This window comes from Paracidovorax sp., from assembly GCF_057642795.1.
Window position 1 is genome coordinate 228,954 of sequence record NZ_JBXYZY010000021.1, and the last position, 56,548, is coordinate 285,501.

A 56,548-nucleotide genomic window follows, 5' to 3' on the forward strand; every position below is an offset into this window, starting at 1 on the left:
TTCATGATCCAAGGCCCCGCCAACCACGGAGTCGCGGGCCTGGTGAACCTGTTTGGCATTGAGTCGCCCGGCCTGACCAGCGCATTGGCCATCGGCGAGTGGGTCGCTAGCAAGGCGGTTCTTGCACCTGACTGATCCGGTGCAAAGTTATTGGAATGCCTGGGCTGGCGAAGGGCTGTGAGGAGCGTGCTCGCTCCTGGCTTGGCTAAGATAGGTCATCCGCCTACACCTCCTTGGCAGCCCGCGGATTACCTTTGCAACCTAATACAAGAAAGGGTTTTGTCCATGTCTTCTGCCTCCGAAACCGTCTCTACCGCCCAACGTGAACTGGACAAGCTGGTCACGGATCTGAAGGGTCTGCTGTCCAGCAAGGACCTCGATGGCGTTCCCGAAATCAAGCAACTCCGTCAGCGCTTGGACGATGGCATCCACTCCGTGCGTGACTCCGCTGTGCGCGTCGCGCAGGACGCCACGTACCAAGCCAAGGAAGCCGCTCGCGCTGCTGACCGCTACGCTCACGACGAACCCTGGCGCGTGGCCAGCGCTGCCCTCGCGGTCGGCGCCCTGGTGGGCTTCCTCCTGGCTCGTCGTTGATTGCCCAAGCCGGGCACCCCATCTGACTCGATGGAAACGCTGATGCAGGAGCGCCGCGCATGAACTGGATTGCCCTTCTTGGAATGGAAGGCTGGATCGCGCGCTGGCGCGCCAATGTCATGGAGGCCGCCATTGCCGCTGAAGATCGGCTGGATTTGGCTCGCCTCGAATGGGCCGACCAGAAGCGCCGGCTGGCGATGATGCTGGTGTTTACTGTGGCATTGGGCGGCATCACCGTGGTGGCGTTGACCATGCTGTCCATCGCCGTTCTGGTTCAGTTCTGGGATACGCCTCACCGCATCCTGTCGGCTTGGCTGCTGGCCGCTGGCTGGATCGTGATTTGGGCTGCAGTATTGGCCTGGTTGATTTCTGTGACGCGTAAAGCCGGCAATGCGTTTGCTTTGACGCGCCGCGAGATCGCCACGGACTGGCGACTGATCAAGGAGCGGTTGTGAGTATGGCCCCCTCTGAGAACCAAGTGTTCATCCCCGAGCCTAGCGTGGAGCAGCGCGAGGTGCTGGAACGCATTGAGCGGCAACGCGAGCGACTTCACGCTCGTCGGCTCGCTCAGCGGCAGGCGCTGGCCTTGCGGGAGGAACAGCAATCCATCGACCCCGAAGCGCCCTTGAGCGTCAAGCTCATCGCGTTCGCCCGGCTTCACCCGGTCGCGGTGGCGGTGGCGGCTGCTGCGGCGATCGTTGCAGGGCCATCGCGGCTGGTGCGCTGGGCCGGTATTGCCATGCCGTTGATCAGCAGGCTGCGCCGCTAGGCTGTCATATCTGCACGGGCATGGGTGGTCACCGCAAGCTGGTCACTTCTCCCCGATGAAACACAAAGGGCCGCTGGAAGCGGCCCTTTGTTGTTGGATCTGCCATCAGGGCGGCAGGCACCTGAGCCGGCCGTGCAGGACCGCCTTCACGCGCGGCTGTGCGGCAGAGCTCGGATGGCCTCGGCGCAGTGGGTGACCAGTGCGGGCCCTTCGTAGATGAGCCCAGTGTAGATCTGCACGACGTCGGCGCCCGCTTGGATCTTGCTCACGGCGTCGTCTGCGCTTAGGATGCCGCCCACTCCGACGATGGGAAAGGCAGGCCCGAGGGCTGCACGCAGCTGCGTGATGATTCGGTTGCTGGCTGCGAGCACGGGGGCGCCACTCAGGCCGCCGGTTTCAGTGCCGTGGGGCAGGCCCTGAACTGCGTCCCGGGCGATGGTGGTGTTGGTGGCGATCACGCCGTCCATGCCATGGCGCCGCAGCGTCGCCGCGATCACTTCGACCTGGTTCTCATCCAGGTCCGGCGCGATCTTGACGAAGATCGGCACGCGACGCGATGTGCCGTCTCCTCGCAGATGTCGCTGCGCCAGGGCTTCGCGGCGCTCGGCGATGGCGCCCAGAAGGGCATCCAGCGCTTCGTCGCTCTGCAACGCGCGCAGATTCTGCGTGTTGGGTGAACTGATGTTCACTGTCACGTAATCGGCATGGGCATAAACGCCATCCAGGCACGTGAGGTAGTCGCTCGTCGCCTGCTCAATGGGCGTACTGGCGTTCTTTCCAATATTGAGCCCGAGCAGCATGGGATGGGCCCGGCGCTGTTCACGGAAACGTGCCTGCTGCACGTTGTGCAGGAAAGCATCGAGCCCCTGGTTGTTGAACCCCAAGCGGTTGATGAGGCCGCGCGCCTGTGGCAGCCGGAACATGCGGGGCTTGGGGTTGCCGGGCTGGGGGCGTGGCGTCACGGTACCCACCTCGACGAAGCCGAAACCCATGGCGCAGAGGGCGTCGATGCAGCGCGCGTTTTTGTCCAGTCCTGCGGCCATGCCCACGCGGTTCGGGAAAGTCAGGCCCGCCAGTTGTACCGGATCGTCCACCGCAGGCTGCGCCCAGGCGTGCTGCAGGGGCGTTCGCTGGGCGCGGGCCAGCCAGTCCATCGTCAGGTCGTGCGCGGCCTCGGCGTCCAGGCGGAAAAGAAAGGGGCGGGCGATGGAGTAGGGGATGAGCGACATGGAGATAATTCGGGATTCACTCCCGATTCTCTCCCATGACGACACCTGCATCCCTCACTCAAGACGAACTCAAGACGCTGGTCGGCCAAGCGGCTCTCCAGTATGTGGTGCCCGGCGAAATCGTCGGCGTGGGCACGGGGTCCACTGTCAACAAGTTCATCGATGCGCTCGCATCCGTGAAGGACCGCATCAAGGGCGCGGTCTCCAGTTCCACAGCCAGCACCGAGCGCCTGCAGCAGCTGGGCATCCCCGTGTTCGATGCCAACGAAGTGGACTCCCTCTCGGTCTATATCGACGGCGCCGACGAGATCGACGGCAGCGGCTACATGGTCAAAGGCGGCGGCGCCGCGCTGACGCGGGAGAAGATCGTCGCGGCGCTGGCCAAGCGCTTCGTCTGCATCGCGGATGCGTCCAAGCGCGTCGAGGCGCTGGGAGGCTTTCCACTGCCTGTCGAGGTCATTCCCATGGCCGCCTCGCAGATCCAGCGACGATTCGCAGCGATGGGCGGCGAAGCCACCGTGCGGCTGAAGAACGGCAGCCCGCTGGTGACGGATAACGGTCAGCACATCCTGGACGTTCGGGGCCTCGTGATCCGCGATCCGCTGGCGTTCGAAACGGCTGTGAACCAGTGGCCTGGCGTGGTCACGGTAGGCGTGTTCGCGCATCAGCGCGCCCATGTATGCCTGCTGGGCACGGCGCAAGGCGTCGAGACGCTGACCTACTGACCGGACGAGGGCGGCAGGCTTTTTTCAGCACGACAGCTCGCCGGGTGCGGGGAGCTCCCGTCCTGGCACCGATCAGAAGCTGATGCCCGCCGGATTGGACGTAGGGGCCGCAGGCGCGGGCCGCGGCGCCGCGCTGCGGTCACGAGTCGCGGCCTCCGCGGGCACGGCCGGCTTCGCCGGTGCCGGGGCCGGAACCAGCGGCTGCGCCGGCGGCCTGCGGTAGTTTGCCGGGAGTTGCGACTGCTTGGGGTAACCGGCCGCATCCAGATACTGCGTCCACTCCGACTGGGCGAAGCCCGACAGTTGCTGCGCCCCGATGGTGCCGAAAGGCAGGCTGGTGGCGCCACTCATCCGTTTCAGCGCCTCGATGTCATCGTTCGATGTGACTGTGCGCTCTGAAAACGGCACCCCCCGGCCGGTCAACAGGCTCCGCGCGCTGGCGCAGGGGACACAGTCGGCGCTCGTGTAGAGGGTGACGGGAAAGCGCGAAGCCACCTGCCGCAATGCGTACGGCAGGTTGTCGTTGGCAGGGGATGAGGTCTGCCCACCGGTGGTTTCGGCGGTGGCTTGTGATTTCGCCTCCATCGGAGGCCGGTCGGAAAAGGTGATCCGCCCGTCGGGCCCCACCGACCGATAGACCTGCTGTGCGTACACAGCGCTGCCCATGCCGCTCAGCAGCAGCATCAGCGACAGCAGGGCGTTGGATGGAGCGGCGATCTTCATGCAGGGGTGTCCGAGGTTGAGGGCGGGCAGACTGCAGATTCGCTCACGCGGTCTCGGCGTGGGCCGTCATGCCCTGGTGGCGCAGCAGCGCATCCAGGCTGGGCTCGCGGCCGCGGAAGGCCTTGAAGGACTCCATGGCGGGCCGGCTGCCGCCGGCTTCCAGGATGGCTTCGCGGTAGCGGCGGCCCACGGCGGGGTCGGGCAGGCCGTCGGGGCCGGTGGCTTCCTCGAAGGCCGCATAGGCGTCCGCGCTCAGCACCTCGGCCCACTTGTAGCTGTAGTAGCCCGCAGCGTAGCCGCCCGCAAAGATGTGGCTGAAGGTGTGCGCCGTGCGGCTGAAGGCCGGCGGCTGCAGCACGGCCACTTCGGCGCGCACTTGGTCGAGCAGGGGCATGAAATCCTGGGAGGGATCGTGCTCGGTATGCAGCAGCATGTCGAACAGGGCGAACTCGATCTGCCGCAGCGTGGCCATGCCGCTCTGGAAGTTCTTCGCGGCGATCATCTTGTCAAACAGCGCGCGGGGCAGCGGCTCGCCGGTCTCGACGTGGGCGGTCATGTGCTTGAGCACGTCCCATTCCCAGCAGAAGTTCTCCATGAACTGGCTGGGCAGCTCCACGGCATCCCATTCGACGCCGCTGATGCCGGACACGTCGCGTTCGTTCACGCGGGTCAGCATGTGGTGCAGGCCGTGGCCGAATTCGTGGAAGAGCGTGATCACGTCGTCATGCGTGAGCAGCGGCGGCTTGCCACCCACGCCTTCGGCGAAGTTGCAGACCAGATGGGCGACCGGCGTCTGCAGCTTGCCGGTGTCGGGGCGCAGCCAGCGGGCGCGCACGTCGTCCATCCAGGCGCCGCCGCGCTTGCCCACGCGGGCAGGCTGGTCCAGATAGAACTGGCCCACCAGCTCGCCGCCGCGCTCGATACGGTAAAACGCGACGGCAGGGTTCCATACCGGGGCCTGGTCACGGCGGATGGCCACGTCGAAGAGGGTTTCGATGATCTTGAAGAGGCCGGCGAGCACCTTGGGCGCCGTGAAGTATTCCTTGACCTCCTGCTCGCTGAAGGCATAGCGCGCCTCCTTGAGCTTTTCGGAGATGTAGGGCCAGTCCCAGGACTGGGGCGCCGTGAGGCCCAGGTGCTCGGCAGCGAAGGTACGCAAATCGGCCACGTCCTGCTCCGCGAACGGTCGGGCGCGTTGCGCCAGGTCACGCAGGAAACTGACGACCTGAGTGGGCGATTCGGCCATCTTGGGCACGACGGAGACCTCGCCGAAGCTGCTGTAGCCCAGCAGCTGCGCCTCTTCCTTGCGCAACGCGAGGATCTCGCGGATCAGCGCACTGTTGTCGAAGCGTGCGGCATCTGCGCTGGCCTGGTCGGACGCGCGGGTGACGTAGGCGCGGTAGAGCGTTTCGCGCAGAGCGCTGCTGTGGGCGAACTGCATCACCGGCAGGTAGCAGGGCATCTTGAGTGTGAGCTTGTAGCCGTCTTTGCCCTCTGCCTGCGCCGCGGCGCGCGCAGCGTGCTGCACGTCGGCGGGCACGCCGTCGAGTTCATCGGCGCCAGCGTAATAGGCGAACGCATCGGTCGCATCAAGGGCGTTTTCACTGAACTTCTGGCTCAGCTCGGCCTGGCGCTCCTGGATCTGCGCGAAGCGTTCCTTGGCCGCGCCTTGCAGTTCCGCGCCCGAGAGCACGAAGTTGCGCATGGCGTTGTCCCACGCACGGCGCTGCTCGGGGTTGAGCGTGGCGGGGTCGATGGCCTTGTACTTGGCGTAGAGCCGCTCATCGGCGCCCAGGCGGGTCCAGAACTCTGTGACGCGGGGCAGTGCCTCGTTGTAGGCAGCGCGCAACTCGGGCGTGTCGGCCACGCTGTTGAGGTGGCTGACGGCACCCCAGGCACGGCCCAGTTCCTCGGTGGCGACGTCCAGCACGCGGGAGATTTCCTTCCAGTTGGCGGGGAAGTCCGGTGCGGTGACCGTTTCCAGCGCCGCTTCGGCGCGCTGCAGCAGCACGTCGATGGCCGGTGCGACATCGGCGGGAGCGATGCGGTCGAAGAGGGGGAGGTCGGAGAAGTCGAGGAGAGGATTGCTCATGCGAAGCATTGTGCGGCCGTGCCGCTGGGTTTCAATGACGTGGCGATAGAACCTGGCAATCGCGGCGATCGGCCGGGCAAGGGCCCGGCCGGCTGGGCGCTCACGCCGCTCAGGCGCCGCGGGCGGCGCGCTCGGCAGCTTCCATGGTGTTGACCAGCAGCATGGTGATGGTCATGGGGCCCACGCCGCCGGGCACGGGCGTGATCCAGCCGGCGACCTGTTTGACGCCCTCGAAGTCCACGTCGCCGCAGAGCTTGCCCTCGTCGTTGCGGTTCATGCCCACGTCGATCACCACGGCGCCGGGCTTGACCATGTCGGCGGTGAGCACGTTGCGCTTGCCCACGGCGGCGACGATCACGTCGGCCTGCAGCGTCTGCGCCTTCAGGTCGCGCGTGGCGCTGTGGCAGATGGTGACGGTGGCGTTCTGGCGCAGGAGCATCAGCGCCATGGGCTTGCCCACGATGTTGCTGCGGCCGATGACCACGGCATGCTTGCCGCGCAGGTCGTAGCCGATGGATTCCAGCATCTTCATGCAGCCGTAGGGTGTGCAGGGCCAGAAGCCGGGCATGCCGGTCATGAGCGCACCGGCGCTGGCGATGTGGAAGCCATCGACGTCCTTGGCGGGCGAGATGGCCTCGATCACCTTCTGCGCGTCGATATGCGCGGGCAGCGGCAGCTGCACCAGGATGCCGTGGATGGCGGGGTCGTTGTTCAGCGCTTCGACGCGTGCCAGCAGCTCGGCCTCGGTCATGGAGGCTTCGTACTTCTCCAGCACCGAATGCAGGCCGCTGTCTTCGCAGGCCTTGACCTTGTTGCGCACATAGACCTGGCTGGCCGGGTTGTCGCCCACCAGCACCACCGCCAGGCCCGGCGTGACGCCGCGGGCCTTGAGGGCGGCGGCGCGTTGGGAGACTTCGGTGCGCAGTTGGCGGGAGAGGGCGTTGCCGTCGATCAGTTGAGCGGTCATGGTCGAAAAAGGGTTGGCAGTAAGTAAAAAAGCCGCCTGGCGCTGATGCAGCGTGCGCAGGCAGCTATCAAAAAGTGAGTGGTTTCAACCGGGGCGATCAGACCTTGGCGGCCGTCGGGCCCAGTGCGATCTTGAGCAGGTCGGCCACGGTGTTGGCGCCCAGCTTTTCCATGATGTTGGCGCGGTGCGCCTCCACCGTCTTGATGCTGATGCCCAGGTCGTCGGCGATCTGCTTGTTCAGGCGCCCGGCAACGATGCGTTCGAGCACCTGCACTTCGCGGCTGGTGAGCTTGGAGAGCAAGGCGTCGCGGCTGGCGGCCTGCTGGTAGCCGGCGAAGGCTTCGCGGGCATGGTCGAGCATGCGTTCGACCAAGCCGACCAATTCTTCTTCGTTGAAGGGCTTCTGGATGAAGTCCAGCGCGCCCTTTTTCATGGTGTTCACGGCCATGGGTACGTCGCCGTGGCCGGTGATGAAGACGATGGGTAGCGGCGACTTGCGCTCGATCAGGCGGTCCTGCAGCTCGAGGCCGGTCATGCCGCCCATGCGGATGTCCACGATCAGGCAGGCCACCTCGCGAGGGTCATAGCGCGAGAGGAACGACTCGGCCGAATCAAAGCAGCGTACCCGATAGTCCTTGCCCTCCAGCAGCCATTGCAGGGAATCGCGGACGGCTTCGTCGTCATCGACGACATAGACGGTGCCTTTTTTCGGAATCAAGCTCATGCAACGGTCCTTGGGTTGGGCGTGTTTGCTATTGAATTCGTAGTGCCATCCGCAGGCTGGGCCAGCGGTAGCCAGAAGGAGAACCGGCATCCGGTCACCTCCGATCCATTGTAGATGTTCTCGGCCTGCATACGGCCATGATGCGATTCCACGATGCTGCGGCAGAGGTTGAGCCCGATGCCCATCCCTTCCTGCTTGGTGGAGTAGAACGCTTCAAACAGATGTTCCAGCACCTCGGGCGCGAGGCCCCGGCCCGTGTCCTGTACCGAGAACTCGATCACCTCGCGCCCTTCGACGTTACGCGGGAGCACGCGCAGTTCCACGCTGCGGCGGGCGGGCGGGCGTTGGGCGTTGGCGATGGATTCGGCGCCATTCTTCATCAGGTTGATGAGCACCTGCTCGATGAGGATGGCGTCCGCCATGACCTTGGGCAGCCGCGCGGCCACGTAGTGCGACAGCCGCACATTGTGGCGCCGCAGTTCGATGTCGGCCAGTTCGACGGCTTCGCTCACCATGGCTGGCACCTCGGAGAGGGTGCGGTTGGGCTCGCTGCGTTTCACGAATGCACGGATGCGCTGAATGATCTGGCCGGCCCGCTGGGCTTGATGCGAGGTTTTCTGCAGCGCAGAAAGCAGCGATTCCTCGGTGATCTGGCCGCTCTGAATGCGCGAGACCATGCCGCTGCAGTAGTTGTTGATGGCTGTGAGTGGCTGGTTGAGCTCATGGGCCACGCTGGAGGCCATCTCTCCCATGGTGATAAGCCGGCTGACCGACTGGGCGCGTTCGGCCTGGCGAGCGGCCTGCTCTTCGGCCAGGCGGCGGGGCGTGATGTCGGTGGCGATCACCATCTGAGCCAGCCGTCCGTCCACCCAGTTCAGGTATCGCGAGCGCACCTCCAGCCACTTGCCGAGGTCGGGCAGAAAGATTTCTGCGTTCTCGGATCGGGCGCTGGTCAGCGGGTCGGTGGGCAGACCCATCAGCCCGTCCTCGTCGTCCAGGCCGGTCGCCTGGTAGGCATCGCGGTTTGGCGGTACGCCGGCCTGCGCCACCAGTTGCAGGTGACCCGCTGTCTGCGAGCCGAACCACTGACGGTAGAGCTTGTTGGCGAAGAGCAGCTCTTCGCTGCCCAGCGGGGCGACCGACACCGACGCATCCAGCGACTCCAGCACGATGGTGAAGCGCTCGTGCGAGGCCGAGAGTTGCTCGCGCACGCGATTGGGCTCGGTGATGTCGGTCATCGACGTCATCCATCCGGTTTGCACCCCATGGGCATCGACCAGCGGGGAGACATAGAGACGGGCGTCGAACAGCGTGCCACTGCGGCGCTTGACGCGCACCTGGAAGCCGCCCGCGAAATGCTTGCCCGACATCTCGTCGCGCAGCTTGGCGTGCAGGTTCTCGTGGTCTGATTCGGGCCAGTAGGAGTAGGGCGGCATCTGCCCGACCAGTTCGGCCTCGCTCCAGCCCGTCATCTGGCAGAAAGCGGCGTTCACATAGGTAATGCGGCCGTGCATGTCGAGCGCCCGCATGCCGGTGAGGATGGAGTTCTCCATCGCGCGGCGGAAGTTGGTTTCGGCCACCAGGGCCTGCTGTGCCTGCATGCGGCGGCGGGTATGGCGCCATGTGGCGATGAGCAGCCAGGCCGTCGTGGCGCTCAACGTTCCCACCATCCAGAAGAGGCCGCTGCCCACCAGGCCGAGGGACGTGCGATAGGCCTGAGCCCGCAACAACAGGCCATTGCCTACGGGGGATACCGGCACTTCGTACTCATTGGCCGGAGCAGGCCAGGGCAGCAGGCCGGCGTTGCGCGGCGTGAGCGGCGTGCCCGCCAGCACTTGGCCGTTGCTGTCGAGCAGGGTGACGGCGTATCGCGCCAGCACCTCGGTGGGCATGCCGTAGCGCAAGAGGCTGTCGATGGAGTATTCGGCCAGCACCACGCCACTGAAGCGGCCTTGGGCCGCGAGGGGTACCTGCAGCTGCAGCAGGGGCGCGCTGTCTCCCGGCGTGGTGGTGGGCTGCGAATAGACGGGCTGCTGCAGGTCGCGGGCCAGGCTGAAGGTGTCGGCCGCGTCGCCGGTCTTCAGTTCTTCGCCTGCCACGCGCAACTGAGCCGTAGGCACCGTGGGGGCTGACTGGCTGGCGCGGATGCGGCGGCGCTCGTCCACCCACGTGATCACCTGCAGCTCGGGGTATTGACTGATGAGGGCCTCCGCACGGCTGTTGAAGTCGGCTCGCTCCAGGTCGTGGTTGGAGATGTCGCGCGCAATGCGCATGATCTGTTCCTGACGCTCCAGCAAGCGCAGGCGCACGCGCTGCTGGGAATATTCCACGTCGCGGCGAAGGGCTTCTTTCTCGCGCTCGACTTCCTCCATGCGCAAGTACCAGAAGGCCGCCACGATGGCTGCAAGGAACATCATCACAGCCGCCAGCGGGGCCACGGCTGCGAGTCGGTCCTGGCGGGTGGGCGACAGGCTGCGCCACCACCCCCTCCAGTAGCGGACGGGCATGTGGATCGCTGTAACGGGGGTGCCGGGCGCGTCAGCAGAGGCGGGTGAATCCATGGTGGGCGAGTGTAGGGCGCCTGCCTTGGGTGGGTATGCAGCAGGTCTGTTTTTCACCTGAAGAAAATATGTGCAGATGCAGCATTATTTTGCAATATGAAAATGAAAAGCACGATTTGAAATCGCATTAATTTATGAGAAACTCCGCGCCGATCGTTTACCGTAGCCGTTATCTAAAGGAGACAAGGCATGTCAGATCAGACCGCGCAGCAGGGTGCTGGTGTCGCTTCGACCCCCACCGACATCGATCAGCAAGAGACTCGTGAGTGGCTGGATGCCCTGTCGGCCGTCATTGACAAAGAAGGTGCCGAGCGGGCGCATTTCCTGATCGAGCAGATGCTCGAACACGCCCGTCAGAGCAGCATCGACATGCCGTTCTCCGCGAACACGGGCTATGTGAACACCATCGAGTCCAGCCAGGAGGCGCGTTGCCCCGGCAATCTGGAAATCGAAGGCCGCCTGCGCGCCTACATGCGCTGGAACGCCATGGCCATGGTGGTCAAGGCCAACCGCCACCATCCGCCCGAGGGCGGCGACCTGGGCGGCCACATCGGCTCCTTCGCCTCGCTGGCCAACATGTTCGGCGCGGGCTTCAACCACTTCTGGCACGCCGAGAGCGAAAACCACGGCGGCGATCTGCTGTACATCCAGGGCCACGTTTCGCCCGGCATCTACGCTCGCGCCTACCTGGAAGGCCGCCTCTCCGAAGAACAACTGCTGAACTTCCGCCAGGAAGTGGATGGCAAGGGCCTTTCCAGCTATCCGCATCCCAAGCTGATGCCCGAGTTCTGGCAGTTCCCCACGGTCTCGATGGGTCTGGGCCCGCTGATGGCGATCTACCAGGCGCGCTTCCTGAAGTACCTGCACGCCCGTGGCATCGCCAACACCGAGAACCGCAAGGTCTGGGTGTTCTGCGGCGACGGTGAAATGGACGAGGTCGAATCGCTGGGCGCCATCGGCCTGGCCGCGCGCGAGAACCTCGACAACCTGATTTTCGTCATCAACTGCAACCTGCAGCGCCTGGACGGTCCGGTGCGTGGCAACGGCAAGATCATCCAGGAGCTGGAAGGCGAATTCCGCGGCTCCGGCTGGAACGTCATCAAGCTGCTGTGGGGCAAGGGCTGGGACGACCTGCTGGCGCGCGACAAGGACGGCGCGCTGCGCAAGATCATGATGGAGTGCAACGACGGTGACTACCAGTCGTTCAAGGCCAACGATGGCGCCTACGTGCGCAAGAACTTCTTCGGCCGCGATCCCCGCACGCTGAAGATGGTCGAGCACATGAGCGACGACGAGATCTGGAACCTGCGCCGCGGCGGCCACGACGCACAGAAGGTCTATGCGGCCTTCTCCGCGGCCAACGCGCACAAGGGCCAGCCCACCGTGCTGCTGGTCAAGACCGTCAAGGGCTTCGGCATGGGCAAGATCGGTGAAGGCAAGAACACCGTCCACCAGACCAAGAAGCTCGGCGACGAGGACATCAAGGCCTTCCGCGACCGCTTCAATATTCCAATTCCGGACAGCCAGATCGCCGATCTGCCGTTCTACAAGCCGGCCGACGACACGCCGGAAATGAAGTACCTGCACGAGCGCCGCAAGGCCCTGGGCGGCTACCTGCCGCACCGCCGCACCAAGGCCGACGAGAGCTTCACCGTGCCCGCCCTCGAAACCTTCAAGGCCGTGCTCGACCCCACGCCCGAAGGCCGCGAGATCTCGACCACGCAAGCCTACGTGCGCTTTCTCACGCAGCTGCTGCGCGACCAGGCCCTGGGCCCGCGCGTGGTGCCCATCCTGGTGGACGAGGCCCGTACCTTCGGCATGGAGGGCCTGTTCCGCCAGATCGGCATCTACAACCCGCACGGTCAGCAGTACACCCCGGTCGACAAGGACCAGGTCATGTACTACAAGGAAGACAAGGCCGGCCAGATCCTGCAGGAAGGCATCAACGAAGCCGGCGGCATGAGCAGCTGGATCGCCGCCGCCACGTCGTACTCGACGAACAACCGCATCATGGTGCCGTTCTACGTGTACTACTCGATGTTCGGCTTCCAGCGCATCGGCGACCTGGCCTGGGCTGCGGGCGACATGCAGGCGCGCGGCTTCCTGCTGGGCGGCACCTCGGGCCGCACCACGCTGAACGGCGAAGGCCTGCAGCACGAAGACGGCCACAGCCACATCCTGGCCAACACCATCCCGAACTGCGTGAGCTACGACCCGACCTTCGCGCACGAAGTGGCGGTGATCATGCATGAGGGCCTGAAGCGCATGGTCGAGCGCCAGGAAAACGTCTTCTACTACCTGACGCTGCTCAACGAGAACTACGCCATGCCCGGCCTGCAGCCCGGCACCGAGGCGCAGATCATCAAGGGCATGTATCTCTGCAAGCAGGCTCCCGCGCTGCCGCAGGGCGCGCCCGCCGTGCAGCTGCTGGGCAGCGGCACCATCCTGCGCGAATCGTTCTTCGCCCAGGAACTGCTGGAAAAGGACTGGGGCGTGGCCGCTTCCGTGTGGAGCTGCCCGAGCTTCAACGAGCTGACCCGCGACGGCCAGGAAGCCGAACGCTGGAACCTGCTGCACCCGACCGAGACGGCGCGCGTGTCGTATGTCGAAGAGCAGCTGTCTAAGACGGCCGGCCCGGTCGTGGCCTCCACCGACTACATGAAGGCCTACGCCGAGCAGATCCGCCCGTTCGTCCCCAAGGGCCGCACCTACAAGGTGCTGGGCACCGACGGCTTCGGCCGCAGCGACTTCCGCAGCAAGCTGCGCGAGCACTTCGAGATCAACCGCCACTACATCGTCGTGGCGGCCCTCAAGGGCCTGGCGGAAGACGGCGTCGTGCCCGCATCCAAGGTGGCGGAAGCCATTCAGAAGTACGGCATCAACACCGACAAGATCAACCCCCTGTACGCATAAGCCGCACCGGAGACGCATATGGCACTGGTAGATATCAAGGTCCCGGACATCGGGGACTTCGACGAAGTGGGCGTGATCGAACTGCTGGTCAAGCCCGGCGACACGGTCAAGGCCGAGCAATCGCTGATCACGGTGGAGTCCGACAAGGCCTCGATGGAGATCCCGTCGAGCCACGCCGGCACCATCAAGGAACTCAAGGTCGCGCTGGGCGACAAGGTCAAGCAAGGCTCCGTCATCGTGGTGCTGGAAGCTGCCGATGCCGGCGCTTCCGCCCCCGCTGCAGCGCCCGCAGCCGCAGCGCCTGCTGCGAGCCCCGCCGGGGCACCCGCTCGCGCGCCAGCCGCGGCGGCGCCTGCCCCGGCGCCCGCCGCCGCAGCGGGCCCGATCGAAGTGCGCGTGCCCGACATCGGCGACTTCAAGGACGTGGCCGTCATCGAGCTGCTGGTGAAGGTGGGCGACACGGTCAAGGAAGAGCAGTCGCTCTTCACCGTCGAGTCCGACAAGGCCTCGATGGAGATTCCTTCGCCCGCCGCCGGCGTGGTCAAGGAACTGAAGATCAAGGTGGGCGATACGGTCAACGTGGGCGATTTCGTGGCCGTGCTGGAAGGCTCCGCGCCCGCTGCAGCTGCCACTGCCGCTGCACCGGCCCCTGCATCCGCTCCGGCGGCTGCTGCCCCCGCGCCTGCGGCCCAGGCCGCTGCGCCGGCACCGGCTGCCGCCGCTGCTGCGCCTGCCGCATCGGCTGCTGCGGCGCCCGCGCCGCACGCCCCGGGCGCTGCGCCCATCGGCCTGCCGCACGCATCGCCCTCGGTGCGCAAGTTCGCCCGCGAACTCGGCGTGCCGCTGGAAGAAGTGAAGGGCTCCGGCCCCAAGGGCCGCATCACCGAAGCGGACGTTCAGGCCTTCACCAAGCAGGTGATGTCCGGCGGCCTGCAGACCAAGGCCCAGGCCGCCAAGGCGCCCGCTGCCAGCGGCGGTTCCGGTGCGGGTCTGGACCTGCTGCCCTGGCCCAAGGTGGACTTCGCCAAGTTCGGCGCCGTGGAACGCAAGGACCTGTCGCGGATCAAGAAGATCAGCGGCGCGAACCTGCACCGCAACTGGGTGATGATTCCCCACGTCACCAACAACGACGAGGCCGACATCACCGAACTCGAAGCCTTCCGTGTCTCCACCAACAAGGAGAACGAGAAGTCCGGCGTCAAGGTGACCATGCTGGCCTTCGTCATCAAGGCCCTGGTCGCGGCCCTGAAGAAGTTCCCCGAGTTCAACACCAGCCTGGACGGCGACACGCTCGTCTACAAGCAGTACTTCCACATCGGCTTCGCGGCGGACACGCCCAACGGCCTCGTGGTGCCGGTGCTCAAAGATGCCGACAAGAAGGGCATCATGCAGATCAGCCAGGAAATGGGCGAGCTCGCCAAGAAGGCCCGCGACGGCAAGCTCGGCGCGGCCGACATGCAGGGCGGCTGCATGTCGATCTCGTCCCTGGGCGGCATCGGCGGCACGCACTTCACTCCCATCGTCAACGCACCCGAAGTGGCCATCCTCGGCCTCTCCAAGGGCCAGACGAAACCGGTCTGGGACGGCAGTCAGTTCGTGCCGCGCCTGATGCTGCCGCTGTCGCTGTCGTACGACCACCGCGTGATCGACGGTGCTTCTGCTGCGCGCTTCAACGCCTATCTGGGCCAGTTGCTGGCGGACTACCGCCGCATCGTGCTGTGAAAGGAACGCTGACATGGCAGTGATCGACATCAAGGTACCCGACATCGGCGACTTCGCCGAAGTGGGCGTGATCGAAGTGCTGGTGAAAGCCGGCGACACCATCAAGGTGGAACAGAGCCTCATCACCGTCGAGTCCGACAAGGCATCGATGGAAATCCCGTCGAGCCACGCCGGCGTCGTCAAGGAGGTGAAGGTCAAGCTGGGCGACAAGATCGCCGAAGGCTCCGTCGTGCTGACGCTGGAAGCGGCCGATGCCGGCGCCGCGGCCGCACCCGCCGCGGCACCAGCGCCGGCGGCTTCCGAGGCGAAACCCGCTGCAGCGACCGCAGTGCAAGCGCCTGCTGCTCCCAAAATAGAAGCGGCGAGCTTCGGCGGCAACGCCGACATCGAGTGCGACGTGCTCGTGCTCGGCGGCGGCCCCGGCGGCTACAGTGCCGCCTTCCGCGCGGCCGACCTGGGCCTGAAGGTCGTCATCGTCGAGCGCTACTCGACCCTGGGCGGCGTCTGCCTGAACGTGGGCTGCATCCCCTCCAAGGCGCTGCTGCACGTGGCGGCCGTGATCGACGAAGCCAGCCACCTCAAGGCGGCCGGCATCGACTTCGGCACGCCCCAGGTCAACGTGGACACGCTGCGCGGCCACAAGGAAAAGGTCATCGGCAAGCTGACCGGCGGCCTGGCCGCCATGGCCAAGATGCGCAAGGTGACCACCGTGCGCGGCGTGGGCCAGTTCGTGGGTGCCAACCACCTCGAAGTGGAGGAAACCACCGGCGCCAAGGGCCAGGAAAAGACGGGCAGCAAGAAGGTCGTGGCCTTCAAGCGCGCCATCATCGCCGCCGGCTCGCAGGCCGTGCATCTGCCCTTCATGCCCCGCGACCCGCGCGTGGTCGATTCGACCGGCGCGCTGGAACTCAAGGAAGTACCCAAGCGCATGTTGATTTTGGGCGGCGGCATCATCGGGCTGGAAATGGGCACCGTCTATTCCACGCTGGGCGCCCGCCTGGACGTGGTCGAGATGATGGATGGCCTGATGCAGGGCGCCGACCGCGACCTGGTCAAGGTGTGGCAGAAGATGAACGCCCACCGCTTCGACAACATCATGCTCAAGACCAAGACCGTCGGCGCCGAAGCGACGCCCGAGGGCATCAAGGTCACCTTCGCCTCCGCGGAAGAGGGCGGCACCGCCCCCGAGCCGCAGGTCTATGACCTGGTGCTGCAGGCCGTGGGCCGCACGCCCAACGGCAAGAAGATCAGCGCCGAGAAGGCCGGCGTGGCGGTGACCGACCGCGGCTTCATCGACGTGGACATCCAGATGCGCACCAACGTGCCGCACATCTTCGCCATCGGCGACATCGTGGGCCAGCCCATGCTGGCGCACAAGGCGGTGCATGAAGCGCACGTGGCGGCCGAAGTCATCGCCGGCGAACTCACGGGCGACAAGGCGCTGGCATCCGCCGCGTTCAACGCCCGCGTGATTCCGAGCGTGGCCTATACCGACCCCGAAGTGGCATGGGTGGGCCTGACCGAAGACCAGGCGAAGGCCCAGGGCATCAAGGTCAAGAAGGGCCTGTTCCCCTGGACGGCCTCCGGCCGCGCCATCGCCAACGGCCGCGACGAGGGCTACACCAAGCTGCTGTTCGACGATTCGCCCGAGGCCCATGGCCACGGCAAGATCGTGGGCGGCGGCATCGTGGGCACCCACGCCGGCGACATGATCGGCGAGATCGCACTGGCGATCGAAATGGGCGCCGACGCAGTGGACATCGGCAAGACCATCCACCCGCACCCCACCCTGGGCGAGAGCATCGGCATGGCTGCGGAGATCGCCCACGGTTCCTGCACGGACGTTCCGCCGCAGAAGAAGTAAGCGTAGTGGCGATGCCGCTTCGGCTGCGCATCGCTGCTTTCTCCCGACAAGGCAGCTTCGGCTGCCTTTTTTCCTTGCCGGGCTGGACGTTGCTGGCACGGCTTGCTCGTGAGCGTGGGACATTGCGGCGATCCGCCGCAAGGTGCGATGAAGCGGGTGTCCATACCAGCGCAGTGGGGCACCGTGGAGGCGATCCATCATCCATGGACGGCTGGCGGCCCCCGTCCGCAGAAACTGGTACGCGCATCCGAAAGACGACAGCCCAACGCGTTGCTGATCCGATCGGGTACCGCGGTGGTCTTGGCTCAGAGACAAAAGTTCGAACCGCCCGGGGGTATCGACATGGCTTCTTGGAATGGGTGCTATCTTTCGGATAGCTACATATGAAGGTGCAACAAGCGCTGCGGGGTCAAAGGGCTCTCGAACTTTGTCACAATGCCGGCATGCAAGCCCTGTTCGACGCCATCGCCGCGATGCCCCTCTTCCACGACGCCCAGCGCCTCTTTCATGGACGCGGCGGTCGCTTTCCCGGCTGCGAGCATCTGGCGCTCGACGTGTATCCGCCGGTCTTCGTGCTCACCAGCTTCGAGCCCCTGGCGGACGAGGCGCTGGCCGCCATCGGCACCGCGCTGCAGGCCCGCTGGGCCCGGATCGCGCCCGGCGAACCATTGAACTGGGTCTTCCAGTGCCGGCACGAGCGGCAGCGCGAGACGCGCCTCATGGCTGGCAGCGTGCCCGAGCCGCACGTCGTCGCCGAACAGGGCGCCCGCTACCGCGTGCATGTCGATAAAGGCCAGAACCACGGCCTGTTCCTGGACATGGCCGAAGGCCGCCGCTGGGTGCGCGAGCACATCGCCGCACGCAAGGCCCGGGAGCCGCGCGGCGCCAAGGTGCTGAACCTGTTCGCCTACACCTGCGCCTTCTCGGTCGCCGCGCTGCAAGGCGGCGCCCGGCAGGTCGTCAACGTGGACATGGCCCGCGGCGCCATGGCCATCGGCCAGCAGAACCACCAGCTCAACGGGCTGACCGCAGGCGCCAGCTTTCTGGCCCACGACATCTTCAGCACCTGGGGCAAGATCACCCGCAGCGGCCCCTATGACCTGGTGATCGCCGACCCGCCCAGCTACCAGAAGGGCAGCTTCGTCGCCACCAAGGACTACGCCCGCCTGTTGCGCCGCCTGCCCGACCTGTTGGCCCCGGGCGGACACGCGCTGCTGTGCCTGAACGCGCCCGAGCTGGGCCTCGGCTTCCTGCAGGATCAGATGGCGGAGCTGGCGCCCGAACTCCGCTTCGTGGAGCGCGTGGCGAATCCGGCGGTGTTCGCGGATGTGGATGAGGGCAGGGCGCTGAAGGTGGTGGTGTATCGGGCGGATCCGTTACGGCACTCTTGCGCCTGAAAGACCCAGGCCCTGCGCTCTTCGGCGAAGATCCCGGGCCTGTTCCATGAAACAGATGCACGGAGCTCGGAAACGGAATCAGCGCTCTTTGCCGGCGCCGATCTCCATGGCGTCGGGTTGCACCGGGGGTGGCTGCAGCAGTTGGTGACAAGCAAGGAGAAGGAGCATGTGGGTCTCGTCTGCACACTGTCATCCAGGCCGACAACCTGTGCTTACGCCTGCTGACACCTGAGGAGCCTCTCCGGTAAGAGCATGGCGCCCTGATATTCATTCAGGAGTTTCTCCATGCATCCAGCCCTTCGGCACACCGATCGCCGCTTCCGTTCTTCGACCATCGCGATGGCCCTGGCGGCCACGATCGCGGCCCCATTCAGCGCAGGCGTGGCCGCCCAAGGCAGCCTGCCGCAGGCGCATACGCAGGGGAGCCTGCGCTATAGCTGTGGCGGCATCGGGCTGGATGAGTCGACCGCCATGCGGGCCGCGATGAAGGAACACCCTCTCTCGCTGCTGTTCGCCGCGGCCGGTGGCGCCTATGAGGCCGACGTGCGCGTCACCGTGAAGCCCGAAGGCGCGGGTGAGCCGCACAGCTTCACGGCCAGCGGGCCGATCTGCCTCTTGAACCTGCCCGCCGGGCGGTACGCGGTGGAAGCCGAGATGGCCGGCAAGACGCAGCGCCAGAGCGTCGAGGTGGGCAAGGCGCCCAGGACGCTGGATTTCCGTTTCTAGACGCCTCTGATTGCCGCTGATCCGGCGTTGAGGCGCGCAGGCGCAGGCGCAGTCAGGCCGGCTGTGCCATCCGCCGGGTGATGAAGTCCCATTCGGCCGCCTCGACCGGGGTGATGGAGAGCCGGCTGCCCTTTTGCAGCACGCGCATCTCGGCCAAGGCCGGTTGCGCCCTCAGATCGGCCAGCGCGATGAGCGGGATCTTGCGCAGCGCCTGCACGTCCAGCAGCAGCCAGCGCGGCTGGGCGGGGGCCGATTTGGCATCGAAGTAGGCTGATTCCGGGTCGAATTGCGTGGGATCCACGCGGGTGCCCGATGCCACCCGGGCGATGCCTGCGATACCCGGCTCGGGGCAGCTGGAATGGTAGAAAAGCACGCCATCGCCGACCTGCATCTCGTCGCGCATGAAGTTGCGCGCCTGGTAGTTGCGCACGCCCGTCCAGGCGACGGTGGCATCAGGGGCCGCCAGCGCATCGTCCATCGAGCATTCCTCGGGTTCCGACTTCATCAGCCAGTAGCGGGCGGGGCGGGGCGGTGCTGCGTCGGGAGTGGGGGCGGAGGCAGGAGACATGGCGAGATTTTCCGACAAAGTCCTGAAGGCTCACCCCAAGCTGTCGGCGCTTGGCACGGCGTCGCGCGCGGACGCCAGCGGCGCCAGCAGCGCCCGCAGATCGGCCTCATCGAACTTGACCGCGCCTGCGGCATCGTGGCCCAGCACGCCGTCCGCCAGGGCCTGCTTGCGCGATTGCAGCTCCAGCAGGCGCTCTTCGATGCTGCCTTCGGCCACCAGCCGGTAGACGAAGACCGGCTGGTCCTGACCGATGCGGTGGGCGCGGGCGGTGGCCTGCTCTTGGGCGGCGGGGTTCCACCACGGGTCCAGGTGGATCACGGTGTCGGCGGCTGTGAGGTTCAGGCCGGTGCCGCCGGCTTTGAGGCTGACCAGCAGCACGGGGGCGCTGCCGTGCGCTTCGCCCCTGTCCTGCTCCTGAAAGCGTCGCACCACCTCGGCGCGCTGCGCGGGCGGAGTCTCACCGGTCAGGCGCAGAAAGCGCAGGCCCAGCGCCTGCAGGCTGTCGCCCACCAGCGCCAGCATGGCGGTGAACTGCGAGAACACCAGCACGCGCCGGCCTTGCTCCAACAGCGTGGGCAGGGTGGTAGCCAGCCATTCGAGCTTGGCGCTTTCGGTATCGGGCGCGACCTGCGCGCCTCGCACCAGGCGCGGGTCGCAGCAGGCCTGGCGCAGCTTGAGCAGCGCGTCCAGCACCGCGATCTGCGCGCCGGCCCAGCCCTGGCGGGCGAGTGCGCGGCGTACCTGCTTGTCGGCCGCGGTGCGCACGGCTTCGTACAGGGTGCGCTGGCGGCCCTGCAGCTGCACGCGCTGCAGGATGTCGGTGCGCGGCGGCAGTTCGGCCGCCACATCGGCCTTGCGGCGGCGCAGGATGAAGGGGCGCACGCGCTGGGCCAGCAGCTGCGCGCGCAGGGTCTCGCCGTTCTCCTCGATGGGCTTGCGCCAGCGCTGGGCGAACTGCCGCGCGTCGCCCAGGAAGCCGGGCATGAGGAAGTCGAATTGCGCCCACAGCTCGCCCAGGTGGTTTTCCAGCGGCGTGCCCGTCAGGCAGAGCCGGTGCGCGGCCTGCAGGCTGCGCAGGGCGCGGGCGCTGCGGCTGCCGGCGTTCTTGACCATCTGCGCCTCGTCGAGGATCAACAGGTGGAAGGGCTGCGCGGCCAGGGCGGGCGCGTCGCGCCAGAGCAGGGGGTAGGTGGTCAGCACCAGGTCGTGCCCGGCCATGTGGGCGAAGCGGCTCGCCCGGTCCGGCCCCTGCAGGGCCAGCAGGCGCAGGCCGGGCGCCATGCGGGCGGCTTCGGCCTGCCAGTTGAAGAGCAGCGAGGTGGGCAGCACCACCAGCGCCGGGCGGGTGAGGCGGCCGCTTTCCTTTTCCAGCAGCACATGGGCCAGGGCCTGCGCCGTCTTGCCCAGGCCCATCTCGTCGGCCAGGATGCCGCCCAGGCCCTGGGCGCGCAGGTATTGCAGCCACGCCAGGCCCTCTGATTGATAGGCGCGCAGCGCCACCTGCAGGCCCAGGGGCGCCACCACAGGCTGCGGCGTGCCGATGGCCTGCAGCCGCCGGGCGAGCCAGGCCAGGCCGGCCTCGCCTTGCAGCTGCCAGTCGTGCGCGCCCTGTCCCAGCCCGTCGTGCAGGGCCTGCAGGCGCTGCGCCTCCCAGGCACCGAGGCGCAGTGGTTCGCCCTCGCGCCGCTGCTGGCGGGCGGGATCGGCCAGCAGATCGACCAGCGCGCCGACGATGGCCTTGATGGGCTCGGCCGGCGCCTCGATGCGCCGCCCGCCCGGTGCACGCAGCGTGATGACCTCGGTGTCGTCGATGGCCGCGATGCGGCGCGCATCCAGCCAGCGTGCTTCGCGGCGCAGCAGGTCGGCCACCATGGGCGCCAGGTCCAGGGTTTCTCCGTCGATCTCCACGCCCAGGCTCAGCAGCCAGGCGCCTTCGCGCTCGGGCAGCCGCAGCTTCTGCACGGGGCGCGGGCGGGTGCCCAGCGGGCCGTCCACCTCCTTGGCGTTGGCCTCGCCGGTGTCGGGGGAGAGCACCAGCTTCCAGCGCTGCACCGGCACGCTTTCATGCGCGAAGCCGGGCCGGACCACCACGCGCCAGCCCTGCGACCGCAGGCGGGGCACGGCGTCGGCCCAGAAATCGCTGAATGCAGCCTCCTGCGCCAGCGTCCACAGCGGGCCCAGGCCGGCGCCCGCATCGGCGCTGCGCCATTGCAGCGTGCGGAGGTCGATGGGCAGCAGGCCCAGCTCCCGCACCAGGTCGATCGCGTCCGCCTCGGCGGCCAGGTCGCGCTGCAGGCGCAGCACGCCTCCACCCGCGCCGGGCACTTCCTGCAGTGCGGCGGGGCGGCTGTTGAGGATGGTGGTGGGCGCGGGCGTCTGCCAGAGCACCGGGCCCGGTGCGCCGGTGGTGCCGTGGGTACCGGGGTGCCGGTAGGTCCAGTCGATCTGCGCCACGGTGACGCTGTCGCCGCGCGGGCCGATGGCGCCCTGGCGCTCCAGGCCGAGCAGCCCGTCGCCCCGGCCAAGCGTCATCAGAGTGAGGGTGGGCTGGAAATGCCCGGCGATGGCGCCGTCCGGTGGCGCAGACGTCGCCGGCCCGGATGCTGTGGGTTCGGCGCCCCGCATCAGCGCCATCACGCGGGCGGCCTCGGCATCGGTCGGGGTGGGCAGAGCCTGCAGCTCGGCCGGGCCGGCGCGGCGCCGCAAGGCGGCGATCCATGCCGCGATCACCGCCTGCCGGTGGGCTGGCGACGGGTCGGCATCGAGGGGAGGGGCAGAAGGGCCGGTTGCAGTCACTGGCCCGCGATTGTGCCGTGCGGCGCGGGCGCAGGCCGCCGCAGCGGCCCGTCAGGCATCGCCCAGCACCCTGGCGAAGAGCTCGTTGCGGAAGTGGATGCCCAGTCGCGCGAACGCGCGGTTGCGGTAGGTCTTGACCGTGGGCAGGCCCAGACCCAGGTCGCTGGCGATGCCGTCGTGCGTCATGCCCTGCAGTAGGCGCGCGCAGACATCGACCTCGCGCGGGGTCAGGCGCCCTTCCAAGCGCAGCAGTCGCTCCGTCAGCGCGCCGAGGTCCGGCCGAGGTGCCGGCCGGGTCAGGGCGATGTGCTTGCGTGCCAGCGCCAGCAGAAGCGGCGCAACCGATTCGAAGGCGCAGAGATGCCGGTCGTGAAAGGGTGGCTGGTGCGCATGGCGGTAGAAGTTGAGGGCCAGAACGGAGCCGTCCTGCGCGTCGTCCAGCGCCACCGAGACGCGCTCGGCTACGCCATGGGCGTCATACACCCGAGTCCGGTGGTCAGCCGCGATCTCGCCGGCCGTGACATGGCAGAGCCGGGGCCGGGGTGCAGCTTGCGCCGCACCCCAGGTGCCGTCGCTGCGGCAGGGCCCTGACAAATAGGCCTGCCAGCAGTCCCGTGTGGTGTCGGGAACGCCACGGCTGGCAGAAAGGAACAGCGCGGGCTGGCAGCGCTGGCCTGTGCGGTACATGGACCACGACGCAGCGGGCAATAGCGGCGCCAGTGCGTCAAGCATGCGGGCCGCGAAGTCCACGTCCCCCAGCCGCTCGACCAGGTCCTCGACAGCGAGCCCGGCAGTGCTGGCAGTGCCAGCCGGCGCATCGGCGCAGGCCGAGGGAGGCAGCCAATGTCTCATGGGGCCTTCGGGTGAGGGGGGCGGGCGTCGAGTGGCATGGGACTGTCATCCTCCAGGAGGACAGACAGCGCCGGCATCGGTAGTTACGCTGATCGCATGAATGATTACCCAGGTTTTGGTTCTGAGGGCGGGCCCGAAGCGCTGCCGACACCCCTGCTGAAGTTCTTCGCCGACCTTGCGGTGCAGGTGGGTCCGCCGCAGGAGGTGGGCGAGACCTCGCAGGGGCTGCGGCGCGTCGTACCCATCGTCGGCGGCACCGCCAGGGGCGACGGGTGGGTGGCGCGGGTGCTGCCCGGCGGCGCAGACTTCCAGCGCATCGTGAATGGCCGCCTGTCTGAGCTGGACGCCCGCTATGTGCTGGAAACGGATGCCGGCGACCGGATCTATGTGCAGAACCAGGCCATCCGCTGCGGGCCGGCCGAGCTGATCGCCCGGCTTGGCCGGGGCGAGCCCGTGGACCCGGCGCAGATCTACTTTCGCTGCCACCCGCGGTTCGAGACGCCTTGCCCGGCGCTGGCGTGGATTTCGGAGCGCTGCTTCGTCGGCACGGGCGCGCGCTATCCGGACCGCGTGTCCATGCGCTTCTTCGAGCTGACCTGATGAGCTGAGATCACGACCTGCCGCCCCTTTGGCGCGGCCCCGCATGAGCAATACAAAACCCATAAGGAGACATCGATGCACAAGCCCTCACACCTTCCAGTCCCATCGCCGCGCCGCCGCATGCTGGCCTTTGCCGGTGCGGCCCTTTTGGGCACGGCAGCGGCCGTCGTCACCCCCGTGCAGGCGCAGACGGCCGCATCGGAGCAGCCGGGCACTCCGAACAGCTACCCGAGCAGGCCGGTGCGCATCATCGTGGGCTTTCCCGCGGGCAGCGGGCCGGACATCGTGGCGCGCCTCCTGGCTCAGCGGCTCTCCGAAGGTTGGGGCGGAGTTGGCGTGATCGTTGACAACAAGCCCGGCGCGGCCGGCCTGATCGCCGCGAGCGAGGCCGCGCGCGCCGCGCCCGATGGCTACACGCTCATGCTGGGAGAGACGGGTCAGCTCAGCATTGCGCCCAGCACCTATAGTCGGCTGCCCTACGCGCCGCAGAAGGACTTCGCTGCGGTGAGCCAGGTCGCCACGTCCGACTTCGTGTTGCTGGTCGATCCTCAGAAGGTGCCTGCCCGGACCGTACGTGACTTCGTCACCTGGGCGCGGGAACGCCCGCAGGGCCTCTTCATGGCGACCTTCGGCGCCGGCACGCCCGGACATTTCGGCGCCGCGTTGTTTGGCGATGCCGTCCAGCTCAAGCCCGAGCCCGTGCATTACAAGAGCACGGCCGATGCGTTAGCCGGGCTTTTCGGAGGCGACGTCCAAGGGCTCTTCGCCAGCGTGGGACTGGCCGCTCCCAACGTCAAGGCCGGCAAGCTGGTGGCGTTGGGCGCCACCGGCGCCACGCGCAGCGCCGCACTCCCCGGCGTGCCCACCTTCAAGGAACAGGGATACGGGGCCGTGGCATTCTCATCGTGGTTCGGGATCGTCGCGCCAGCACGCACGCCAGCCGCCATCGTCGCGCGACTGGGCGCCGATGTGGCTCGCGCAGCCCAGTCGCCCGAAGGACGGGTCCGGCTGGAGGACGCGGGCTTCAAGGCCACAGGCACAAGCCCGCAGGAATTCGCGCGCATCATTGCAGAGGACACCGCCACGTGGGGCAAGGCAGTTGCTGCGACGGGTTTCAAGGCCGATTGAGCGTGTGAGCCCCCGCGGCTGAGGAAAGAGCGTGGTGTGGCTGCCTCAAGCCTGCGGGTGCGGCAAGGCAAGGTGTGCCTGCTTGACCACCCGCACGCAGTCCTGCAGGTGGAGCTCCCCCAGATAGCGCAGAGTCGCGTAGTCCAGCGCCGCTGACACGGCCTGGCCGGCCAGCGGCACGAACTTGGCGGCCTGGCTGGCCGTCAGCCGCAACCCCAGGGCGCGGCTGGCCCGGATCACCAGCTCGCGCGTGACCAGCTTGCCGATCAGTACGGAGCCGACCATCGACACCGCCTTTTGGACCTGCTCCCGCTTGTGGGGCGTGAGCGCATCCAGCTGGGCCGCGCTCAGCCCAAAGCGCGCATTCATCTCTGGCACCAGGCGCGACAGCAGCGCCGCATCCACCGCCCAGTCGAGGCCGGGCACCGGCACCGTGCCTGCCACGGCCGCATAGAGCGCGCGGCGGTGCAGCAGCCGGCGGCTGCTTTCGATGGCAGCCTGGAGTGCGGGGTCGCCGTCTGCCAGCGCTTTGGCAGACGGCCATGCGGGTTTTTTCTTCAGCATGCGCTGGGGGCTCTGGCAGCCACGGGGCCTGAGGATCAGGCCTTGCGCCGGATCAAGCCGTAGAGCACCAGCAGCACGATGGCCCCCACGATGGAGGCGATCCAGCCTGCCGCTTCGCCCTGTGCGTACCAGCCCATGGCCACGCCGACATAGGTGGCAAGGAAAGCGCCGGCCACGCCGAGCAGCATGGTCATGAACCAGCCGAGCTTGTCGTCACCGGGCTTGAGGGCGCGAGCCAGCAGGCCGACGATCAGGCCGACGAAGAGGGTTCCGAGGAGAGACATCATGAAAGGCTTTTCCTTACAACGAGTGGATGAAAATGACGCCCAGGCATTCCCTGGCCCGCCGCTGGCCAGCATTGTTGCCAACCGTTGAACGCCGGCTTGCAGGACGGCGCCGCACGTTCGGCAGGCGAGGGGGCGGCGCCACGGTGGCGTAGCTTGTGCGCCGCACGCACGAAAAAAAGCCGCCCGTAGGCGGCTGATTGTGGCGATCAACCCGCTAGGCGCCCCGCGGCTGCGGTGGCCGGCTCAGCGGCGCGCGGAATTGGCGATTGCATCGGTGGCAGAGTCGTCTTCTGCCAGGACGCGGCGGGCGCCGTTGAAACGGCGTTGCCAGTAAGTGCCCGTCATGTCTTCCACGCGCACTTCCGAGCCGGTGCGGGGCGAGTGGATGAACTTTCCGTCGCCCAGGTAGATGCCGACATGGCTGAAGGCGTGGCGCATGGTGTTGAAGAACACCAGATCACCGGGTTTCAAGTCCTTCTTGTCGATGACCTCGGTGGCCGCAGCCTGCTCCTTTGCGCGGCGGGGCAGCATCAGGCCCTTGGCCTGTTCGAAGATGGTACGGACGAAACCGCTGCAGTCGAAACCCGTTTCCGCGCTGGTGCCGCCGCGGCGGTAGGGAACACCCAGAAAGCCCATGGCCGTGGAGACCAGGGTGGTCGTGCGATCGGCGACGTCGTGACGCACTTCCTGGAGCTGGGTGATCAGACCGCGTTCCTTGAGGATGCGGTCGATTTCATCGTCGCTGATCTTGCTGGCGGCAGGAGCCGCATGGACGGCTTGGGCCCCAACAAGTAACAAAAAGCAAATCCAACGTGACATGGGTCGCGAGAGTAGCATGGCTTGCGCTGAAGTCCTACAAAAAAATGCCGGTCCTCCTGCTTTTTGAGGGTCTTTGGCCCGGCGACAGTGATGGTCTTTGCCGATCAAAAATAGCCGAAGAGCCAGAAAACATGCGGGTTTGCGGAGCTGTGCGGGCCTCGCGCGCGTCGCCCTGGAGGAGTCCATCATGAATTTGCAACGAAATGCAGGCGCTGCCCTGATGCACAGCCCACAGAATGCTATGGTTAACGTAGCAAAGGCCATCGTCGTTACGACCGCCATCGCCTGGGCGGTCATCCCCGTGCATGCGGCCGTCGGGTCGGAAAAGCCGGTCGCGCCCGTGGCGGCGCGCGCCGCGGTGTCCACCGAGGTCGTCGCCACCGGGCTGGACCACCCCTGGGGCCTGGCCTTTCTGCCCGGCGGGCGCTTTCTGGTGACGGAGCGCCCTGGCCGTCTGCGCGTGGTGGAGCCCGACGGGCGTCTGAGCCCGCCACTGGCAGGGCTGCCATCCATCGCCGTCGGAGGACAAGGTGGCCTGCTGGACGTCGCCACCGACGCCGACTTCGAACGCAACCGCCGCGTTTACTTCTGCTTTTCCGAGCCCGATGCCCAAGGCGCAGGCACCAACAGCACCGCGCTGGCACGGGCCACGCTCTCGCCCGACGACAGGGCGCTCAAGGACGTGCAGGTGATCTTCAGCCAGAAGCCCAAGGTCCGCAGCAACGCGCATTTCGGCTGCCGCATCGTGCAGGACGGGCAGGGTGGCCTGTTCCTCACGCTGGGCGACCGCTTCCAGCGCAAGGACGACGCGCAGACGCTGGACAACCACCTGGGCAAGATCGTGCATGTGCGTGCCGAGGGTGGGGCCGCGCCCGGCAACGCGGCGCCGGCCGGCGCCTTGCCGGAGATCTGGAGCTGGGGGCACCGCAACGTGCAGGGCGCGGCGCTGGGGCCGGACGGGCGGCTCTGGGTCCACGAGCATGGCCCGCAGGGCGGCGATGAGGTCAATATCGTGCAAGCCGGGCGCAATTACGGCTGGCCGGTCATTACCTATGGCGAGAACTACGGCGGCGGCAAGATCGGCGAAGGTGCCGCCAAGGCCGGCATGGAGCAGCCGCTGCACTACTGGGTGCCGTCCATCGCGCCTTCGGGCATGGCCTTCTTGACCAGCGACCGCTACGGCGCAGCCTGGAAGGGCAGCCTGTTCGTGGGTTCGCTGCGCTTCGCCCGCCTGCATCGTCTGCAGTTCGATGCCACGGGCCGGGTGGTGTGCGACGAATATCTGCTGGACAAGGCTGGCCACCGCATCCGCGACGTGCGGCAAGGTCCGGACGGCTGGATCTACCTGCTGACCGACAGTCCCGAAGGTCAACTGCTTCGGCTCAGGCCCTGAGCCGGGGGTGCGGGGCACGGATTGCTGCTGCTATATGATTGATAGCTGCCCGCCCCGGCGCTGCAAGCGCGGGCCGCTCATTTCCATCTCTTTTCAGCCGGACAAAGGCACGCCATGCTCCTCGACGCCCTCGAATCCCAACTCGTCCTGGTGGACTACCAGGAACGCCTGATGCCCGCCATTGCCGATGGCGCGGCCGTGCTGGCCAATGCACGGCTGCTCGCGCAGGTGGCTCAGGCCCTGGAGGTGCCGGTCTGGGGCACCGAGCAGAACCCCTCGCGCCTGGGGCCCAACGACGCCGTGGTGCGCGCCGCATGCCGCCGCACGCTGGCCAAGATGCAGTTCAGCGCGGCCGACGAAGGCCTGGGCGAATGGCTGCGCCCGCCCGCCAAGCCCCAGCAGGGCGGCAACGCCCGCAGCTTGCCGCGCCACCTGCAAAAGCCCCAGCAGCCGCAGGGCGGCGCCGATGAGCGCGGCAGCATCGTCATCGCCGGCTGCGAGGCCCACGTCTGCCTGCTGCAGACGGCGCTGGACCTGCTGGAAGACGAGTTCGAAGTCTGGGTGGTGACCGACGCCTGCGGTTCGCGCACCGAGCGCAACCGCGATGCGGCCTTCGATCGCCTGGCCGGCGCTGGAGCCGAGCTCGTGACCACCGAGATGGTGGCCTTCGAATGGCTGCGCGGCTGTGAGCACCCGGCCTTCAAGGACGTGCTGGCGCTGGTGAAGTAAGGCGCCGAGCGCTGGGCAGGCGGCGGCCTGCGGGTGAGCGCGGTGGGGCGAGGCAGGGCAGGGTGGGGTAGGTACTTGCCCTCGCGCAAGGTTGGTGACAGGCGGCTGAGCACAATCGTGCGGGCAGGCATGACCAACAACCAGGAGACAAGCCCATGACCGCCCCCACCGTGGACCCCGCCGCCGCATTCCATCGCCGCTCCATCGAGGACCGCGACGCCTTCTGGGCCGAGCAGTCCCGACTGATCGACTGGCACACGCCCCCGTCGCAGATCTGCGACTTCTCCCAGCCGCCCTTCGCGCGCTGGTTCGCCGGCGGCACTACCAACCTCTGCCACAACGCCGTGGACCGGCACCTGGCCGAGCGTGCCGGGCAGCCCGCGCTGGTCGCCATCTCGACCGAGACCGGCACCGAGCGCAGCTATTCGTACGCCGAACTGCACGCCGAGGTGCAGCGGGTGGCCGCCATGCTGCAGTCGCTGGGCGTGCAGCGCGGCGACCGGGTGTTGATCTACATGCCCATGGTGGCCGAGGCTGCCTTCGCCATGCTGGCCTGCACCCGCATCGGCGCGCTGCACTGCGTGGTGTTCGGCGGCTTCGCGGCCGGGGCGCTGGCCTCGCGCATCGACGATGCCGAGCCGGTGGCCATCGTCAGCGCCGATGCGGGCTCGCGCGGCGGCAAGGTCGTGCCCTACAAGCCGCTGCTGGATGAGGCTCTGCGCCTCTCGCGCCACCAGCCGGCCTCCGTGCTGCTTCTGGACCGGGGCCTGGCGCCCCTGCCGATGCAGGCCGGCCGGGATCACGCCTGGGTGGCGCTGCGCGAGCGGCACCTCGATGCCCAGGTGCCTTGCGAATGGGTGGACGCCACCCACCCCAGCTATACGCTCTACACCAGCGGCACCACCGGCCGGCCCAAGGGCGTGCAGCGCGATACGGGCGGCTACGCGGTGGCGCTGGCGGCCAGCATGCGGCACCTCTTCGATGCGCAGGCCGGCCAGGTGTTCTTCGCCACCAGCGACATTGGCTGGGTGGTGGGTCACAGCTACATCGTCTATGGCCCGCTGCTGGCGGGCATGACCACCATCTTCTACGAAGGCCTGCCCACCCGGCCCGACGCGAGCGTGTGGTGGGGCATCGTGGAGCGCCACCGGGTGACGCACATGTTCTCCGCACCCACGGCGGTGCGGGTGCTCAAGAAGCAGGACGCGTCCTGCCTGGCGCGCCACGACGTGTCCTCGCTCAAGGCGCTGTGGCTGGCCGGCGAGCCCCTGGATGCACCCACGGCCGACTGGATCGGAAAGGCGCTGGGCGTGCCCATCATCGACAACTACTGGCAGACCGAGACCGGCTGGCCCATCCTCACGCTGGCGATGGGCATCGCGCACCAGGTGCCGCGCCTGGGCAGCCCGGGCCGGGCCGTTTATGGGTACAACGTGAAGCTGATCGACGAGCTGACGGGCGAAGAATTGACCGCGCCCGGCCAGAAAGGCGTGCTGGCCATCGACGGGCCACTGCCGCCCGGCTGCATGCAGACCGTGTGGCGCGACGACGAGCGCTTCGTCAACACCTACTGGAAGAGCCTGCCCGGGCCCATGCGCTACAGCACCTTCGACTGGGGCATCCGCGACGAGGACGGCTACTACTTCATCCTGGGCCGTACCGACGATGTCATCAACGTGGCCGGCCACCGGCTGGGCACGCGCGAGATCGAGGAGAGCATCGCCGCGCACGCCGGCATCGCTGAAGTGGCGGTCGTGGGCGTGGCCGACGCGGTCAAGGGCCAGGTGGCCATGGCCTTCGCGGTGCCGCGCGATGCGGCGGCCCTCGCCGATGAAGAGGCGGCGCGCCGGCTGGAGGGCGAGGTGATGCAGCGCGTGGATGGGCAGCTGGGCGCTGTGGCCCGGCCTTCGCGCGTGCTCTTCGTCAGCCTGTTGCCCAAGACCCGCAGCGGCAAGCTGCTGCGCCGTGCGCTGCAAGCGGTGGCCGAGCGGCGCGACCCGGGCGATCTGACGACGCTGGACGACCCGTCCGCGCTGCAGCAGGTGAGGAATCTGATGGCGCGCTGACCCTCTCCGCCGTGCCACCGCCGTGCAGATTTGCTATCGTTTAAATAGCGATTGACGCTTGCTGCACCGGGGCTTGCGGGCAAAATGCCGGCAATCCCCGGTGGGCGGGGCGAAGGGCCCGGGCCCCGAAGGCTCAGAGGCCTCCGTAGGCGTGCTGCCAGGGCGCGGGCCGTACCCGCCAGGCACGCGGCGCCTGCCACTGGCGCACCCAGCCGGCGAACTCCTCGGCCGGCATGGGCCGGGCGATGCAGTAGCCCTGGGCCCAGGTGCAGCCCATGTCCAGCAGCATTTCGCCCTGCTCGATGGTCTCCACGCCCTCGGCGATGATGCGGTGGCCGAAGGAGTCTCCGAGTCCGATCACGCCGCGCACGATGGCGCGGTCGCCCGTGTCGGTGGTCATGTTGTGCACGAAGCTGCGGTCGAGCTTGATGTGGTCCAGCGGCAGCCGCCGCAGATAGGCGAGCGACGAGTAGCCGGTGCCGAAGTCGTCCAGCGAGACCATCACGCCCAGGGTGCGCAGGCGTTCGAGCTCGACCGCGACGTGGTCTATGTCGTAAAGCGCTGCGCTTTCGGTGATCTCGATGTCCAGCAGGTGCGGCGGCGCTTCCGGCTGCGTGGTGATGCGGTGGATCATCCAGTCGGCAAAGCCCTGGTGCTGCAGGTGCTCGGCGGAGATATTGATGCTGATGGGCAGCTCCAGCCCGGCGCGGTACAGCCCGGCGATCAGGCCCAGGGCGGTGTCGGTCACCCATTCGCCAAACAGGGCCTGCACCTCGGTGCTGTCTATCAGGTGCAGGAAGGCTGCGGGCGCGAGCAGCCCGCGCTGTTGGTGGTTCCAGCGGGCGAGTGCCTCTGCGCCGATCACCGTGCCCCGGCGCATGTCCACCTTGGGCTGCAGATAGAGCGCGAACTGGCCCTGCGCCATGGCTTCGGCCAGCTCGGTGGCCTGGGCGCGGCGTGCCAGTTGGGCCCGCTCCTGCGCCGCATCGAAGGCGTGGTAGCGGTTGCGTCCGGCCTGCTTGGCGACATACATGGCCTGGTCGGCATGGCGCAGGAGGGTGTCGGCGTCGGCCTCGTCGTCGGGAAAGAGGGTGTAGCCGATGCTGGCGGTGACGACCACGCGTTCGCCCTCCAACTGATAGGGAGCGGCCACGCCGTCCATCAACCCGCGCAACAGGCGTTCGCATTCCTCGCGCGAAGCCAGGTCGGGCATCAGCACGGCGAACTCGTCCCCGCCCAGACGCGCTACGCAGTCCATCGGCCGCAGGGCGCGGCTCAGGCGGCCGGCGATCACCACCAGCAGCTGGTCGCCCGCGCCGTGCCCCAGGCGGTCGTTGACGGGCTTGAAGCCATCCAGGTCCAGGTAGGCCAGGCCCATCAGCGTGCCGTGCTCGCGCGCCGAGTCCATCGCATCCTGCAACCGGTCTCCCATCAAGACCCGGTTGGGCAGGCCGGTCAGGGCATCGTGGTGCGCCAGCAGCTGCAAAACGGCCTGCTTTTCGTGCTGGCTGGTCACGTCGATGCCCACGCCCACCATGCGCAGCGGACCGCCCCGCAAGTCCCGCTCGATGATGGTGCCCAGGTTGCGCAGCCAGAGCGCGCCGCCGCCCTGGCTGCGCACCTGCCAGGTGGCGTCGAAAGGTGTCGTGCTCTGCGCGGCATGGCGCCGGCATTCGGCCTCGATGGATTCGAGATGCTGCGGCGCTATGGCGGTTTGCCACGGCACGCCCGCATCCCCTTCGCCCGGCTGCAGGCCGTGCAGGGCCTGCCAGCGCGAGTCACCGGTGATGAGGCCGGTCTGCAGATTCCAGTCCCAGAGGCTCAACGTGGCGGCCGAGATGGTGAGCGACAGCTGTGCTTCGCGCTCACGCACGCGCTGCTCGGCCCGCTGGCGCTCGGTGATGTCGTGCAGCACGAACAGCCAGCATGACTCACCGTTGGATTCGACCGGGCTCATCGACTGCAGCAGCGTGCGCCGCTCGCCGCTGCGCGTGCGCATCTCGGCCTCGAAGGCCAGCAATCCGCCCTGGATCTCCGCCTGCCGTCTCAGCTGGCTGCGCTGCTCCAGCGTGTAGAGCCCCAGGCCCACCACCGTGTTGTCGAGCGCCTCCTCCCGGCTGAAGCCGGTGGCCTGCTCCCAGGCGGGGTTCACGTCGATATAGGCACCGGTGGTCTGGCGCGTGAGGCCCATGGGATAGGGCATGGCGCGGAACATCTGCGCGAAGCGCGCCTCGGACTGGCGCAGGCCCTGCTCGGCGCGCTTGGCCTCGTCGATGTCCTGCAGCACGCCACGCAGGCGCACCAGGCGCCCGTTCTCGAGTTCGGGCTCTGCGCTCATGCGGACCCAGATACGACGGCCGTCGGCTCGCATGAGCTCGATTTCCATGCGCCATGCGACCGGATCGGTGAAGACCCGCAGGAAGTGCGAGCGCACCAGATCCTGCCACTCCGGGGCAATGAAATCGCGCAGGTAGTCCCGGGCCGAAGGCAGTGGCGCGCCAGGCTCCATGCCGTGGATGGCGTAGCAGACGTCAGACCAATACGCCGGCCCGCCGGGTACGGGATAGACATTCAGCCACACCCCCAGCCGCGCCATGCGCCCGGCTTGCTGCAGCACAGTGTGGGCGGCCTCCAGTTCGTCGCGCATCCGCGAGGCTTCTGTCAGATCGTGGAAAACGAACACCATGCAGCTCTCGCCATCGAGCCGGATGGTCTGGGCGGACAGCTGCCCGCGCAGCGTGCGCCCCTGTGGGGTGACCGTGATCGGCAGGCCCACGACGCCCCGCTTGAGTTCCAGCGCGGACAGCAGCGCGGCGCGTTCGCGGGCCGACGTCCAGATGCCCAGCTGCGTGGCCGTCTGCCCCACGATCTCTGAGGTCGGCCTCTCCAGCAGCCGTGCCAGCGCGGGATTCACGTCCAGGCAGCAGCCATCTCGCAGCCGGATGATGCCCGCGGGGTCCGGCAAGGTCTGGTACACGATGGTGTACTTGGCTTCCGACACGTTCAGCGCATCGAGCAGCGCGCGCTGTTCGGTCACATCGACATCCATGCCCATGATGCGCACGGCGCGGCCGTGTTCGTCGCGTTCGACCACCTGGCCGCGCGAGATGATCCAGCGCCAGCGGCCCTGCAGGTCGCGCATGCGGTACTGGGCTTCATAGGCGTCCTCGTTGCCCTGCATGGCGCTGTGCAGGTGCGGGCCGATGCGGTCGGCGTCCTCCGGGTGGCGCAGTGCATTCCAGCGCTGCCAGGCCACGTCATGCGCCACGCCGTCGGGCCCGGGGTCCTGCGGCAGGCCGAATGCCTGGTAGAACACGCCGTGGTAGATGAAGACAAAGCGCCCGCCCCGCAACTGCCACTCCCAGTGGCCGCTGCCGAAAGCCTCCAGCGTTTGCAGCAATTCCTGCTCGCGCGTGCTCAGCTGTCTCACGGTATGGCGGTAGGCGCGGTGCAATTCGAGCAGGCTCCCCAGCGCCAGCACCGCCACGCCGTAATGCCAGGGCCATGTGGCAGGTCCGCCCGCCGCCCAGGGGGCCAGCGCCACGGGCAGCAGTGCCGCCAGGGCCAGCAGCAGCCAGTTGGAACGCGCCTCGTGTCGGGCACGGATCACCGCCAACGCGCTGCCCAGCGTGACCACGGCCACGGCCTGCAGCAGTGCAGCGCCCATGGACAGGTCCTGCGCTCCCGTCAGCAGGTGGGCCACCAGGGGCAGGGCTGCGGCCACCGCGCCGGACAGCGGCCCGAAAGTGAAGCAGCAGACCGCCACCAGGGCCGGCCGGATGACCAGGTGCGTGCCATTACTCAGATGCTCGATGAGCTGGGGTGCCACCAGCCCCCCCAGCGCGGACAGCATGCCGGCGAAGGCGCCGATCGCCAATTGCCGTTGGCGCGAGCGCTGGCGTGATTGCGGCAGCATCGCCACGAAGGCGGGCAGCGACAGATACACCAGGCAGGTGAGTACGAAGGGGGCTAGCAGCACGGTCAATGCCCCGGCAGGCCAAGGCGGCTGGACCGCTGGGTGCAAGGAAAATTGGGCGTGGTATCGGCGCGCATGGCCGCGAGTGTAGGGTGCCTGCCGCCTCGCTCGGCGGAGTTTTCAGGTCACGGGCGTTGCTGCATGAGGCTGCCGGCCGCGCACGAGGCCGGTGGAGAGCATGGTGCCGCACACGATCACCAGGCCGCAGCCCAGCATCCAGGGCGTGATGGCCTCGTGCAGGAAGATGGCGCCATAGGCCACCGCGAACACCGGCGCGAGGAAGGTCACCGTCAGCGCCCGGCTCGGCCCCGCACGGGCGATCAGCCGGAAATACAGCACATAGGCGATGCCGGTGCACACCACCGAGATGAACGCGATCGCCGCCCAGGCGCGGGGTCCCGGCATCTGCGCCGGCCAGAACCAGATCGTGGGTACGGCCAGCGCCAGCGAAGCGCCCACCTGGCTGCCGGCTGCATTGGCCAGCGCCGGCACGCCCACCAGATAGCGCCGCGCGAAGCTCGCGGCCACCGCGTAGCAGGTGGTGGCCAGCAGGCAGGCCGCCATGGCCCAGATGGCATAGGGCGACTGCCCGCCCGCGCCCGACGGCACCCGCAAAGCCAGCAAGGCCACGCCGACAAAGCCCAGCACCAGGCCCAGCGTGCGCAGCCGGCTGATGCGGTCGCCCAGCCAGGCCCAGGCCACCAGCGCGCCGAAGAGCGGCACGGTGGCGTTGAGGATGGAGGTCAGGCCCGTGGCCAGGTGCGTGACCACCCAGGCATAGAGCGCGAACGGGATCGCCGAATTGATGACTCCGCTCAGCAAGATCGGCTTCCAGTGCTGCCGCAGGGCCGGCCACTGCCCCTGGCGCATCAGCAGGGGCCATAGGAAGACGGCGGCCAGGCCCGTGCGCAGGCCGGCGGTAGGCAGCGGACCGAACTCGGCCGCGCCCAGCCGCGTAAAGAGGAAGGACGAGCCCCAGATGGCGGCGAGCAGTACGAATTCGGCCACCCAGCCCCGGTCGCCCGTGGCAGAGCCTGCAGTGCTGGCGGCGCTCATGGCTGCGCCTCGGCCGCGAAGAGCGGCAGCGCGTCGTTGCCCGCGGCCGCCTTCTGCGAGGCGAGTGCGCCCTCCAGCCGCAACAGGGCCGACTTGCGCTCCAGCCCGCCGGCATAGCCCGTCAGCGCGCCGCCCGAACCCAGCACGCGGTGGCAGGGAACGATCACGCTGATGGGGTTGCGGCCCACGGCCGCGCCCACGGCGCGCACCGCCAGCGGCTGGCCGAGCTGGCGGCTGAGAGCCCCGTAGCTCATCGTCGCGCCGTGGCGAATGCTCAGCAGCGCCTGCCACACGGCCTGCTGGAAGGGCGTGCCCGAATCCAGGTCCAGCGGCAGGTCAAAGCGGGTGCGCTGGCCGGCCAGGTAATCGCACAACTGGCGGGCCGCTTCGCGCAGCACGGGGTGGCCGGATTCATGCGGCCAGGCGGCGGGCCCGTCCAGCGGCTGCACGGGCTGATGGCGCTGGCCGTCGAACCAGAGGCCGGCCAAGCCGCGGGGCGATGCGGCCAGCCGCACGTCGCCCAGCGGCGTGGCGATGCGGCTTTGCACGATGTCGGAAGAAAAGGGCATGGAATACTTCCTGGTTCAAATAGGGCTGCTGCGCTCATAAAACCTACGCATACAGCTATGTTTTTGGTAGCAATTCGGTGGCGGCAGGGGCGGCGCTGCCGGCCGTCCAGGCGCGCACCACGGCATAGCTGCGCCAGGGGCGCCAGGCGTCGGCCCGGGCGGTGGCAGCCTGCGCGGGGCGCGTCTGGCCGCGCAGGCCCAGGGCGGTGTGGATGGCGACATCACCGGCCGGAAACGCATCGGGCCAGCGCAGTGCGCGCATGGCGATGTACTGCGCCGTCCAGTCCCCGATCCCCGGCAGTGCGCAAAGCGCGGCCGTGGTCGCAGCCACGTCGGCGCCAGCATGCAGCTCCAGCTGGCCGGAATCCACGGCCCGCGCCAGCGCCACGATGGCCGCCTGCCGCTGGCGCACGATGCCGAGCGAGCCGAGCGCCTCGCCCTCGGCCGCCGCCAGGATGGCGGGTGCGGGAAACAGGCGCGAGAGCTCGGGCCAGGGCGTGGCCAGCGGCTCGCCGAAGCGCTCCACCAGCCGCTGCGCCAGCGTGCGCGCCGCGGCCACGGTGATCTGCTGGCCCAGCACGGCGCGCACCGCCAGCTCGAAGCCGTCGAAAGCACCTGGAACGCGCAGACCTTCCCCACCGGGGAAGTCGCCGCCCAGCGCAGCGTGGATGGCCTGCGGGTCGGCATCCAGATCCAGCAAGCCACGCACGCGGGCGATCACCTGCGGCAGCACCGGGTGCAGCGCGTCGCTGAACCGCAGCCAGGCGATGGGCCGATCAGTATCGAAGGCCACGTCGATCCAGCCGGCCAGGGGCGCGCCGCCGCTGCTTGCCGTCAGCCGCACGGTGCGGCGCAACGCCTGACGGCCGGCAGCTTCCTCGATCTGCTCCACGGCATGGATCTGCCGCTGCGCGAAGAAGCGCAGCAGGGCGGAAACGTCCAGCGGCGGCCGCCAGGGCAGACGCACGGTGACGGCGCCTCCCGCGCCGCCGGCCCGTGCCGGCCCGCGCTGGCGCAGCTGCGTGGGGTTGAGCCCGTAGTGCCCCGCGAAGGCGGCATTGAAACGCCGCACGCTGCCGAAGCCGCTGGCGAGCGCCACCTGGGTGACGGGCAGGTCGGTATCGGTCAAGAGCTGCTTGGCGGCCAGCAGCCGGCGCGTCTGCACGTATTGCAGGGGCGAGACGCCCAGGGTGGACTCGAACACGCGGCGCAAGTGGCGGTCGCTCACGCCCAGGCGCTCGGCCAGCGCCGCCAGGCTGGTGGTGGCAGCACCATCGCCATCGAGCAGGCGCAGGGCCTCTCGGACCAGAATGCCCGGCGCATCCTGTGTGGACCACGGCAGGCTGCGCGGCGCCAGTTCGGGCCGGCAGCGCAGGCAGGGGCGAAAGCCCGCCGCTTCGGCCTGCGCCGCCAGGGTGAAGAAGCGGCAGTTCTCGCGGCGGGGCGTGCGCACAGCGCAGACCGGGCGGCAATAGATGCCGGTGCTGGTCACGCCGGTGAAGAAACGCCCGTCGAATCGGGCATCGCGCGCGGCCAGCGCCAGATAGCGGCCCTCGTCCAGCGCCGAGGAAGGCGGGGCGCTGGGCGGGCGGGCGGTAGGGCGCGGCATGGGGCCCATCATAGGCGCCCGCCTGTGGCGCACTGGCCGTTTCCGGACCTGTGCATTGCGGCGCCGGCCTACGCGGGTGAGCGCCCGGGGGGGCCTGCGCCGCCCCTACAATGCCCGCCAACTGCGCCTGTCCGGCCTCTGCGGCAGACGCCCAGCGCCGTGGTCCACTGCCGCGGCCCGCATCCTCCAACCAAGAAGGAAACTCTCAGTGCAGATCACGCCCGCCATCTTCAAGGCCTACGACATCCGCGGCATCGTGCCGAGCACCCTGAACGAAGACGTGGCGCGCGGCCTGGGCCGTGCGTTCGGCACCGCGGCGCAGGCTCAGGGCCAGACCGTGGTGGCCGTGGGCCGCGACGGGCGGCTGTCGGGCCCGTCCCTCTCCGCCGCGCTGATCGCCGGCCTGGTGGACGTGGGCATCGAGGTGATCGACGTGGGCGCCGTCACCACGCCCATGCTGTACTTCGCGGCGCACACGCTCTGCAGCAGCGGCATCCAGGTCACCGGCAGCCACAACCCCAAGGACTACAACGGCTTCAAGATGGTGCTGGCCGGCCGCGCCATCTACGGCGACGAGATCCAGGCCCTGCGCCGCACCATGGAAGAGGAAAGCTGGCAGTTGAAGGACGGCGGCTCCGTGCGCCAGGCCGATGTGCTGCCCGCCTATTCCGAGCGCATCACCTCCGACGTGAAGCTGGCCCGCCCGCTGAAGATCGTGGTGGACAGCGGCAACGGCATCGCCGGCGCCTCGGCCCCCGGCATCTTCCGCGCCCTGGGCTGCGAAGTGATCGAGCTCTTCTCCGAGGTGGATGGCGACTTCCCCAACCACCACCCCGATCCCAGCAAGCCCGAGAACCTGCGCGACCTGATCGCCAAGCTGCAGGCCTCCGACGCCGAACTGGGCCTGGCCTTCGACGGCGACGGCGACCGCCTGGGCATCGTCACCAAGGACGGCCAGAACATCTTCCCCGACCGCCAGATGATGCTGTTCGCCCGCGACGTGCTCTCGCGCGTGCCCGGCGGCCACATCCTGTTCGACGTGAAGTGCACGCAGCGCCTGGCGCCGGCCATCGCCGAAGCCGGCGGCACGCCCGTCATGTACAAGACCGGCCATTCGCTGATCAAGGCGCGCATGAAGGAACTCGACTCGCCCCTGGGCGGCGAGATGAGCGGCCATATCTTCTTCAAGGAGCGCTGGTTCGGCTTCGACGACGGCACCTACGCCGGTTGCCGCCTGCTGGAGATCCTGAGCCGCGAGAGCGACCTGAGCGCGGTGCTCAACGGCCTGCCCACCAGCCATTCCACGCCCGAACTCAACGTGAGCTGCGAAGAGGGCGAGCCCCACAAGCTGACTGCCGAGCTGCAGGCCCTGGCCGCAGCTACCTTCCCCGCGCCCGCGCAGATCAACACCATCGACGGCCTGCGCGTGGACTGGCCAGACGGCTTCGGCCTGATCCGCGCCAGCAACACCACGCCCGTGCTGGTGCTGCGCTTCGAGGGCCACACGCCCGAAGCCATGCACCGCATCGAAGGCGAGATGCTGGCCCTGCTCGAACGCGTCAAGCCCGGCGCCCAGGTGGGCAGCGCCGCGCATTGAGGCCGGCCGCCATGCGCGTTGCGGCGGCGCAGACCTGCTCGCTGCCCGGCGGGCCGGCAGCCAACATCGGCAACCACCTGCGCTTGGCCGAGGCTGCGGCCTCGGAGGCGGTGCAGTTGCTGGTCTTTCCCGAACTCTCGCTCACTGGCTATGACCTCCAAGGCCTCGCCAGCTGGGCTGCCGAGCCCGGCGATGCGCTGTTTGCCCCGTTGCGCGAAGCAGCCCGCCGCCATGGCATGACCCTGGTGGTCGGTTCGGCTGCGCGCCCGCAAGGGGGCAAGGGGCACCCCGGGATCGGCGCATTCACCTTCCTGCCGGACGGCAGCACCCGCATCTACCGCAAGCGCCATCTGCATCCGGGCGAAGAGCTGTACGCCGCGCCCGGCCGAGAAGATGCGCACGTCCATGCCATCGGCGGTCTGCCGGTGGCCTTGGCCGTCTGTGCAGACATTGGCCACGAGCGGCATGGCGACCTCGCCCGGCAGGCCGGCGCGGAACTCTACGCGGCAGGCATCGTGATGTCCGACCGCGGGCAGGCGCAGGACACGGCCAGCGCACAGGGCCATGCCCAGCGCTGCGGCATGGCCGTGTTGGTGGCCAACCACGGCGCGCCCACGGGCGGGTACGCCTGCGTGGGCCGCAGCGCGTTCTGGGCTCCCGGTGGAGAGCGCCTGGCCGAGGCCGACGGCAGCGGCGACGGGCTGGTGATCGCGGAGCGCGGGGCCAGCGATGGCCACTGGTCTGCCTGGGCCCGCGCGGTGGCGTCGTGAACCTCGTCCGTGGGCTGTATTCCGCGCTGATGCTTGGCGCCCAGCCGCTGCTGCGCGCCAAGCTGCGCCGCCGCGGCGAGACCGAGCCCGGCTATCGCATCGCCGTGCCCGAACGCTTCGGCCATTACGCGGCGGCCGAGGGCGCGGCAAGCCCTGGAGATCGCGGAGGTCCGCTGGTCTGGATTCACGCCGTCTCCCTGGGCGAAACCCGCGCGGCCGCCATCCTGCTGAACGAGCTGCGCAGCCAGCTGCCCGGCATGCGCCTTTTGCTCACCCACGGCACGGCCACCGGCCGGGCCGAAGGGGCCAAACTGCTGCGCCCGGGCGATGTGCAGGTCTGGCAGCCCTGGGACACCCCGGGTGCCGTGGGCCGCTTTCTCGGCCGCTTCCGCCCGGCCATCGGCGTGCTGATGGAAACCGAGATCTGGCCCAACCTGGTGGCCGGCTGCCAGCGGCGCGGCATTCCGCTGGTGCTCGCGAACGCGCGGCTCAACGACAAGTCACTGGCCGGAGCGCTCCGCTGGGCCTGGCTGGCACGGCCGGCCTATGCAGGCCTGGCGGCGGTCTGGGCGCAGACCGAAGCCGATGCCGAGCGGCTGCGTGCCGCAGGCGCCCGGGTGGAGGGCGTGTTCGGCAACCTCAAGTTCGACGTGGTGCCCGATGCGGCGCTGCTGGCGCAGGGCCGGGCCTGGCGCGATGCCAGCCCGCGCCCGGTGGTGCTGCTCGCCAGCAGCCGTGAGGGCGAGGAAGAGCTGTGGCTCTCGGCATTGCAGGCGAAACGGTCTGCAGCCCAGGCTTCATCTGCACATGAAGCTCCTGAAAGCATAGCAAGCCACGCCGTGCAGTGGCTGGTGGTGCCGCGCCACCCGCAGCGTTTCGCCGAAGTGCGTGAGCGGATCGAGGCGGCCGGCCTCAGCGTCTCCAGCCGCAGCAGCTGGGCCGGCGCGCCCGGCACGGCCGACGTGTGGCTGGGCGATTCGCTGGGCGAGATGGCGCTCTATTACGGCCTGGCCCACGCCGCGCTGCTGGGGGGCAGCTTCGCCCCGCTGGGGGGGCAGAACCTGATCGAGGCGGCGGCCTGCGGCTGCCCGGTGGTCACCGGCCCGCACACGTTCAACTTCGCCGAGGCGGCGCGGCTCGCCTGCGAGGCGGGTGCCGCGCTGCGCGTGGCGGACATGGCCGAGGGCGTGGCCGCTGCGCAGGCGCTGGTGCAGGACGGCGCCCGGCTGGCCCAGGCGCAGCAGCGGGCGCAGGACTTCACCGCCGCGCACCGGGGCGCGGCCGGGGCCACCGCGCGGGCGGTGGTGCAGCGGCTTCGGCCAACAGGCGCCGTCTGACCCTTGGAGCCCGACAGCGGCGGGGCCACGCGTCCCGGCTTGACGCGTATCGCGGCCTTGCACCGGCACCTGCCGCAAAATGCGGGTCTGCACCTCCGTGCCCGAGCGACCGTCCATGATCGAAAAACACTACCTCACCCCGCTCTTCGCCCCCACCTCCATCGCCGTGCTGGCGGGCCGGGCGGACGAACCCGATACGCTCACGCCCAGCGGCCGGGCGCTGCATGAGGCACTGCGGGCGCAGCGCTTTGCCGGCACGCTGCAGTTTCTGGACATCCACACCAGCGGCACGCTGGCCGACCTGGCGCAGACCCGCGCTGATCTGGCGGTGATTGCGCTGCCGCCTGCCGACACGGTGGCAGCGCTGGAGGTGGCCGGCCGCATCGGCTGCCGGGCGGCCCTGGTGCTGTCGCACGGGCTGGATGGAGACCAGGCGGCGCGGCTCAAGCAGATCGCGCGGCGCGAGGGCATGTACCTGCTGGGTCCCAATTCGCTGGGCCTGCAGCGCCCACACCTGCAGCTCAACGCCAGCGCCGCCGGGCCTCTAGCGCGCGAAGGCTCGCTGGCGCTCGTTTGCCAGTCCGGCTCGCTCACGGCGTCCATCCTGGACTGGGCCAGCAAGAACGCGGTCGGCTTTTCCACCGTGGTGTCGCTGGGGCGCAATACGGACGTGGACATCGCGGAGGTGCTGGACTTCCTCGCCAACGATGCGCGTACGCAGAGCATCGTGGTCTATATGGAAGGCATCTCCAGCGCCCGCCGCTTCATGAGCGCGCTGCGCTCGGCCGCCAACGCCAAGCCGGTGGTGGTGCTCAAGGCCGGTCGCAAGCCCGCCGGGAACGCGGCCGCGCAGACGCACAGCGGCACCATCGTGGGCAGCGACGACGTGTTCGACGCCGCGCTGCGCCGCGCGGGCGCGGTGCGGGTGCGCTCCTTCGTGGAGCTCTTTTCGGCCGCCAAGTGCCTTGCCTCGCGCTACCGGCCGGTGGGCAAGCGCCTGGCCATCATCACCAACGGCGGTGGCCCGGGCGTGCTGGCGGCCGACTGGGTCAACGAGATCCATCTGGAGCTCGCCCGGCTCTCGGCCGAGTCGGCCACGGCGCTGTCGGCGCAGCTGCCGCCGCTGGCCTCGCTGGCGGACCTGATCGACGTCTCCGAAGAGGCGAGCCCCGAGCATTACCGCGCCGCGATCGCATCGGCCGCGCGCGACCGGCAGGTGGACGGGCTGCTGGCCATCTTCTCGCCCAAGGTGGGTACCGATTCAGCCGCCGTGGCCCAGGTGCTGGCCGAGGCCAAGCAGCACATCGGCAAGCCGTTGCTGGCCTGCTGGATGGGCGACGCCTCGGTGGTGCCGGGCCGCGAAGTCCTGCGCGCCGCCGAGATCCCCAATTTCCGCACGCCGGAGGCCGCAGTGGGCGCCTTCGGCAACATCGCGTCGTTCTATCAGAACCAGCAATTGCTGCAGCAGACGCCGCCACCGCTCACGGCGCTGGCCAAGCCCGACATCGAGGGCGCGCGCCTGGTCATCGAAAGCGTGCTGGCCGAGCGCCGCAACGTGCTGACCGAGATGGAGTCCAAGACCCTGCTCGCGGCCTTCCACATCCCCGTCACCAAGACCATCCTGGCGCGCAGCAGCCACGAGGCGATGATGATCGCCACGCAGCTGGGCTTTCCGGTAGCGCTCAAGATCGACTCGCCCGACGTGACGCACAAGTCCGACGTGGGCGGCGTGGCGCTCAACATCCACAGCGGCCAGGCGGCACGCGACACCTACACCGACATGGTGCAGCGCGTGGCGCGGCTGCAGCCCGGCGCGCGCATCAACGGCGTGACGGTGCAGAACATGGCGCGTGCCCGGCGCGGGCGGGAGATCTGCATCGGCGTGGTGACCGATGATCCCTTCGGCCCGGTCATCACCTTCGGCGCGGGAGGCACCATGGTGGAGCTGATCGACGACCGTGCCATGGAGCTGCCGCCGCTCAACCAGTTCCTCGCACGCCGGCTGATCGACCGCTCCCGCGTGGCCGAGACGCTGGGCGAGTGGCGCGGCGCCAGCGCCGTGCACCGCGAGGCGCTGGAGCAGGTGCTGCTGCGGGTCTCCGAAATGGTCTGCGCGCTGCCCCAGCTGCGCGAGATGGACATCAACCCGCTGATCGCCGACGAAGAAGGCGCCGTTGCGGTGGATGCGCGCATCGTCATCGCCAGCGTGGGCCAGGGCCTGGCAGCCCGCACCGATGCCGGTGGGCCGAGCAACTACCACCATCTGGCGATCCTGCCGTACCCGGCGCGCTACGAGCAGATCTGGCCGATGCGCGGCGGCGGGGAGTTTCTCGTGCGGCCCATCCGCCCCGACGATGCGCAGATGCTGCAGACGCTGGTCAAGGGCATGTCGCCCGAGAGCCGCTATTTCCGCTTCATCTCGCAGCTGGCCGAGCTGCCCGCGAGCATGCTGGCGCGCTTCACGCTGATCGACTACGACCGCGAGATGGCCCTGGTGGCCGTGGTGCGCGAACGGTCGGTCAATGCCGCCGGCGACGTGACCGAGAACGAGCGGGTGGTGGGCGTGTCGCGCTACGTGACCAACCCGGACCAGTCGAGCTGCGAGTTCTCGCTGGTGGTGGCCGACGACTTCAACGGCCGCGGGCTCGGCTCGCGCCTGATGCTGAGCATCATGGACGTGGCCCGCGACCGGGGCCTGGCCGAGATCAACGGGCTGGTGCTGTCCAACAACCCCAGCATGCTCAAGCTCATGCGGCGCCTGGGCTTCGAGGTCAAGGCCTTCGAGGAAGACCGCGACTTCAAGCTGGTGGTGCATCAGCTCTAACCACCTGCATTCGGCTGCCCGGCGGGCGCCGATCTGCGCGGGAGAGGGAGAGGGACAGGGAGCGGGGCAGGGCGCCGCTCCGTCCGTACGGCGCTATATCTTTGATAGCTGGATACCCTTGGTCTGCCTGCACTGCAGGCCTCCCAGGCTTGCGGAAGCCCGCTCAGCGCACCAGCAGCGCGTCCAGCGCGTTCACGTCCTTATCGGTCAGCGTGCCCGCGGCCTGCTTCAGGCGCAGGCCGCCCATCAGCACGTTGTAGCGCGCCTGGGCCAGGTCGCGCCGGGTCTGGAAGAGCTGGCTCTGCGCGTTCAGCACGTCGATGTTGATGCGCACGCCCACTTGGTAGCCCAGCTGGTTGGCCTCCAGTGCGCTCTGGCTGGAGGCTTCGGCGGCCTGCAGCGCGGCGACCTGGCTCTGGCCGGACTGCACTCCGAAGAAGGCGGTGCGCGTGGCCTGCGCCACGCTGCGGCGGGCGTTCTCCAGGTCGGCGCGGGCCTTTTCCTCCAGCGACAGCGTTTCCTTCACCCGGTTCTGAACCGCGAAGCCGGCAAAGAGCGGCAGCGTGAGCGCCACGCCCACGCTGGCGTTGTTGGTGCGCGAACTCAGGCCCGGCGTGGTGACCGTGCCGCGCGGGTTGCGCACCACGGCGTAGCCGGCCTGCAGGTCCACGGTGGGCAGGTGGCCGGTCTCGGCCTTGCGGGTTTCCAGCTCGGCCACGTCCAGCGCGATGGCGGCCTGCCGCACCTGGGGCTGCTGGTCCTCGGCGGTGCGCACCCAGGTGCTCACGTCGGCCGGCAGCACGGTGGGCAGCTGCACGGGCTGCCTGAGGGGCAGCGGGGCGGTGCCGGGGCGGCCCACCACCTGGTCCAGCGCCAGGCGCTTGATGCGCAGGTCGTTCTCGGCGGCGATCTCCTGCGCCGCGACCAGGTCGAAGCGCGCCTGCGCCTCGCGCGAGTCGGTGATGGTGGCCGTGCCCACCTCGAAGTTGCGCTGGGCGGCGGCGCGCTGCTCGGTCACGGCAGCCTTCTGGGCTTGCACGAAGGCGAGCGTGTCCTGCGCGGCCAGCACGTCGAAATAGGCCTGGCTCACGCGCACCAGCAGGTCCTGGCTGGCAGCATCGAGCTGGGCCTGGGCGATGGCCACGCTGCGCTGGCCTTGCTCGAAGGCGATGCGGTTGGCCGGTCGGTAGATCGGCTGGGTGGCGTTCACGCCGACCTGCTGGGTGGGGGCGTTCAGGTCAATGGGCGGGCGCGAGACCTCGGTCTGCGCGTAGCTCGCGCCGGCCGAAAGGCCCACCGTGGGGAGCAGCCCGGCGCGAGCCTGCTCGGCACGGCTGCCGGCCGCGTCGAACTGGGCGCGGGCGGACTGCCAGGGCGCATCGTAGGCACGTGCCAGCGCCACCATCTCGGAGAGGCTTTGCGCCTGGACCAGCGATGCCAGGCCCAGCGTCGCGCACAGAGCCACCGCGGCGCGCGCAGCCCGCGTGAGGGAGGTCTTCACCATAAGTCTCGTCTTCCTTTGTCTGCAAAACCTGCCCATGGGGTCGCCCCTTGCGCCACGCATGAAGTGACGCATGGCAAAAGAAACGCTTGGCACTGCGCGGCCTGGCGGGCTGCACGGTAGTGCGCACGCCTGATTCGCCTGACTTCAGTAGCGCGGCACGGCCGCATCGCGTTCCTGCGACCAGGCGTCGATGCCGCCGCTGATGTTCGCGACACGCTCGAAGCCGTGATGTTCCAGGAAAGTTGCGACCCGCAGGCTGCGCATGCCGTGGTGGCACAGGCAGGCTACGGGACGGCTGGCATCGAGTTCGGCCAGCCGGTCGGGCACCGAGCCCATGGGAATGGTGAGCAGGTCAAAGCCTTCGGCCGCCACGCTGGCGGTCTGCAGTTCCCAGGGTTCGCGCACGTCCAGCACCAGGGGGCGGCCGGCGTCAGGCACGGCGGCGAACCAGTCGGACAGCTGGGCGGGGCGGACTTGGTCGATCATGCGAAGGCTCGGCTGGAAAGAGGGTGGTGAAGGCGTAGGGGAGCGGTCGAGGCGCGCAGGATGTGTTGCCCATCAGGCAAGTCAGCAGCCCGGCGCGCCGTTCAACGCTCAGAACGTGAAGGCAGAGGGCTCGCGGAAGTGCTGCAGGCGCGGGGCGATGGTGTCCCACGGCGTGGTGGTGTCGAAGCGGTTGCCGGCGCGGCGCACGAGCGTGGTGCGCATCATCGGCTCCACGCCCACGATCGCGCCCAGGCGGCCGCCTTCGCGCAGACGCGACAGCAGTTCGGCAGGCACCTCGGCGACGGAGCCGCTCAGCACGATCACGTCGAACGGCCCTTCGGGCAGCTGGGCTGCATCGGCGCCGTCGGCCTGGCGCACTTCGACGTTGGTGATGCCGGCGCTCTGCAGGTTCTCGCGCGCGAATTCGACCAGAGCGGGGGCGATTTCCAGCGTGGTGACGTGTTGCGCGCGGGCGGCCAGCAGAGCGGCCATGTAGCCGGAGCCGGTGCCGATCTCGAGCACGCGGTCGGTGGGGCGCACCTGCAGGTCCTGCAGCAGACGGGCTTCGACGCGGGGCGCCAGCATGCACTGACCCAGACGCTGGGCTTCTTCAGCCGACGCGTTGAGGGGGATCTCGGTGTCCATGAACGCCATGCCGTAGTGCGCCGCAGGCACGAACTCTTCCCGGCGCATGACGGCGAGAAGCTCCAGCACCTCGGGGTCGAGCACATTCCAGGGACGGATCTGCTGCTCGATCATGTTGTAGCGCGCCTGGGCGATCGGATCGCTGGGGTTGGCGGACGTGTTCAGGGGCATGTTCATGGGGGACTCCGGGACTCGTGGATCAGAGGGTCAGGACGACGATGACAAACCCACGATTCTAGGCGGCGGGGCGGGGTCAGCTGCAGAGCGAGCGCGCAGGCCGCGCAGCAAGGTGTCGGCCACGGCATCGAGGTAGCGTTCGGGCGCGATGGGCTGGGAGCCGTCCACGCACATGCCCTGGGAATGGCGGCTCAGCGCCAGAAAGACGAGCGGCGCGAGCACAGGGTAAATGGCGTAATCCAGGTCCGCCACCTCGAATTCGCCCTGGTCCACTCCGCGCTGCAGGGCGCGGCGGATGAGGCGGTTACCCGGCTCCACCACTTCCTCCTGGTAGAAGCGGGCGATTTCCGGGAAGTTCTGCGCCTCGTAGAGCATCAGCTTGGTGATGCCCGAGGCCCGCGTAGAGCCGATGCGGTCCCACCATTCCTGCAGGCAGCAGCGGACCAGTTCGCTGCTGGAGCCGGTAAAGGCCTCCACCTCCATGTCCCATTCTGCGAAGCGACCGGCGATGGTCTCTCGCACCACGGCCTTGAAGAGGTCTTCCTTGCTGGGAAAGTAGAGGAACAGCGTGCCTTTGGAGACCCCCGCGCGTGCGGCGACTTCGTCCACCTTGGTGGCGGCGTAACCTTTTTCGACGAACAAGTCCAGCGCTGCGTCGAGCAACTCGCCCGGACGCGCCTCCTTGCGGCGCTCGCGTCGGGGGCTTTCGTCTGCGGCCGGGGAGAGTGGGAGGGATTTGGCGGACATCGCGTTAATGACTGACTGGTTAGTAATGTAGCAAGCGCTCGAAGCATCGTCAACGCGTGCGCAGGCCCCCACACCACACCCACACCCACACCCACACCCAGCCAGGGCATTTCGGCGTGCGAATGCAGGAAAAGGGGCATCTGACAGAATCTGACGCACATCTCTCAAGGAGTTCCATGGACCAGCCGGCAAGCGCTTCGCATTTGGAAACCATCGTCCTCGGCGGTGGCTGTTTTTGGTTGGGGGAGTCAACTTATCGTTGTTTTATAGCAACAAAATACATCTAAGTTGTTGATCTCTAAGACTACGAATTTTTGGTTGATTTTTATTGGTTGTTCTGTTGGTTGTTTGTTCAGGTGCTGACCCCTTGGCTGGTGCCGGTCCCCAAGGACCTCACAAGTTAGAAGGACACGACGTAGCGGTCCAGAACAGCCAGATAGATCCAGCAGCTACGCACCCCTTACCCTATGAGAAAAAATCGCTCTATGACGGTTTAAACGTGTTCTGTGGGGTGTTCAGTCAACCTGCTCTAAAAGGAATGGAAGTCAAATGACTTCCATTTTTTTTGAGTAGGTGCCCTCGGCAGAGATCAAACCCACTTAGGTTTGAAAGAGCTTCCATTTTTGTACTGTGCTGCTTGTTTTTGAACTAACTCGGCAGTTGCTTCCTGTTCTTGTTTTGCTTTCAAAATATCAATTTGTTGTTGTAGCTGGTAGATCTGTCTCAATAATTCCTGTTTTTTAATAATGTCGGATAACTTGAACATACTCAAACTTCCAATTTGAAGTTCCAGAGCATTTTTTGACGACAATATTTGGTTAATTTGTATCGTTAAAAACGAAGCTCTTGAACCTACTGCTGTTTGTGCCAATTGAGCCAATGCAGAAATGGCAGGTTTTTGATCATGCTTCGGTTGATCCTTGGTGGCAGGTTTAATCACTGGATCAATTGGTTTACTCAGTTCCTGTTTTTTGTGGTCATTTTTTACATTGATCTCGTCTTTCTTCAATGAAGATTTTTCTTCCTGAATTCTCTTTTCTGTATTTATTTTTACATAATCAGGTTGCTCATCTGATGACTGTGGTTGTTTAGGCTGCTGTTCTGGTTTCTTAGATACAGATTTAGCCTTCATAGACTTTGGGCCAAAAGTACGAACCTTCTTTTCTTTCTGTTGAAACTGCTTCTTAAAAAATTCATGGCGGGTTTGTTTTAAGCGATCAATCTTCTCTTTGTTATTATTAAACTGATCCTGAGTGAGATCACTATTCTTTGATTGCTGAAATTCTTTGGACTGCTGTTTTAATTTATTATAGTCAGCACCTTCTTCAAAAACAGATCCCTTCAAACGGATAGCTTTTTGTTCACCTTCTGGTTTGAAGGAAATATAATTCTCTCCTACTCTGTTCACTTCACCTTGTTCTTTGAGTAGATTAATAATATCTTGACGATTTTTGATCTCGTCATTTTCAATGGCAGACTTAAAAACCTCTTTCAAGTTATCTCTAATTTCTTTGTGTGTTTTGGCTTGTTGACAGATTTGGGAAGTCGCTTCTTTCAAAGGAATAATTTTTTGTTCAAATTTTGAACGAGAAATTTTCAATGGATCTGCGATAACTTGATCGTAACCAAGTAAGTGATTTGTATTTTGAACCCAAGCATCATTGAACTCATGTTGAAGTGTCCCAGGTGGAAAAGGGTTCATTTGTTTTCCAGTGGTCAACTCTGTGGTTGCTAAAAAATAATTCAATTCGAGGTTTCCTTTATCGAAATGAGAAACCCAGGCGATTGAATAATTTTTATCTTTTTCAAGTCCAGGTAAAAAGGTGGCTTCAAAGTCTTTTATGATCGCCAGTTGCTGTTTTAAGCTGGGTTTTTCTGTATCACGAAATGAAAGACAACCAGTCGCATATTTATGTGCTCTGGTCGTCATGTTGGCGATTTTGGCTACATTATTAGGATCACCTTCAAGAATTTCAGGAGCAACAGAACGAAGCTTTCCAGTGTGATCCTTATCACTTAAAAGATAGTTAGCAGCCTTTTGGGGATCACCTTTCCCATGCTTCATTCGGACGTGGAGCATTTCATTCTCCGTCATTCAAATTGGAAATTTTCTCCAATTCAATTCTAATTTTTTCAAGTTCTGCAATCAAAGTCTTTGCAGTAATAAACTCATATTTTGAGTTCACCTGCTTTGTGAGTTGATTGAAGTTTGATCCAATTTTTCCAAGTGCTCCAGCAACTTTGAGGCGATCAATGTTGGTCTGTTTTTTATTATTAAGGTGAATTTCGACAATGTCTTCGTCACCAAAAATACAAGCACGAGCATAACGAGCCATTGAATTGTGTCTTCCAATCTTGTGCCACTTGTTGACGAGTGCTTCAAATTCGACTTCGGAAAGTTTGATTTCAAAACGAGTGTTTCTCTTAAACTTGTGATCGTCATTAGTTCTTCCTGTGTGTTGTTTTAGCTCTGCCATGATATTCTCCATAGGTATTCGTAAGGGTCATAGGGCAACGCCCTATCAAGGGATTTTTCTAGGACAGAAGCTATGAAATAGCTGAAATGTCCGTATAGAAAAATTGGCCTTGCTTTATATGTATTAATCTTACGAAATAGAAATGAAATGTCCACGATCTGAGTGAAATTCGATAGCAATCAGATTGAAGAAGACAAGAAAAAGGCAGAAAATTTTATGGGTTAGCAATCAATCATATTAAAGAAGACAAGCAAGAAAGGGGCAATCTGATTTAATCTGCTTGCTTTCAATTTGGTTGGTTGTTGTCTGATTAAATATGATTTGCCTGATATGATTTAATCCGATTGATTGATAGACATTTTTCGAAGGGTGTCGAAGACACAAGACCCAATCCGATTAAATCCGAGGTCGATAGCTTCTTATCCTTGTTTGCTCTTTTTGAGTTGTTATTATGAAATAACATTCAAGGAGAATTTATGGAAGAACTAGAACAAGAAAAGAGCACCAAAGAAAAAAGTAAGTTTGAAAAAGACCATGTGAAGATTTCTGTTTTTTTGAGAAATGACCAGGTTGAATATTTGAGTAAAGAACATATTGAACCAAATAATTCAAATATGTCATTGGTCGTTAGAAGTGCGGTGGATGTCTTCATTGAAAAAGACAAAAAGCAAAAGCTCACCATTTTAAAGAAAATTCTTGGTGATCAAGTTTATGAAGAACTGGTTCAACTTTCTGCTTCCTGTGGAAAAGAAATTGAAGCCACCATGATTGAGTTGATTAAATTAAATTGCGAAGTTGAAAAGCAGGATCAGCAGACAGAACAAGAACCTGTTGATCAATTTGCTTGGAATTCTTCTGCTGGTTGATCACGATAGTGAAAATGGACCAGCTCGTCTGGGTCCTTCTGGAACAAAAAAGCTACTCATTGAGTAGCTTTTCTATTTGGACTGTGGAAATTTTTGGCGTGGGGAAATTATTCTTTATTCTTTTTATGGATAATGATTAATGTTAGAAGGAATGGTTGATATATGGTGCTTAAAGTCAAACATTCTTTATCAAACATACCAAAAGGGGTTGGAAGACCAATCGTGAAGTCTTGTTAATCAATGGCTCTGGGGGTTGGTTGAGAATTTAGGGGGTTGGTTGAAGGGGTTGGAAGACCTATCGTGAAGCCTTATTAATCAATGCCTGTGGGGGTTGGTTGAAGGGGTTCCCTGAGTTTTTGGGCTGTTGACTTTTGAGTGCTTTACTTCTATGAGGTCGTAAAAAATCCCCTTTCGGGGATCATTGTTTGAAGCCAAAAATATCTTCTATTTCTTCAATTGTTGGATTACTTGGGTGATCCTCTGGAACCCCTGCTTTTTTCATTTTCTCAACAAGAATTTGAGAGTTGTATTCTTTGAATGTCTCAAAAAATGCTGTTTTTCTCTTCAAATTTCTATGAAAATTGAATTGCTGTGGGTTAGTAAGAACATACAGCAACAGCCCTTTAATATCATTGATTTGTGGTGCTTGTGGGACTTCTAACACTTGCAAAACTAATGGACTGGTGTTGAATATCTTAATGAAGCAGAGTTTTTCAAGTTGATTTAAATAGGTGGTTATGTCGCCTTTGTTTATTCCAATATCTTTTGCTAAACCTGTCTTGGAAATTTCACTATGAACACCAACAAGACCATTTTTATAAGTCACCTTACAAGCAAGGTGAACCATAATTTGGAAAAGAATAGTCTTTGGTCTGCTGATTAAAATTAGTTCTTGATAGACTTTTTTGTTGAGTGTGAAGTAATCAAGTTCTTTTTCTTGGTTATTGACATTTGATTTATTGTTTATTATATTTAATGACATAGGACACCTTTTTTTGTTATGGTTTGGTCACTATTCATTAAAACAGGTTATCCAAAAAAATCAAGCCCCAGAAATGGGGCTTAATTTTTATCCGATCAGGAAGATCATTCGCTATACGAAATCCTGCCTGTTTCACTAATGCTAATAATTTTTTTCTTCTGTAATGTCTCAATGATTTTATTTCTGTCGGCATCAGAAATTCCACCTTGAAACTGGAACATGGCATTGATTGAGTTAATCAAGCCGTCTTTCTTTGTTGGGCGAAGTTTGTTAATTCGTTCCGCAACATAGGTAGTCAATTCGGAAGAGTTCGATCCAGTAGTGGGGCGCTGTTGAGGGTATTCCTCTTCCTCTTGCTTTCTTCCTAACTGGATCAAAAGCTGTGCTAAACGAAATTTGTCTCTATAACTCAAACTTTCAACGGCTTTCGCTATTTCTTCATACTTCATGTTCTTCTCCTAAGGTTGATAAAAGTTAAGTGGTCAGTTCAAGCAATAATTTTAAAAGCTCTTCTTTCTCTTCACTGCTGATAGTTGCCTGTTGTTGCTTTTTCTTCAACTGGTTCAGTCTTTTAATATTATTGACATCATCCATAATTGGACTGAAATAGTGTTTGTTCGTAATGTCTGGATTGTCATGTCCAAAGGTTCTCAATGCACCTTGTTGGGTGTCTGTGGACATGAGCCTTGTTCTTACATGAAGCTCGTCAAATTTACGAACTGACGAAAAACCAAGAATATTTGCCACCAACAATGAATTATCATTTGCTTTGGACAATGTTCTTGAAATTGCTGTTTTTCTAAAATCGTGAAACCTCAAATCGAAACCATGCTTCTTCACTTGGGCATGAAAAATTCGATCAAAACCCATAATGGTATAAGTGAAGAAATTCCCTTTCTCATTCTTTGGTTTGAGTGTGGCAATATATTCTTGTGCTCCTTTTGTCAGGTAGACCTTTCTTGGTTTACCTGATTTCGTATGAATGAGTTGAATATAATTTTCTTTAACCTGATCTTTTTTGAGTGTAATAACCTCACTTCTTCGCATTGAAGTGAGTAAAGACAGGTTTGAAATTTGGAAAAGCTCAGGATTTGAATATTCTTTGAATGCTGTAAAAATTTTGTCCAGCATTTGATCGGAAATAACTCCTTCTCTTTTCAGTGAGTTATTTTTAAGCAAGTCGCGATCATATTCACGACAAGGATTGCGAAGTTCAACAATAGAGTCCAGTTCGGAAAAATACTTTGCCTTATTGAAGACATTGGAAATCTGTGTGATTTCTCTTTGAATTGAAATTGGCTTCAATCCAAGTCGCTTTCTTGACTTGATATAATTATTAAGGTCAATGGGAGTTATTTTCCGAATGTCGTATTTTCCGAAATACTTATAAACTGGATCTTCAGGGTTGCCAACACCCATGTCTACTTTTTCTTGATAGGTAAGCGACCTATCAAGAATAGAGGTTCCTAAAATAATATTGAAAAATGCCACAGTGCTGGCATGGTTCCTTTTTTGAAGTTCTGTTTCTCGTGGTTTGGTATCAATATAGTCACGAATGTAGAGCTTCACAAAATATTCAAAGGAAAAATTGTTCCTGTTTTCCTTATCTTCACGATATTTTTCTTCTTCTGTTTTTTCAACAGAATAAATGAGCCTCTTACCTTGAACAGTTTTTGAGAGTGCTAAATACTCTTTTGCTTCGTTCAAATTATCAAAAACTCTGCTTCGTTGACCTTTGAAGTTCTTGCGAGTGATACGAACACGAAAGGCAGTTCCAACAGAGCCATCCTTCCTGTTCCACTGGATTTCTTGAATACCTCTGGGGGTGGTGCTGGCCATCTGGAACCTCTAAAATTTGGCTGTTCTATTGGCACATTTTACAGCGATCAACCAACTTTTGGTAGTGGTTGACTCGGTTCTGAAAAGTCAGTTTGTCATTGTAAATCAATGACTTAGGAGAGAAAAATGACAGAAACAATTTATTTGGCTGGCGGTTGTTTTTGGTGCACGGAAGCCGTTTTCGACCGCGTGCGCGGCGTGACCGACGTGGAGAGCGGCTATGCCAACGGCCAGGTGCCTTCGCCGACCTATGAGCAGGTCTGCACGGGCCAGACCGGCCATGCGGAGGTGGTGAAGCTCACGTTCGATCCGCAGGTGATCGGCGTGCGCGAGATCCTCGAGATCTTCTTCGGCACCCATGACCCGACCACGCTCAACCGCCAGGGCAACGACGTGGGCACGCAGTACCGCAGCGGCATCTACCTCACCGACCCGGCCCACCGTGCCGTGGCCGAAGAGCTGATCGCCCGCATGAATGACGAGCAGCTCTTCGGGGCGCCCGTGGTGACCGAAGTGCAGCCGCTTGAAAGCTACTGGCCGGCCGAGGATTACCACCAGGATTACTACCTCCAGCATCCCAACCAGGGCTACTGCGCCTTCGTGGTGGGGCCGAAGGTGGCCAAGTTCCGTAAGACCTTCACCCAGCATCTCAAGCCCGAAGCGGGCTGAGCCGCATCGCCGCGGCATCAGCGCGGGGGCACGTCACGCGTGCGTGGGTCAGCCAGAGGCGGGGCCTGGCATGGCGTTGGGGCCAATGAGGCGCTTTTGAGAGGCAAGGCTTGCCGCATAATGCAACCCGTTTGCGTTATCGGCACATTTGTTTCAGGGCGGCCTGCTGGCTGCCCAGCCCTTCGCCATGCCTCGCGTCATTGCCCCCACCCCCTCTGCCGGCCCGGCGCTCCCCCCCGGCCTGCGATCCACCCGCGCTACCCGCGCGACGCTGGCGCTGTTGACGCGGCAGCCCGGCATCGCGCTGTCCGAAGCCGAGGTGGAGGCCGCGCTGACCGGTGCCGGCGTGGCCGTCAACCGCGTGACGGTGTACCGGCTGCTCGACCGCCTGGCCGGCGCAGGCCTGCTGCGCCGCCAGGTGGATGCCCAGCGCGTGGCGCGCTACGCCCTGGCGCAACAAGAGGAGCGCAGCGACGGCCTGCCGCGCTTCGAGTGCGACGACTGCCACCGGCAGTTCCGGCTGTCCGAAGGCTCGCAGCGGCTGCAGAACGCCACGCGGCAGGTGCTCAAGGCGCTGGCCTCCGCCGGCCATGAGGATCTGGCGGTGGACATCGCTGTGCGCGGGCGCTGCGCCGGCTGCGCTCACCCCTCCGAAGGAGCGGGCGCGTGATCGCGACCCAGGGCCTCGCCTTCCAGCACGCCGGCGCTGCCGCTGCGCTTCACTTTCCCGATGTGCGGGTGCCGCAGGGGGGGCGGTTGCTGCTGCGCGGCGACTCTGGCGCAGGCAAGTCCACCTGGCTGGCCCTGGTGGGCGGGCTGCGCAGGGCGTCCGAGGGGCTGCTGGAGGTGGCGGGCACGCCGCTGCACCTTCTGACGGGTGGCGCCGCACTCGACGCATGGCGTGCGCGTACCGTCGGCTTTCTGCCGCAGCGCCTGCATTTGAGTGCCGCGCTCACGGTGTAACAGAACCTGGCGCTGCCCTATCTGGCGGCGGGATTGGCGTGCGACGATGCGGCCATCGCCGCCACGCTGCAGCGTCTGGGCCTGGACCCGGCCCTGGCCGGCCGCCGACCGCACCAGCTATCGGGCGGGCAGGCGCAGCGCGTGGCGGTTGCGCGCGCTGTGCTGCTCTCGCCTCGCTTGCTGCTGGCCGATGAGCCGACGGCCAGCCTGGACGATGCCTCAGCCTCTGCGTCGCTGGCCCTGCTGCATTCCACCGCACGCAGTTGTGGCGCCACCCTCGTGGTGGCCACGCACGATGCGCGCGCCGCCCAGTGGATCATGGCGCTGGAAGGAGCGCAGTCCCTGCAGCTGGGCCAGCCCAGTCCCAGGAGCGAAACAGCTCCAGAGCCCTTTTCAGAAGGGCGTATGTTGCTATGAAAACTGCAGCAACCGTGGCTGCGTTGGCTTGGCGCTATCTCTGGGCAAGGCCGCTGCAAACCGTTCTCAACCTGTTGCTGCTGGCCCTGGGCCTGGCGGTGGTCACGCTGGTGCTACTGGTGGGCACCCAGATTGACCGAGGCTTCGAACGCGACGTGCAGGGCATCGACCTGGTGGTGGGCGCCAAGGGCAGCCCATTGCAGCTCATCCTGGCCGGCGTGTTCCATATC

48 protein-coding genes and 1 pseudogene (2 of these 49 only partly in view) are annotated in these 56,548 nt (G+C 65.1%); 24 read left to right on the forward strand and 25 right to left on the reverse strand.

What is annotated here, in order from left to right; translation table 11 throughout:
* From AC3A84_RS07955 to AC3A84_RS07970, 4 genes are all read left to right on the forward strand, one after another.
* Nucleotides 1-135: the end of an NAD(P)/FAD-dependent oxidoreductase gene (locus AC3A84_RS07955; protein ID WP_487969050.1), read on the forward strand. 978 nt of this gene lie to the left of the window's left edge; 135 of the gene's 1,113 nt are visible here — the last part of the coding sequence; its start codon lies off the left edge, out of view; the stop codon is at nt 133-135.
* 150 nt (nt 136-285) lie between these two features.
* On the forward strand, nt 286-594 hold the full coding sequence (locus AC3A84_RS07960; protein ID WP_092939343.1) for an ElaB/YgaM/YqjD family protein: 309 nt from the start codon (nt 286-288) through the stop codon (nt 592-594).
* Nucleotides 595-653: 59 nt separating this feature from the next.
* A complete protein-coding gene (locus tag AC3A84_RS07965; RefSeq protein ID WP_487969051.1) occupies nt 654-1,049 on the forward strand; it encodes a phage holin family protein in 396 nt (131 codons plus the stop codon).
* Between the two features lie 2 nt (nt 1,050-1,051).
* Entirely contained in the window at nt 1,052-1,363 is a 312-nt protein-coding gene (locus AC3A84_RS07970) for a hypothetical protein (RefSeq protein ID WP_487969053.1), read from the forward strand.
* 146 nt (nt 1,364-1,509) lie between these two features.
* Here the strand turns inward: AC3A84_RS07970 and AC3A84_RS07975 are convergent, their stop codons facing one another.
* Nucleotides 1,510-2,592, reverse strand: a complete 1,083-nt coding sequence (locus AC3A84_RS07975) for a quinone-dependent dihydroorotate dehydrogenase (protein ID WP_487969055.1) — start codon at nt 2,590-2,592, stop codon at nt 1,510-1,512.
* A gap of 35 nt (nt 2,593-2,627) precedes the next feature.
* On the opposite strand from AC3A84_RS07975, the gene rpiA reads away from it, so the two are divergent.
* Nucleotides 2,628-3,317: a ribose-5-phosphate isomerase RpiA gene (rpiA, locus tag AC3A84_RS07980; RefSeq protein ID WP_487969057.1), complete on the forward strand. Its 690-nt coding sequence runs from the start codon at nt 2,628-2,630 to the stop codon at nt 3,315-3,317.
* Between the two features lie 72 nt (nt 3,318-3,389).
* Here rpiA and AC3A84_RS07985 read toward each other — a convergent pair whose 3' ends face one another.
* The 5 genes from AC3A84_RS07985 to AC3A84_RS08005 form a co-directional block, all read right to left on the reverse strand.
* Nucleotides 3,390-4,040, reverse strand: coding sequence for a glutaredoxin domain-containing protein (locus tag AC3A84_RS07985; RefSeq protein WP_487969059.1), 651 nt, complete (start codon nt 4,038-4,040; stop codon nt 3,390-3,392).
* A 43-nt stretch (nt 4,041-4,083) separates the two neighbouring features.
* Entirely contained in the window at nt 4,084-6,132 is a 2,049-nt protein-coding gene (locus tag AC3A84_RS07990) for a M3 family metallopeptidase (protein ID WP_487969061.1), read from the reverse strand.
* A 109-nt stretch (nt 6,133-6,241) separates the two neighbouring features.
* Entirely contained in the window at nt 6,242-7,099 is an 858-nt protein-coding gene (gene folD / locus AC3A84_RS07995; protein WP_487969063.1) for a bifunctional methylenetetrahydrofolate dehydrogenase/methenyltetrahydrofolate cyclohydrolase FolD, read from the reverse strand.
* A 97-nt stretch (nt 7,100-7,196) separates the two neighbouring features.
* Nucleotides 7,197-7,823: a response regulator transcription factor gene (locus AC3A84_RS08000; protein WP_487969065.1), complete on the reverse strand. Its 627-nt coding sequence runs from the start codon at nt 7,821-7,823 to the stop codon at nt 7,197-7,199.
* Nucleotides 7,820-10,384, reverse strand: a complete 2,565-nt coding sequence (locus AC3A84_RS08005) for a PAS domain S-box protein (protein ID WP_487969067.1) — start codon at nt 10,382-10,384, stop codon at nt 7,820-7,822. The genes AC3A84_RS08000 and AC3A84_RS08005 overlap by 4 nt, the downstream gene beginning before the upstream one ends.
* A gap of 189 nt (nt 10,385-10,573) precedes the next feature.
* Between AC3A84_RS08005 and aceE the strand changes: the two genes are divergently transcribed.
* The 5 genes from aceE (at nt 10,574) to AC3A84_RS08030 (ending at nt 19,006) form a co-directional block, all read left to right on the forward strand.
* On the forward strand, nt 10,574-13,297 hold the full coding sequence (gene aceE, locus AC3A84_RS08010; protein ID WP_487969069.1) for a pyruvate dehydrogenase (acetyl-transferring), homodimeric type: 2,724 nt from the start codon (nt 10,574-10,576) through the stop codon (nt 13,295-13,297).
* Between the two features lie 18 nt (nt 13,298-13,315).
* On the forward strand, nt 13,316-15,019 hold the full coding sequence (gene aceF, locus AC3A84_RS08015; RefSeq protein WP_487969071.1) for a dihydrolipoyllysine-residue acetyltransferase: 1,704 nt from the start codon (nt 13,316-13,318) through the stop codon (nt 15,017-15,019).
* Between the two features lie 13 nt (nt 15,020-15,032).
* Nucleotides 15,033-16,883 (forward strand): dihydrolipoyl dehydrogenase, encoded by a 1,851-nt coding sequence (gene lpdA, locus AC3A84_RS08020; RefSeq protein ID WP_487969073.1) that lies wholly within the window; start codon nt 15,033-15,035, stop codon nt 16,881-16,883.
* A 443-nt stretch (nt 16,884-17,326) separates the two neighbouring features.
* Nucleotides 17,327-18,280 (forward strand): class I SAM-dependent methyltransferase, encoded by a 954-nt coding sequence (locus AC3A84_RS08025; RefSeq protein ID WP_487969075.1) that lies wholly within the window; start codon nt 17,327-17,329, stop codon nt 18,278-18,280.
* Between the two features lie 285 nt (nt 18,281-18,565).
* Nucleotides 18,566-19,006 (forward strand): carboxypeptidase-like regulatory domain-containing protein, encoded by a 441-nt coding sequence (locus AC3A84_RS08030; protein WP_487969076.1) that lies wholly within the window; start codon nt 18,566-18,568, stop codon nt 19,004-19,006.
* A gap of 52 nt (nt 19,007-19,058) precedes the next feature.
* Here AC3A84_RS08030 and AC3A84_RS08035 read toward each other — a convergent pair whose 3' ends face one another.
* The 3 genes from AC3A84_RS08035 to AC3A84_RS08045 form a co-directional block, all read right to left on the reverse strand.
* Nucleotides 19,059-19,574, reverse strand: coding sequence for an EVE domain-containing protein (locus AC3A84_RS08035; protein ID WP_487969077.1), 516 nt, complete (start codon nt 19,572-19,574; stop codon nt 19,059-19,061).
* A 30-nt stretch (nt 19,575-19,604) separates the two neighbouring features.
* Nucleotides 19,605-22,106: a DEAD/DEAH box helicase gene (locus AC3A84_RS08040; protein ID WP_487969315.1), complete on the reverse strand. Its 2,502-nt coding sequence runs from the start codon at nt 22,104-22,106 to the stop codon at nt 19,605-19,607.
* A 315-nt stretch (nt 22,107-22,421) separates the two neighbouring features.
* Nucleotides 22,422-23,222, reverse strand: coding sequence for a helix-turn-helix transcriptional regulator (locus AC3A84_RS08045; RefSeq protein ID WP_487969078.1), 801 nt, complete (start codon nt 23,220-23,222; stop codon nt 22,422-22,424).
* Between the two features lie 96 nt (nt 23,223-23,318).
* Between AC3A84_RS08045 and AC3A84_RS08050 the strand changes: the two genes are divergently transcribed.
* Both AC3A84_RS08050 and AC3A84_RS08055 read left to right on the forward strand, forming a co-directional pair.
* Entirely contained in the window at nt 23,319-23,822 is a 504-nt protein-coding gene (locus AC3A84_RS08050; RefSeq protein ID WP_487969079.1) for a DUF3237 domain-containing protein, read from the forward strand.
* Nucleotides 23,823-23,897: 75 nt separating this feature from the next.
* Nucleotides 23,898-24,950, forward strand: a complete 1,053-nt coding sequence (locus AC3A84_RS08055; RefSeq protein ID WP_487969080.1) for a Bug family tripartite tricarboxylate transporter substrate binding protein — start codon at nt 23,898-23,900, stop codon at nt 24,948-24,950.
* Nucleotides 24,951-24,995: 45 nt separating this feature from the next.
* Here AC3A84_RS08055 and AC3A84_RS08060 read toward each other — a convergent pair whose 3' ends face one another.
* The 3 genes from AC3A84_RS08060 to AC3A84_RS08070 form a co-directional block, all read right to left on the reverse strand.
* The gene (locus tag AC3A84_RS08060) at nt 24,996-25,514 is read right to left on the reverse strand and encodes a hypothetical protein (RefSeq protein ID WP_487969081.1); all 519 of its coding nucleotides are present in this window, start codon (nt 25,512-25,514) and stop codon (nt 24,996-24,998) included.
* Nucleotides 25,515-25,549: 35 nt separating this feature from the next.
* Nucleotides 25,550-25,801, reverse strand: coding sequence for a GlsB/YeaQ/YmgE family stress response membrane protein (locus AC3A84_RS08065; RefSeq protein WP_487969082.1), 252 nt, complete (start codon nt 25,799-25,801; stop codon nt 25,550-25,552).
* Between the two features lie 243 nt (nt 25,802-26,044).
* A complete protein-coding gene (locus AC3A84_RS08070; protein ID WP_487969083.1) occupies nt 26,045-26,620 on the reverse strand; it encodes a C40 family peptidase in 576 nt (191 codons plus the stop codon).
* 241 nt (nt 26,621-26,861) lie between these two features.
* Here AC3A84_RS08070 and AC3A84_RS08075 point away from each other — a divergent pair, with 241 nt between their 5' ends.
* The 3 genes from AC3A84_RS08075 to AC3A84_RS08085 all read left to right on the forward strand — a co-directional run bounded on the left by AC3A84_RS08075 (nt 26,862) and on the right by AC3A84_RS08085 (nt 30,808).
* Nucleotides 26,862-28,013 carry a PQQ-dependent sugar dehydrogenase gene (locus AC3A84_RS08075; RefSeq protein WP_487969084.1) on the forward strand — a complete coding sequence of 384 codons (1,152 nt, stop codon included), beginning with the start codon at nt 26,862-26,864 and terminating at the stop codon, nt 28,011-28,013.
* 114 nt (nt 28,014-28,127) lie between these two features.
* On the forward strand, nt 28,128-28,742 hold the full coding sequence (locus AC3A84_RS08080) for an isochorismatase family protein (RefSeq protein WP_288509027.1): 615 nt from the start codon (nt 28,128-28,130) through the stop codon (nt 28,740-28,742).
* 155 nt (nt 28,743-28,897) lie between these two features.
* Complete coding sequence (locus AC3A84_RS08085) at nt 28,898-30,808, forward strand: propionate--CoA ligase (RefSeq protein ID WP_487969085.1); 1,911 nt, start codon at nt 28,898-28,900, stop codon at nt 30,806-30,808.
* Nucleotides 30,809-30,941: 133 nt separating this feature from the next.
* Here AC3A84_RS08085 and AC3A84_RS08090 read toward each other — a convergent pair whose 3' ends face one another.
* The 4 genes from AC3A84_RS08090 to AC3A84_RS08105 all read right to left on the reverse strand — a co-directional run bounded on the left by AC3A84_RS08090 (nt 30,942) and on the right by AC3A84_RS08105 (nt 38,027).
* Nucleotides 30,942-34,787, reverse strand: a complete 3,846-nt coding sequence (locus AC3A84_RS08090; protein ID WP_487969086.1) for a sensor domain-containing protein — start codon at nt 34,785-34,787, stop codon at nt 30,942-30,944.
* Between the two features lie 117 nt (nt 34,788-34,904).
* A complete protein-coding gene (locus AC3A84_RS08095) occupies nt 34,905-35,840 on the reverse strand; it encodes a DMT family transporter (RefSeq protein WP_487969087.1) in 936 nt (311 codons plus the stop codon).
* Nucleotides 35,837-36,409: a methylated-DNA--[protein]-cysteine S-methyltransferase gene (locus AC3A84_RS08100; RefSeq protein ID WP_487969088.1), complete on the reverse strand. Its 573-nt coding sequence runs from the start codon at nt 36,407-36,409 to the stop codon at nt 35,837-35,839. The genes AC3A84_RS08095 and AC3A84_RS08100 overlap by 4 nt, the downstream gene beginning before the upstream one ends.
* A gap of 55 nt (nt 36,410-36,464) precedes the next feature.
* Nucleotides 36,465-38,027 (reverse strand): DNA-3-methyladenine glycosylase 2 family protein, encoded by a 1,563-nt coding sequence (locus AC3A84_RS08105; protein WP_487969316.1) that lies wholly within the window; start codon nt 38,025-38,027, stop codon nt 36,465-36,467.
* Between the two features lie 199 nt (nt 38,028-38,226).
* On the opposite strand from AC3A84_RS08105, the gene AC3A84_RS08110 reads away from it, so the two are divergent.
* From AC3A84_RS08110 to AC3A84_RS08125, 4 genes are all read left to right on the forward strand, one after another.
* Nucleotides 38,227-39,615, forward strand: a complete 1,389-nt coding sequence (locus AC3A84_RS08110) for a phosphomannomutase/phosphoglucomutase (protein WP_487969090.1) — start codon at nt 38,227-38,229, stop codon at nt 39,613-39,615.
* A gap of 11 nt (nt 39,616-39,626) precedes the next feature.
* Complete coding sequence (locus tag AC3A84_RS08115) at nt 39,627-40,385, forward strand: carbon-nitrogen hydrolase family protein (RefSeq protein ID WP_487969092.1); 759 nt, start codon at nt 39,627-39,629, stop codon at nt 40,383-40,385.
* 29 nt (nt 40,386-40,414) lie between these two features.
* Complete coding sequence (locus AC3A84_RS08120) at nt 40,415-41,722, forward strand: 3-deoxy-D-manno-octulosonic acid transferase (RefSeq protein WP_487969318.1); 1,308 nt, start codon at nt 40,415-40,417, stop codon at nt 41,720-41,722.
* Nucleotides 41,723-41,837: 115 nt separating this feature from the next.
* Nucleotides 41,838-44,546, forward strand: a complete 2,709-nt coding sequence (locus AC3A84_RS08125; protein ID WP_487969093.1) for a bifunctional acetate--CoA ligase family protein/GNAT family N-acetyltransferase — start codon at nt 41,838-41,840, stop codon at nt 44,544-44,546.
* A 163-nt stretch (nt 44,547-44,709) separates the two neighbouring features.
* Here AC3A84_RS08125 and AC3A84_RS08130 read toward each other — a convergent pair whose 3' ends face one another.
* The 6 genes from AC3A84_RS08130 to AC3A84_RS08155 form a co-directional block, all read right to left on the reverse strand.
* Nucleotides 44,710-46,050: a TolC family outer membrane protein gene (locus tag AC3A84_RS08130; protein WP_487969094.1), complete on the reverse strand. Its 1,341-nt coding sequence runs from the start codon at nt 46,048-46,050 to the stop codon at nt 44,710-44,712.
* A gap of 144 nt (nt 46,051-46,194) precedes the next feature.
* Nucleotides 46,195-46,536: a rhodanese-like domain-containing protein gene (locus tag AC3A84_RS08135; protein ID WP_487969095.1), complete on the reverse strand. Its 342-nt coding sequence runs from the start codon at nt 46,534-46,536 to the stop codon at nt 46,195-46,197.
* Between the two features lie 108 nt (nt 46,537-46,644).
* Nucleotides 46,645-47,358 carry a protein-L-isoaspartate O-methyltransferase family protein gene (locus AC3A84_RS08140; protein ID WP_487969096.1) on the reverse strand — a complete coding sequence of 238 codons (714 nt, stop codon included), beginning with the start codon at nt 47,356-47,358 and terminating at the stop codon, nt 46,645-46,647.
* A gap of 30 nt (nt 47,359-47,388) precedes the next feature.
* Nucleotides 47,389-48,105, reverse strand: a complete 717-nt coding sequence (locus AC3A84_RS08145; protein ID WP_487969097.1) for a TetR/AcrR family transcriptional regulator — start codon at nt 48,103-48,105, stop codon at nt 47,389-47,391.
* Nucleotides 48,106-48,694: 589 nt separating this feature from the next.
* Complete coding sequence (locus AC3A84_RS08150) at nt 48,695-50,185, reverse strand: relaxase family protein (protein WP_487969098.1); 1,491 nt, start codon at nt 50,183-50,185, stop codon at nt 48,695-48,697.
* A gap of 1 nt (nt 50,186) precedes the next feature.
* Complete coding sequence (locus AC3A84_RS08155; protein ID WP_487969099.1) at nt 50,187-50,582, reverse strand: plasmid mobilization protein; 396 nt, start codon at nt 50,580-50,582, stop codon at nt 50,187-50,189.
* 476 nt (nt 50,583-51,058) lie between these two features.
* On the opposite strand from AC3A84_RS08155, the gene AC3A84_RS08160 reads away from it, so the two are divergent.
* A complete protein-coding gene (locus AC3A84_RS08160) occupies nt 51,059-51,448 on the forward strand; it encodes a hypothetical protein (protein ID WP_487969100.1) in 390 nt (129 codons plus the stop codon).
* A gap of 418 nt (nt 51,449-51,866) precedes the next feature.
* Here the strand turns inward: AC3A84_RS08160 and AC3A84_RS08165 are convergent, their stop codons facing one another.
* The 3 genes from AC3A84_RS08165 to AC3A84_RS08175 form a co-directional block, all read right to left on the reverse strand.
* Nucleotides 51,867-52,430 (reverse strand): hypothetical protein, encoded by a 564-nt coding sequence (locus tag AC3A84_RS08165; RefSeq protein ID WP_487969101.1) that lies wholly within the window; start codon nt 52,428-52,430, stop codon nt 51,867-51,869.
* 104 nt (nt 52,431-52,534) lie between these two features.
* Nucleotides 52,535-52,879 carry a hypothetical protein gene (locus AC3A84_RS08170; protein ID WP_487969102.1) on the reverse strand — a complete coding sequence of 115 codons (345 nt, stop codon included), beginning with the start codon at nt 52,877-52,879 and terminating at the stop codon, nt 52,535-52,537.
* Between the two features lie 25 nt (nt 52,880-52,904).
* The gene (locus tag AC3A84_RS08175) at nt 52,905-54,269 is read right to left on the reverse strand and encodes a site-specific integrase (RefSeq protein WP_487969103.1); all 1,365 of its coding nucleotides are present in this window, start codon (nt 54,267-54,269) and stop codon (nt 52,905-52,907) included.
* Nucleotides 54,270-54,395: 126 nt separating this feature from the next.
* Between AC3A84_RS08175 and msrA the strand changes: the two genes are divergently transcribed.
* The 4 genes and pseudogenes from msrA to AC3A84_RS08195 form a co-directional block, all read left to right on the forward strand.
* On the forward strand, nt 54,396-54,938 hold the full coding sequence (msrA, locus tag AC3A84_RS08180) for a peptide-methionine (S)-S-oxide reductase MsrA (protein ID WP_487969104.1): 543 nt from the start codon (nt 54,396-54,398) through the stop codon (nt 54,936-54,938).
* Between the two features lie 187 nt (nt 54,939-55,125).
* On the forward strand, nt 55,126-55,608 hold the full coding sequence (locus tag AC3A84_RS08185; RefSeq protein WP_487969105.1) for a Fur family transcriptional regulator: 483 nt from the start codon (nt 55,126-55,128) through the stop codon (nt 55,606-55,608).
* A pseudogene (locus AC3A84_RS08190) lies at nt 55,605-56,318 on the forward strand (ATP-binding cassette domain-containing protein). The gene AC3A84_RS08185 and the pseudogene AC3A84_RS08190 overlap by 4 nt, the downstream one beginning before the upstream one ends.
* Nucleotides 56,315-56,548, forward strand: partial view of an FtsX-like permease family protein gene (locus AC3A84_RS08195; protein WP_487969106.1) — the beginning only. The gene runs 1,005 nt beyond the window's last position; 234 of the gene's 1,239 nt are visible here — the first part of the coding sequence; it begins with the start codon at nt 56,315-56,317; its stop codon lies off the right edge, out of view. The pseudogene AC3A84_RS08190 and the gene AC3A84_RS08195 overlap by 4 nt, the downstream one beginning before the upstream one ends.

Coding starts and splice junctions, on each gene's coding strand:
- AC3A84_RS08030 (WP_487969076.1), top strand. CDS start 18,566: ATGCATCCAGCCCTTCGGCACACCGATCGCCGCTTCCGTTCTTCGACC.
- AC3A84_RS08045 (WP_487969078.1), bottom strand. CDS start 23,222: ATGAGACATTGGCTGCCTCCCTCGGCCTGCGCCGATGCGCCGGCTGGC.
- lpdA (WP_487969073.1), top strand. CDS start 15,033: ATGGCAGTGATCGACATCAAGGTACCCGACATCGGCGACTTCGCCGAA.
- AC3A84_RS08025 (WP_487969075.1), top strand. CDS start 17,327: ATGCAAGCCCTGTTCGACGCCATCGCCGCGATGCCCCTCTTCCACGAC.
- AC3A84_RS07975 (WP_487969055.1), bottom strand. CDS start 2,592: ATGTCGCTCATCCCCTACTCCATCGCCCGCCCCTTTCTTTTCCGCCTG.
- AC3A84_RS08095 (WP_487969087.1), bottom strand. CDS start 35,840: ATGAGCGCCGCCAGCACTGCAGGCTCTGCCACGGGCGACCGGGGCTGG.
- AC3A84_RS08085 (WP_487969085.1), top strand. CDS start 28,898: ATGACCGCCCCCACCGTGGACCCCGCCGCCGCATTCCATCGCCGCTCC.
- AC3A84_RS08150 (WP_487969098.1), bottom strand. CDS start 50,185: ATGCTCCACGTCCGAATGAAGCATGGGAAAGGTGATCCCCAAAAGGCT.
- AC3A84_RS08185 (WP_487969105.1), top strand. CDS start 55,126: ATGCCTCGCGTCATTGCCCCCACCCCCTCTGCCGGCCCGGCGCTCCCC.
- AC3A84_RS08170 (WP_487969102.1), bottom strand. CDS start 52,879: ATGAAGTATGAAGAAATAGCGAAAGCCGTTGAAAGTTTGAGTTATAGA.
- aceF (WP_487969071.1), top strand. CDS start 13,316: ATGGCACTGGTAGATATCAAGGTCCCGGACATCGGGGACTTCGACGAA.
- AC3A84_RS08000 (WP_487969065.1), bottom strand. CDS start 7,823: ATGAGCTTGATTCCGAAAAAAGGCACCGTCTATGTCGTCGATGACGAC.
- AC3A84_RS08115 (WP_487969092.1), top strand. CDS start 39,627: ATGCGCGTTGCGGCGGCGCAGACCTGCTCGCTGCCCGGCGGGCCGGCA.
- AC3A84_RS08065 (WP_487969082.1), bottom strand. CDS start 25,801: ATGATGTCTCTCCTCGGAACCCTCTTCGTCGGCCTGATCGTCGGCCTG.
- AC3A84_RS08135 (WP_487969095.1), bottom strand. CDS start 46,536: ATGATCGACCAAGTCCGCCCCGCCCAGCTGTCCGACTGGTTCGCCGCC.
- folD (WP_487969063.1), bottom strand. CDS start 7,099: ATGACCGCTCAACTGATCGACGGCAACGCCCTCTCCCGCCAACTGCGC.
- AC3A84_RS07960 (WP_092939343.1), top strand. CDS start 286: ATGTCTTCTGCCTCCGAAACCGTCTCTACCGCCCAACGTGAACTGGAC.
- AC3A84_RS08120 (WP_487969318.1), top strand. CDS start 40,415: ATGCTTGGCGCCCAGCCGCTGCTGCGCGCCAAGCTGCGCCGCCGCGGC.
- AC3A84_RS08035 (WP_487969077.1), bottom strand. CDS start 19,574: ATGTCTCCTGCCTCCGCCCCCACTCCCGACGCAGCACCGCCCCGCCCC.
- AC3A84_RS08105 (WP_487969316.1), bottom strand. CDS start 38,027: ATGGGCCCCATGCCGCGCCCTACCGCCCGCCCGCCCAGCGCCCCGCCT.
- AC3A84_RS08165 (WP_487969101.1), bottom strand. CDS start 52,430: ATGTCATTAAATATAATAAACAATAAATCAAATGTCAATAACCAAGAA.
- AC3A84_RS08075 (WP_487969084.1), top strand. CDS start 26,862: ATGGTTAACGTAGCAAAGGCCATCGTCGTTACGACCGCCATCGCCTGG.
- aceE (WP_487969069.1), top strand. CDS start 10,574: ATGTCAGATCAGACCGCGCAGCAGGGTGCTGGTGTCGCTTCGACCCCC.
- AC3A84_RS08100 (WP_487969088.1), bottom strand. CDS start 36,409: ATGCCCTTTTCTTCCGACATCGTGCAAAGCCGCATCGCCACGCCGCTG.
- AC3A84_RS07965 (WP_487969051.1), top strand. CDS start 654: ATGAACTGGATTGCCCTTCTTGGAATGGAAGGCTGGATCGCGCGCTGG.
- AC3A84_RS08140 (WP_487969096.1), bottom strand. CDS start 47,358: ATGAACATGCCCCTGAACACGTCCGCCAACCCCAGCGATCCGATCGCC.
- AC3A84_RS08050 (WP_487969079.1), top strand. CDS start 23,319: ATGAATGATTACCCAGGTTTTGGTTCTGAGGGCGGGCCCGAAGCGCTG.
- AC3A84_RS08055 (WP_487969080.1), top strand. CDS start 23,898: ATGCACAAGCCCTCACACCTTCCAGTCCCATCGCCGCGCCGCCGCATG.
- AC3A84_RS08060 (WP_487969081.1), bottom strand. CDS start 25,514: ATGCTGAAGAAAAAACCCGCATGGCCGTCTGCCAAAGCGCTGGCAGAC.
- AC3A84_RS07985 (WP_487969059.1), bottom strand. CDS start 4,040: ATGAAGATCGCCGCTCCATCCAACGCCCTGCTGTCGCTGATGCTGCTG.
- AC3A84_RS08040 (WP_487969315.1), bottom strand. CDS start 22,106: ATGACGCTTGGCCGGGGCGACGGGCTGCTCGGCCTGGAGCGCCAGGGC.
- msrA (WP_487969104.1), top strand. CDS start 54,396: ATGACAGAAACAATTTATTTGGCTGGCGGTTGTTTTTGGTGCACGGAA.
- AC3A84_RS08145 (WP_487969097.1), bottom strand. CDS start 48,105: ATGTCCGCCAAATCCCTCCCACTCTCCCCGGCCGCAGACGAAAGCCCC.
- AC3A84_RS08155 (WP_487969099.1), bottom strand. CDS start 50,582: ATGGCAGAGCTAAAACAACACACAGGAAGAACTAATGACGATCACAAG.
- AC3A84_RS08130 (WP_487969094.1), bottom strand. CDS start 46,050: ATGGTGAAGACCTCCCTCACGCGGGCTGCGCGCGCCGCGGTGGCTCTG.
- AC3A84_RS08160 (WP_487969100.1), top strand. CDS start 51,059: ATGGAAGAACTAGAACAAGAAAAGAGCACCAAAGAAAAAAGTAAGTTT.
- AC3A84_RS08080 (WP_288509027.1), top strand. CDS start 28,128: ATGCTCCTCGACGCCCTCGAATCCCAACTCGTCCTGGTGGACTACCAG.
- AC3A84_RS08005 (WP_487969067.1), bottom strand. CDS start 10,384: ATGGATTCACCCGCCTCTGCTGACGCGCCCGGCACCCCCGTTACAGCG.
- AC3A84_RS08070 (WP_487969083.1), bottom strand. CDS start 26,620: ATGTCACGTTGGATTTGCTTTTTGTTACTTGTTGGGGCCCAAGCCGTC.
- AC3A84_RS08175 (WP_487969103.1), bottom strand. CDS start 54,269: ATGGCCAGCACCACCCCCAGAGGTATTCAAGAAATCCAGTGGAACAGG.
- AC3A84_RS07990 (WP_487969061.1), bottom strand. CDS start 6,132: ATGAGCAATCCTCTCCTCGACTTCTCCGACCTCCCCCTCTTCGACCGC.
- AC3A84_RS07970 (WP_487969053.1), top strand. CDS start 1,052: ATGGCCCCCTCTGAGAACCAAGTGTTCATCCCCGAGCCTAGCGTGGAG.
- rpiA (WP_487969057.1), top strand. CDS start 2,628: ATGACGACACCTGCATCCCTCACTCAAGACGAACTCAAGACGCTGGTC.
- AC3A84_RS08125 (WP_487969093.1), top strand. CDS start 41,838: ATGATCGAAAAACACTACCTCACCCCGCTCTTCGCCCCCACCTCCATC.